Source organism: Paraburkholderia caledonica NBRC 102488 (assembly GCF_000685095.1).
Lineage (GTDB): Bacteria > Pseudomonadota > Gammaproteobacteria > Burkholderiales > Burkholderiaceae > Paraburkholderia > Paraburkholderia caledonica.
The window spans coordinates 228,498-285,538 of sequence record NZ_BAYE01000006.1; the positions used below are offsets into that span (position 1 = coordinate 228,498).

At 62.6% G+C, this 57,041-nt stretch carries 50 protein-coding genes (2 of these 50 cut by a window edge); 30 read left to right on the top strand and 20 right to left on the bottom strand.

Annotated features, from left to right (window positions below; genetic code table 11):
* On the top strand, positions 1-1,048 hold the 3' portion of the coding sequence (locus BCA01S_RS14895; RefSeq protein WP_027777585.1) for a purine-nucleoside phosphorylase. Its footprint begins 26 nt before the window's first position; the window shows 1,048 of its 1,074 coding nt (coding positions 27-1,074); its start codon lies off the left edge, out of view; its stop codon occupies positions 1,046-1,048.
* 269 nt (positions 1,049-1,317) lie between these two features.
* Here BCA01S_RS14895 and BCA01S_RS14900 read toward each other — a convergent pair whose 3' ends face one another.
* Together BCA01S_RS14900 and BCA01S_RS14905 are read right to left on the bottom strand one after the other, a co-directional pair.
* Complete coding sequence (locus tag BCA01S_RS14900) at positions 1,318-1,632, bottom strand: DUF4148 domain-containing protein (RefSeq protein ID WP_027777586.1); 315 nt, start codon at positions 1,630-1,632, stop codon at positions 1,318-1,320.
* Positions 1,633-1,855: 223 nt separating this feature from the next.
* Entirely contained in the window at positions 1,856-2,860 is a 1,005-nt protein-coding gene (locus tag BCA01S_RS14905) for a LysR family transcriptional regulator (protein WP_020068227.1), read from the bottom strand.
* Between the two features lie 172 nt (positions 2,861-3,032).
* On the opposite strand from BCA01S_RS14905, the gene BCA01S_RS14910 reads away from it, so the two are divergent.
* The 10 genes from BCA01S_RS14910 (at position 3,033) to BCA01S_RS14955 (ending at position 17,133) form a co-directional block, all read left to right on the top strand.
* A complete protein-coding gene (locus tag BCA01S_RS14910; protein WP_027777587.1) occupies positions 3,033-3,887 on the top strand; it encodes an alpha/beta hydrolase in 855 nt (284 codons plus the stop codon).
* A 45-nt stretch (positions 3,888-3,932) separates the two neighbouring features.
* Positions 3,933-5,141, top strand: a complete 1,209-nt coding sequence (locus BCA01S_RS14915; protein WP_027777588.1) for an efflux RND transporter periplasmic adaptor subunit — start codon at positions 3,933-3,935, stop codon at positions 5,139-5,141.
* A 70-nt stretch (positions 5,142-5,211) separates the two neighbouring features.
* Complete coding sequence (locus BCA01S_RS14920; protein ID WP_027777589.1) at positions 5,212-8,397, top strand: efflux RND transporter permease subunit; 3,186 nt, start codon at positions 5,212-5,214, stop codon at positions 8,395-8,397.
* Positions 8,398-8,410: 13 nt separating this feature from the next.
* Complete coding sequence (locus BCA01S_RS14925; RefSeq protein ID WP_027777590.1) at positions 8,411-10,006, top strand: efflux transporter outer membrane subunit; 1,596 nt, start codon at positions 8,411-8,413, stop codon at positions 10,004-10,006.
* Between the two features lie 223 nt (positions 10,007-10,229).
* Positions 10,230-11,069 carry a MetQ/NlpA family ABC transporter substrate-binding protein gene (locus BCA01S_RS14930; RefSeq protein WP_027777591.1) on the top strand — a complete coding sequence of 280 codons (840 nt, stop codon included), beginning with the start codon at positions 10,230-10,232 and terminating at the stop codon, positions 11,067-11,069.
* Positions 11,070-11,111: 42 nt separating this feature from the next.
* Positions 11,112-12,515, top strand: a complete 1,404-nt coding sequence (locus tag BCA01S_RS14935; protein ID WP_027777592.1) for an LLM class flavin-dependent oxidoreductase — start codon at positions 11,112-11,114, stop codon at positions 12,513-12,515.
* Between the two features lie 13 nt (positions 12,516-12,528).
* The gene (locus BCA01S_RS14940) at positions 12,529-13,689 is read left to right on the top strand and encodes a methionine ABC transporter ATP-binding protein (RefSeq protein WP_027777593.1); all 1,161 of its coding nucleotides are present in this window, start codon (positions 12,529-12,531) and stop codon (positions 13,687-13,689) included.
* Positions 13,682-14,338, top strand: a complete 657-nt coding sequence (locus BCA01S_RS14945) for a methionine ABC transporter permease (protein ID WP_020068235.1) — start codon at positions 13,682-13,684, stop codon at positions 14,336-14,338. Before BCA01S_RS14940 ends, BCA01S_RS14945 begins: the two co-directional genes overlap by 8 nt.
* Before the next feature lie 199 nt (positions 14,339-14,537).
* Complete coding sequence (locus BCA01S_RS14950; protein ID WP_027777594.1) at positions 14,538-15,740, top strand: acyl-CoA dehydrogenase family protein; 1,203 nt, start codon at positions 14,538-14,540, stop codon at positions 15,738-15,740.
* A gap of 61 nt (positions 15,741-15,801) precedes the next feature.
* On the top strand, positions 15,802-17,133 hold the full coding sequence (locus BCA01S_RS14955; protein WP_027777595.1) for an Nramp family divalent metal transporter: 1,332 nt from the start codon (positions 15,802-15,804) through the stop codon (positions 17,131-17,133).
* A 170-nt stretch (positions 17,134-17,303) separates the two neighbouring features.
* Here BCA01S_RS14955 and flhC read toward each other — a convergent pair whose 3' ends face one another.
* The 4 genes from flhC to BCA01S_RS14975 all read right to left on the bottom strand — a co-directional run bounded on the left by flhC (position 17,304) and on the right by BCA01S_RS14975 (position 21,038).
* Positions 17,304-17,873, bottom strand: coding sequence for a flagellar transcriptional regulator FlhC (flhC, locus tag BCA01S_RS14960; protein WP_020068238.1), 570 nt, complete (start codon positions 17,871-17,873; stop codon positions 17,304-17,306).
* A 13-nt stretch (positions 17,874-17,886) separates the two neighbouring features.
* Positions 17,887-18,207: a flagellar transcriptional regulator FlhD gene (gene flhD / locus BCA01S_RS14965; protein ID WP_020068239.1), complete on the bottom strand. Its 321-nt coding sequence runs from the start codon at positions 18,205-18,207 to the stop codon at positions 17,887-17,889.
* A gap of 528 nt (positions 18,208-18,735) precedes the next feature.
* Positions 18,736-19,959, bottom strand: coding sequence for a YeeE/YedE family protein (locus BCA01S_RS14970; protein ID WP_027777596.1), 1,224 nt, complete (start codon positions 19,957-19,959; stop codon positions 18,736-18,738).
* A gap of 200 nt (positions 19,960-20,159) precedes the next feature.
* Positions 20,160-21,038 carry a helix-turn-helix domain-containing protein gene (locus BCA01S_RS14975; protein WP_244145991.1) on the bottom strand — a complete coding sequence of 293 codons (879 nt, stop codon included), beginning with the start codon at positions 21,036-21,038 and terminating at the stop codon, positions 20,160-20,162.
* Between the two features lie 217 nt (positions 21,039-21,255).
* On the opposite strand from BCA01S_RS14975, the gene BCA01S_RS14980 reads away from it, so the two are divergent.
* The 5 genes from BCA01S_RS14980 to BCA01S_RS15000 all read left to right on the top strand — a co-directional run bounded on the left by BCA01S_RS14980 (position 21,256) and on the right by BCA01S_RS15000 (position 23,390).
* Positions 21,256-21,624: a nuclear transport factor 2 family protein gene (locus BCA01S_RS14980; RefSeq protein ID WP_027777598.1), complete on the top strand. Its 369-nt coding sequence runs from the start codon at positions 21,256-21,258 to the stop codon at positions 21,622-21,624.
* A gap of 49 nt (positions 21,625-21,673) precedes the next feature.
* The gene (locus BCA01S_RS14985) at positions 21,674-21,982 is read left to right on the top strand and encodes a hypothetical protein (protein WP_027777599.1); all 309 of its coding nucleotides are present in this window, start codon (positions 21,674-21,676) and stop codon (positions 21,980-21,982) included.
* A gap of 26 nt (positions 21,983-22,008) precedes the next feature.
* Entirely contained in the window at positions 22,009-22,473 is a 465-nt protein-coding gene (locus BCA01S_RS14990; protein ID WP_027777600.1) for an RbsD/FucU family protein, read from the top strand.
* 139 nt (positions 22,474-22,612) lie between these two features.
* A complete protein-coding gene (locus tag BCA01S_RS14995; RefSeq protein ID WP_006052736.1) occupies positions 22,613-23,044 on the top strand; it encodes a DoxX family protein in 432 nt (143 codons plus the stop codon).
* A 73-nt stretch (positions 23,045-23,117) separates the two neighbouring features.
* Positions 23,118-23,390 (top strand): hypothetical protein, encoded by a 273-nt coding sequence (locus tag BCA01S_RS15000; RefSeq protein WP_020068246.1) that lies wholly within the window; start codon positions 23,118-23,120, stop codon positions 23,388-23,390.
* A gap of 131 nt (positions 23,391-23,521) precedes the next feature.
* Here the strand turns inward: BCA01S_RS15000 and BCA01S_RS15005 are convergent, their stop codons facing one another.
* Together BCA01S_RS15005 and BCA01S_RS15010 are read right to left on the bottom strand one after the other, a co-directional pair.
* Positions 23,522-25,003, bottom strand: coding sequence for an MFS transporter (locus BCA01S_RS15005; protein ID WP_027777601.1), 1,482 nt, complete (start codon positions 25,001-25,003; stop codon positions 23,522-23,524).
* A 203-nt stretch (positions 25,004-25,206) separates the two neighbouring features.
* The gene (locus tag BCA01S_RS15010) at positions 25,207-26,508 is read right to left on the bottom strand and encodes an MFS transporter (protein ID WP_027777602.1); all 1,302 of its coding nucleotides are present in this window, start codon (positions 26,506-26,508) and stop codon (positions 25,207-25,209) included.
* A 394-nt stretch (positions 26,509-26,902) separates the two neighbouring features.
* Here BCA01S_RS15010 and BCA01S_RS15020 point away from each other — a divergent pair, with 394 nt between their 5' ends.
* Entirely contained in the window at positions 26,903-27,625 is a 723-nt protein-coding gene (locus tag BCA01S_RS15020; protein ID WP_027777603.1) for a response regulator transcription factor, read from the top strand.
* A gap of 14 nt (positions 27,626-27,639) precedes the next feature.
* On the opposite strand, the gene BCA01S_RS15025 is transcribed toward BCA01S_RS15020, so the two are convergent.
* Complete coding sequence (locus tag BCA01S_RS15025) at positions 27,640-28,545, bottom strand: dihydrodipicolinate synthase family protein (RefSeq protein ID WP_027777604.1); 906 nt, start codon at positions 28,543-28,545, stop codon at positions 27,640-27,642.
* Positions 28,546-28,904: 359 nt separating this feature from the next.
* Between BCA01S_RS15025 and BCA01S_RS15030 the strand changes: the two genes are divergently transcribed.
* From BCA01S_RS15030 to BCA01S_RS15060, 6 genes are all read left to right on the top strand, one after another.
* Positions 28,905-29,939: a proline racemase family protein gene (locus BCA01S_RS15030; protein ID WP_027777605.1), complete on the top strand. Its 1,035-nt coding sequence runs from the start codon at positions 28,905-28,907 to the stop codon at positions 29,937-29,939.
* A complete protein-coding gene (locus BCA01S_RS15035) occupies positions 29,936-31,069 on the top strand; it encodes an NAD(P)/FAD-dependent oxidoreductase (RefSeq protein WP_027777606.1) in 1,134 nt (377 codons plus the stop codon). The genes BCA01S_RS15030 and BCA01S_RS15035 overlap by 4 nt, the downstream gene beginning before the upstream one ends.
* Positions 31,062-31,334 (top strand): 2Fe-2S iron-sulfur cluster-binding protein, encoded by a 273-nt coding sequence (locus BCA01S_RS15040; RefSeq protein ID WP_027777607.1) that lies wholly within the window; start codon positions 31,062-31,064, stop codon positions 31,332-31,334. The genes BCA01S_RS15035 and BCA01S_RS15040 overlap by 8 nt, the downstream gene beginning before the upstream one ends.
* Positions 31,335-31,581: 247 nt before the next feature.
* Positions 31,582-32,862, top strand: a complete 1,281-nt coding sequence (locus tag BCA01S_RS15050; protein WP_027777609.1) for an FAD-dependent oxidoreductase — start codon at positions 31,582-31,584, stop codon at positions 32,860-32,862.
* 122 nt (positions 32,863-32,984) lie between these two features.
* The gene (locus BCA01S_RS15055) at positions 32,985-33,752 is read left to right on the top strand and encodes an AraC family transcriptional regulator (RefSeq protein ID WP_027777610.1); all 768 of its coding nucleotides are present in this window, start codon (positions 32,985-32,987) and stop codon (positions 33,750-33,752) included.
* Between the two features lie 10 nt (positions 33,753-33,762).
* Complete coding sequence (locus BCA01S_RS15060) at positions 33,763-34,092, top strand: hypothetical protein (RefSeq protein ID WP_027777611.1); 330 nt, start codon at positions 33,763-33,765, stop codon at positions 34,090-34,092.
* An 8-nt stretch (positions 34,093-34,100) separates the two neighbouring features.
* On the opposite strand, the gene BCA01S_RS15065 is transcribed toward BCA01S_RS15060, so the two are convergent.
* The 3 genes from BCA01S_RS15065 to BCA01S_RS15075 all read right to left on the bottom strand — a co-directional run bounded on the left by BCA01S_RS15065 (position 34,101) and on the right by BCA01S_RS15075 (position 37,057).
* On the bottom strand, positions 34,101-34,361 hold the full coding sequence (locus BCA01S_RS15065) for a hypothetical protein (RefSeq protein WP_027777612.1): 261 nt from the start codon (positions 34,359-34,361) through the stop codon (positions 34,101-34,103).
* Between the two features lie 164 nt (positions 34,362-34,525).
* A complete protein-coding gene (locus BCA01S_RS15070) occupies positions 34,526-34,858 on the bottom strand; it encodes a hypothetical protein (protein ID WP_027777613.1) in 333 nt (110 codons plus the stop codon).
* A 315-nt stretch (positions 34,859-35,173) separates the two neighbouring features.
* Positions 35,174-37,057: a bifunctional sugar phosphate isomerase/epimerase/4-hydroxyphenylpyruvate dioxygenase family protein gene (locus BCA01S_RS15075; protein ID WP_027777614.1), complete on the bottom strand. Its 1,884-nt coding sequence runs from the start codon at positions 37,055-37,057 to the stop codon at positions 35,174-35,176.
* Positions 37,058-37,434: 377 nt separating this feature from the next.
* On the opposite strand from BCA01S_RS15075, the gene aroQ reads away from it, so the two are divergent.
* The 3 genes from aroQ to BCA01S_RS15090 are packed head-to-tail and all read left to right on the top strand — an operon-like array spanning position 37,435 to position 40,216.
* Positions 37,435-37,890 (top strand): type II 3-dehydroquinate dehydratase, encoded by a 456-nt coding sequence (gene aroQ, locus BCA01S_RS15080; RefSeq protein WP_020068256.1) that lies wholly within the window; start codon positions 37,435-37,437, stop codon positions 37,888-37,890.
* A gap of 8 nt (positions 37,891-37,898) precedes the next feature.
* Positions 37,899-38,789, top strand: coding sequence for a shikimate dehydrogenase (locus BCA01S_RS15085; RefSeq protein ID WP_244145992.1), 891 nt, complete (start codon positions 37,899-37,901; stop codon positions 38,787-38,789).
* A gap of 59 nt (positions 38,790-38,848) precedes the next feature.
* On the top strand, positions 38,849-40,216 hold the full coding sequence (locus tag BCA01S_RS15090) for an MFS transporter (RefSeq protein WP_027777616.1): 1,368 nt from the start codon (positions 38,849-38,851) through the stop codon (positions 40,214-40,216).
* A gap of 87 nt (positions 40,217-40,303) precedes the next feature.
* Here the strand turns inward: BCA01S_RS15090 and BCA01S_RS15095 are convergent, their stop codons facing one another.
* From BCA01S_RS15095 to BCA01S_RS15105, 3 genes are all read right to left on the bottom strand, one after another.
* Positions 40,304-41,014, bottom strand: coding sequence for a TetR/AcrR family transcriptional regulator (locus BCA01S_RS15095; protein WP_027777617.1), 711 nt, complete (start codon positions 41,012-41,014; stop codon positions 40,304-40,306).
* Between the two features lie 223 nt (positions 41,015-41,237).
* The gene (locus BCA01S_RS15100) at positions 41,238-42,527 is read right to left on the bottom strand and encodes an NAD(P)/FAD-dependent oxidoreductase (protein WP_027777618.1); all 1,290 of its coding nucleotides are present in this window, start codon (positions 42,525-42,527) and stop codon (positions 41,238-41,240) included.
* 77 nt (positions 42,528-42,604) lie between these two features.
* Positions 42,605-43,537, bottom strand: coding sequence for a dihydrodipicolinate synthase family protein (locus BCA01S_RS15105; protein ID WP_027777619.1), 933 nt, complete (start codon positions 43,535-43,537; stop codon positions 42,605-42,607).
* Positions 43,538-43,764: 227 nt separating this feature from the next.
* On the opposite strand from BCA01S_RS15105, the gene BCA01S_RS34885 reads away from it, so the two are divergent.
* On the top strand, positions 43,765-44,820 hold the full coding sequence (locus BCA01S_RS34885; RefSeq protein ID WP_042318673.1) for a LysR family transcriptional regulator: 1,056 nt from the start codon (positions 43,765-43,767) through the stop codon (positions 44,818-44,820).
* A 192-nt stretch (positions 44,821-45,012) separates the two neighbouring features.
* Positions 45,013-48,099: a transglycosylase domain-containing protein gene (locus BCA01S_RS15115; RefSeq protein ID WP_027777620.1), complete on the top strand. Its 3,087-nt coding sequence runs from the start codon at positions 45,013-45,015 to the stop codon at positions 48,097-48,099.
* A gap of 21 nt (positions 48,100-48,120) precedes the next feature.
* On the opposite strand, the gene BCA01S_RS15120 is transcribed toward BCA01S_RS15115, so the two are convergent.
* From BCA01S_RS15120 to BCA01S_RS15140, 5 genes are all read right to left on the bottom strand, one after another.
* A complete protein-coding gene (locus tag BCA01S_RS15120) occupies positions 48,121-49,347 on the bottom strand; it encodes an ROK family transcriptional regulator (protein ID WP_027777621.1) in 1,227 nt (408 codons plus the stop codon).
* Between the two features lie 30 nt (positions 49,348-49,377).
* Positions 49,378-50,175 carry an ATP-binding cassette domain-containing protein gene (locus BCA01S_RS15125; RefSeq protein ID WP_027777622.1) on the bottom strand — a complete coding sequence of 266 codons (798 nt, stop codon included), beginning with the start codon at positions 50,173-50,175 and terminating at the stop codon, positions 49,378-49,380.
* 73 nt (positions 50,176-50,248) lie between these two features.
* The gene (locus tag BCA01S_RS15130; RefSeq protein ID WP_020068266.1) at positions 50,249-51,235 is read right to left on the bottom strand and encodes an ABC transporter permease; all 987 of its coding nucleotides are present in this window, start codon (positions 51,233-51,235) and stop codon (positions 50,249-50,251) included.
* An 87-nt stretch (positions 51,236-51,322) separates the two neighbouring features.
* Positions 51,323-52,327, bottom strand: coding sequence for a sugar ABC transporter substrate-binding protein (locus BCA01S_RS15135; protein WP_020068267.1), 1,005 nt, complete (start codon positions 52,325-52,327; stop codon positions 51,323-51,325).
* A gap of 415 nt (positions 52,328-52,742) precedes the next feature.
* Positions 52,743-53,774, bottom strand: a complete 1,032-nt coding sequence (locus BCA01S_RS15140) for a LacI family DNA-binding transcriptional regulator (RefSeq protein WP_027777623.1) — start codon at positions 53,772-53,774, stop codon at positions 52,743-52,745.
* Between the two features lie 191 nt (positions 53,775-53,965).
* On the opposite strand from BCA01S_RS15140, the gene BCA01S_RS15145 reads away from it, so the two are divergent.
* A complete protein-coding gene (locus tag BCA01S_RS15145; protein WP_027777624.1) occupies positions 53,966-55,117 on the top strand; it encodes an ABC transporter ATP-binding protein in 1,152 nt (383 codons plus the stop codon).
* Positions 55,118-55,128: 11 nt separating this feature from the next.
* Positions 55,129-57,041 carry the 5' portion of a beta-galactosidase gene (locus tag BCA01S_RS15150; RefSeq protein WP_027777625.1) on the top strand. It continues 73 nt past the right edge of the window, so the window shows 1,913 of its 1,986 coding nt (coding positions 1-1,913); it begins with the start codon at positions 55,129-55,131; the stop codon falls past the right edge of the window.

Genomic DNA, 57,041 nt, shown 5'->3' on the forward strand with positions numbered 1-57,041 from the left:
CTCCGTCATTGCACTCGCGGCATGCACAGCCTTTACCTCCGGGCCGGCAAGCGCGGACGACAACGACGCTTTCTCACATGACGGCGGCGGCTCGCGCGGGCGGCCAGTCAAGGTGATGATCATTTCGATGTTCGGTCCGGAGGGCCAGGTGTGGCTCGATAAGCTCGGGCCATGGCGCGATATTCCGGTAGACGGCCTGTCGCCCGATTACCCGGCAGTACATTGCAACCGCCAGGACGTATGCGTAATGACGACCGGCATGGGTCACACGAACGCCGCCGCGTCGATCATGGCATTGACGTTCTCACCGCGATTCGATTTGCGGCATACGTATTTCATGGTGGCGGGTATTGCCGGCATCGATCCTCAACAGGGCACGGTGGGCTCCGCTGCGTGGGCCAAATATCTCGTCGACTTCGGCATTCAATGGGAGATCGACGGGCGCGAGATTCCGGCCGGCTGGAACACCGGCTATCTTGGCATCAACACGAAGAGCCCTTCAGAAAAGCCGCCGCTCGATTACCGGACCGAAGTGTTCCAACTTAATACGCAACTCGCCGATACCGCATTCGCCTTGTCGCGCAATGTGGTGCTTTCCGACAACGCGCAGGCGCAGGCCGCGCGTGCGAAATATTCGTACGCGCCGGCTAATCGCCCGCCGACCGTCATTCAATGCGATACGCTCGCCGGCGATACGTGGTGGTCGGGCACGCTGCTCGGGCAACGGGCTCGCGACTGGACCAAGATCCTGACGGATGGAAAGGGCGTGTATTGCACCACCCAGCAGGAAGACAATGCCACGTACGAAGCGCTGAAACGCGCGGCTTCAGTGCACAAGGTCGATTTGAACCGCGTCGCCGTGGTGCGTGCGGGCTCTGATTTCGACCGTCCCTACGACGGGCAGACCAGCGCCGACAACCTGCTGAACTACTCCGCGCAAGGCGGCTTTACGATTGCTCTCGAAAATCTGTACCGCTCAGGTAATCCGCTCGTGCAGGACATTGTCACGCACTGGAGCGAATGGCGCGAAGGCGTGCCCAAACGCTAACCAGCTAGTTGCATGCGGGCCGCTTCATGCGGCCCGCACTGCAATGGCGCGCGACACTCAACGTTGTGGTGCGCGATACGGTGTCCAGACGGCGGCGTCCGTATCCCAATGATCGAGTTCCGATGGTGTCATGATCTGCTCCTTTATGAAGACTGGAAAGCTATCGTGGCGATTGGCATTTATTCCGGAAAACTAACGATTCTGGTGTTTGCTTCTCTATGTGCTCAATGCCCCGCTTGTTGCTCCGCTAGTGCTTTGCTTATTGCTCGTTACTGGCCATTAGCCACACGCGTGACGTCGCCGTTCGCGCCTTCCTGCAACGCGATGCGCGCGGCCTGCGTCTGGCCGATCAGACCTTTGTTCGGGTAGCTCGTGCGATTGAGCGCGGGCAGCGAACCGTCACGATATGCGGCGACCAGCTCGGCCTGCACTTCAGCGCGCGTTTTTCCGCTCGTCGTCGAAGTCGGTTGAGTCTGGTAAGAACCGGCGTGGCCAATGCCGTTGCCGCCGCCGTTGCTTTGTGCAAATACCGGCGCGCTGGCGAGCAGCGAGAGAGCAAGACCTGCGAGAAGATTGCGTTTCATGATTCACTCCTGTCGATTCGTTTGCAGCACGAGGGGCGCTGCGACAGGGTGAAATGTAGACTTCGAGCCGGCCTCGATAAATCGCGCTTTCGCGAAATGAATTGTCGCGATTTCGGAACAATCGCGCGACGACCCCTATAAACACGGGCTCGAACAACAACCGCGGCATTAGCGCCGCGGTTGGAATTCACTGTTCCAGATTTTGTACTTCAATCTAATTGAATTACGCGACCCATTCGGAAATAATCGGCGTGTCGAGTGCGGGAGCCGATTCGCGTTCTTCCAGTGTGCGTTGCGAGCATGTTGCATCGAGCGCACCGCGGCCGCTCAGCAATGGGCAGCGATCGAATACTTCGGCGATCCAGTCTACGAAAACACGGACTTTAGGCGACAGATGCCGACTGTGCGGATAGACTGCGGAAATCGGCATCGGCAAAGGCTTGAGTTCTGGCAGTACTTCAACCAGTTGGCCTGAACGCAGATGCGGCAGCACCATGAAACGAGCCGGCTGAATCAGGCCAAAACCTTCCAGCCCGCAGGTCACGTAGGCATCGGCGTCGTTGACCGACACAATGCCCTTCATTTTTACTTCAACCTCTTTGCCATCAACCATAAACGCCCAGTCGAGCGTGCGTCCCGTACGGCTGGAGAAGTAATTGACTGCTTTGTGATTTTCCAGGTCGTCGAGCGAAGTCGGCATGCCGGCCCGTTCAATGTATTCCGGGGCCGCGCACGTCACGCCCTCGAATAGGCCAATACGCCGCGCCACCAGCGAAGAATCCTGGAGTGCGCCGACGCGCACCACGCAATCCACGCCTTCCTGCAAAAGGTCGACCTGTCTGTCCGACAAGCCGAGTTGCAAGTCGATGTCCGGGTAGCGCGTGTGGAATTCACATAGTTGAGGAATCACCAGCAAGCGGCCGATCGAGCCCGGCATGTCGATGCGCAGCTTGCCGTGCGGTTTTTTATTGCCGCTCTGAAAACTGGCCTCGGTCTCTTCGACGTCCGCGAGAATGCGCACGCAGCGCTCGTAATAAGCGGCGCCGTCCGGCGTGAGCGACAGGCGCCGCGTAGTGCGGTGCATGAGCCGCGTGCCGAGGAACGCTTCGAGGTTCTGAATGATCGTGGTAACCGATGCGCGGGGCAGGTCGAGCGTTTCCGCCGCACGGGTAAAGCTGTTGGTGTCGACAACGCGTGTGAACACTTGCATGGCCTGAAGCCGGTCCATTGCAAACCTCCAGAAGGGGCAGGCGTACTGATCAGGATTCGAATCCGCGGAGCAATCGGATGGATTGTTCAGGGGCGCCGAATTGTGTTGCCGGATTATAGGCATTTATTTACGAGTCTGCCGAACCCACAATTCGCACCATTGAAGTTCTTTGCGCATTGCGCGGCTCGACATGCAAGCATTTAAACCGCCGTACTCCTTTGAGCCCACCGGCAGTGCACCGGTAGAGGCCGACAGCACGGCACTCGAAGTCACTGACGTGCAGATAGAAGGGCACGCTCAGGACATCACATTGCGTTTGTACCGGCAGGGAAAGAAAACCGCACTGCCAGTACTGCTTTATTTTCACGGCGGCGGCTTTACGAAGGGATCTATCGATCAAGCCGACTTTGCCTCGCGTTATTTCGCAGAGCATTTACCGGCATTGGTGGTGTCGGTCGGCTATTCGCTGGCGCCGGCGTTTCCGTTTCCCGCCGCGCCTGAAGACGCGCATCGCGCGGCATTGTGGGTACAGACGCGGGCGCGCGCTTTTGGCGGCAATAGCAGAAAGGTTGGCGTGGCGGGCCATGACGCCGGCGGGCAATTGGCCAATTGCCTTGCGTTCATCGCGCGTGATCGCGGCGACGTGCAGATCGCCGCGCAGGCTTTGTTTGGGCCGATGCTGGACCCGAGTCTCACCCGCCTTGGCGACGAGAAGCGCCTCGGCTCGGACATCACGGCGAGAGAGTGCGCGGCTTGTTACCGCGCGTACTTGCCGCAAGCGTCGCAACGCATGCATCCGTATGCGGCGCCGCTGGAATCGTCGCGACTCGCGGGCTTGCCGGCCACGCTGATCGCGACCGCGCAAAACGACGTGCTGCACGTCGAGGCGGAGAAATACGCAAGCAGCCTGATCGATGCAGGGGTGCTGACCCAGGTGGTCCGCTATCCGGCCGTCTCGCATGCGGCGTTGGCCGATCATCCGCCCGCCTTGCAGGAAGCGGTGCGATTTTTTCAGTGGCGCTTCGATGCGCGCGCCCATCGATGAAACACAAATAAGCAGAACTTCAATCAACGATACCGGGAGCTTCAAATGACCATTCTTTCTCTTTCCCGTCGCCGTGTGGCGATAGCCGCGCTAGCCGTGATCGTCGTAGCCGGACTGGGCACGTTCGGCGCAATTCGTGTCGACGCCAGTTCGCCTGCCGCGCCGACCATCGTGCCGGAAGTCGATGTCGCCACGGTGGTGCAAAAAACGATTACCGACTGGCAGAGCTATTCGGGCCGTCTTGAAGCGGTCGAAAAAGTGGACGTCCGTTCACAGGTGCCTGGAACGATCGTGTCGGTCAATTTCAAGGACGGCGCGCTCGTGAAGAAAGGTGACACGCTGTTCGTGATCGACCCGCGCCCGTATGCGGCGGAAGTTGCCCGAGCAGAAGCGCAGCTCGCGGCCGCGCAGGCGCGCACCGGCTACACGCAAAGCGACTGGGAGCGCGCGCAGCGCCTGATCACCGACAACGCAATCGCGAAGCGTGATTACGACGAGAAGCAGAATGCCGCGCGCGAAGCGAGCGCGAACCTGAAGGCCGCGCAAGCCGCGCTCGAAACCGCGCGCATCAATCTCGGCTACACGAAGATTGTTGCGCCAGTTTCAGGCCGTGTGTCGCGTGCGGAAATCACGGTGGGCAACGTGGTGTCGGCGGGCGCGAACTCGACGCCGCTCACCACGCTCGTGTCGGTTTCGCCGATCTACGCATCGTTCGACGCCGACGAACAAACGTATCTGCAATACCTGCGTCGTGCAAAAGACGGCGGCAAGGTGCCGGTCGAACTCGGTCTTGCGGACGAAAGCGGCTACTCCCGCAACGGCGTTATCGAGTCGGTGGACAACCGGCTCGATACGTCGTCGGGCACGATTCGCGTTCGCGCGCGTTTCGATAACCAGGACGGCACATTGATTCCGGGCCTCTACGCACGCGTGAAAGTGGGCGGCAGCGAGCCGCACCCCGCGCTGCTGATCGACGACGCCGCCGTGGGCACCGACCAGGACAAGAAGTTCGTGCTGGTGGTCGATCAAAACAATCACGTTGCGTACCGCGAGATTTCCGTCGGCGATATGCAGGGCAACCTGCGCGTCGTGAAGGGCGGACTGAAGGCGGGAGACCGGATCGTCGTCAACGGCATTCAGCGTGTGCGTCCGGGCGATGCAGTGCGCGCGCACATGGTGCCCATGACGACCGACCAGGACCCGAACAGCGCGCCGCTTGCACAGACGCGCGCCAAAGCGGACAAGAATTCGTGAGCGTCGCCGCCGCGGCATCGAACGCGCGGCGCCTTGCTCCAACCGCTTGCTCCAACATCAAGAGCTTCCAATGAACATATCCAAATTCTTCATCGATCGGCCGATCTTTGCGGGCGTGCTATCGGTATTGGTTCTGCTGGCGGGCGTCATTTCGCTCTTCAAGCTGCCGATCTCCGAATACCCCGAAGTGGTCCCGCCGTCGGTCGTGGTGCACGCGCAGTATCCTGGCGCAAATCCGAAAGTGATCGCGGAAGCCGTCGCTTCGCCGCTTGAAGAGCAGATCAACGGCGTCGAGAACATGCTGTATATGCAGTCGCAAGCAAATAGCGACGGCAATCTCACGCTGACGGTCACGTTCAAGCTCGGCACGAACCCGGACCTCGCGACGCAACTGGTGCAGAACCGCGTGAACCAGGCACTGCCGCGTTTGCCGGAAGACGTCCAACGGCTCGGCGTGACGACGATCAAGAGCTCGCCTACGCTGACAATGGTGGTCCACCTGATCTCGCCGAATAACCGCTACGACATGACGTATCTGCGCAACTACGCGGTGCTGAACGTCAAGGACCGGCTCGCGCGCATTCAGGGTGTCGGCGAGGTGCAATTGTGGGGCTCCGGCGACTACGCAATGCGTGTGTGGCTCTATCCGCAGAAGGTGGCGCAACGCGGTTTGACGGCGACCGAAGTGGTCAACGCGATTCGCGAGCAGAACATTCAGGTGGCGGCCGGCGTGATCGGCGCATCGCCTTCGGTGCCCGGCACGCAATTGCAGTTGTCGGTCAATGCGCGCGGCCGTCTGAAGACCGAGGGCGAATTCGGCGACATCATCGTGAAGACCGCGCCCGATGGCGGCGTGACTTATCTGCGTGACATCGCTCGTGTCGAACTGGCCGCGTCGGAATACGGTCTGCGTTCGTTGCTCGACAACAAGCCGGCGGTTGCGCTCGCGATCAACCAGGCGCCAGGCGCGAACTCGCTCGCGATTTCCGACGAAGTTCGCTCCGCGATGAAGGACCTCGCGCAAGACATGCCCGCGGGCGTCGAATACAAGATCGTCTACGACCCGACGCAGTTCGTGCGCTCGAGTATCGAGGCGGTCGTGCATACGCTGCTCGAAGCAATCGCGCTGGTGGTGATCGTCGTGATCGTGTTCCTGCAAACGTGGCGCGCATCGATCATTCCATTGATCGCCGTGCCGGTGTCCATTGTCGGCACGTTCTCGCTGTTGCTTGCGTTCGGCTTCTCGATCAATGCGTTGTCGTTGTTCGGCATGGTGCTCGCGATCGGGATCGTGGTGGACGATGCGATCGTGGTGGTGGAGAACGTCGAACGGAATATCGAAAGCGGGCTCAGTGCGCGCGACGCTACCTATAAGGCAATGCAGGAAGTGAGCGGGCCGATTATCGCCATCGCGCTCACGCTCGTCGCCGTGTTCGTGCCGCTCGCGTTCATGACGGGCCTCACGGGTCAGTTCTACAAGCAGTTCGCGATGACCATCGCGATCTCCACGGTGATCTCGGCGTTCAACTCGTTGACGCTGTCGCCGGCGTTGTCCGCCATGCTGCTGCGCGGCCACGGCGCGAAGGAAGACTTGCTGACGCGTGTGATGAACCGCTTGCTGGGCCGCTTTTTCAAGGGCTTCAACAAGGTGTTTCATCGCGGCTCGACGGCATACGGCCGCGGCGTGACCGGCGTGCTGCGCCGCAAGGGTGCGATGCTCGCGGTGTACGCGATTCTGCTCGGTGCAACGGTGCTGATCTCGCGTGTCGTGCCGGGCGGCTTCGTGCCCGCGCAGGACAAGGAGTACCTGATTGCGTTCGCGCAGTTGCCGAATGGCGCATCGCTGGATCGTACGGAAAAAGTGATCCGCGACATGAGCGCGATTGCGCTCAAGCAGAAGGGCGTGGAAAGCGCAGTGGCGTTCCCGGGTTTGTCGGTGAACGGCTTCACGAACAGTTCTAGCGCGGGCATTGTGTTCGTCACGCTCAAGCCGTTCAAGGAGCGCGGCGACAAGAAGCTCTCGGCGGGTGCGATTGCCGGCGCGTTGAACCAGCAATATGGTGCGATCAAGGACTCGTTCGTCGCGGTGTTTCCGCCGCCACCCGTGCTCGGTCTCGGCACGCTCGGCGGTTTCAAGATGCAACTGGAGGATCACGGTGCGCTCGGTTACGCGGAATTGAACAAGGCAGCAGAGGCCTTCGTGAAGAAGGCCGCGCAAACGCCTGAACTCGGCCCAACCTTCTCCAGCTATCAGATCAACGTTCCGCAATTGAACGTGGACCTCGACCGCGTGAAGGCGAAGCAACTCGGCGTGCCGGTCACTGACGTGTTCAACACGATGCAGATCTATCTGGGCTCGCTGTATGTGAACGACTTCAACCGCTTTGGCCGCGTATATCAGGTGCGAGTGCAGGCAGACGCGCCGTTCCGTCAACGCGCCGACGACATCCTGCAACTGAAGACGCGCAATGCCGCGGGCGACATGGTGCCGTTGTCGTCGCTCGTGTCGGTCACGCCGACGTTCGGTCCGGAAATGGTGGTGCGTTACAACGGCTATACCGCAGCGGACATCAACGGTGGACCGGCGCCGGGATTCTCGTCCGGTCAGGCGCAAGCCGCGGCTGAGCGCGTAGCGGCCGAGGTTCTGCCGCGCGGTGTCAAGCTCGAATGGACCGACCTCACGTACCAGCAGATTCTCGCCGGTAATGCGGGCCTGTGGGTGTTCCCGATCAGCGTGTTGCTCGTGTTCCTCGTGCTTGCCGCACTGTATGAAAGCCTGACGCTGCCGCTCGCCGTGATCCTGATCGTGCCGATGAGCGTGCTGTCTGCGCTGACCGGCGTGTGGCTCACCGGCGGCGACAACAACATCTTCACGCAGATCGGCTTGATGGTGCTGGTGGGCTTGTCGGCGAAGAACGCGATTCTGATCGTGGAGTTCGCCCGAGAACTCGAACACGATGGACATACGCCATTGTCGGCGGCGATTGAGGCGAGCCGGCTGCGTCTGCGACCGATTCTGATGACGTCGATCGCGTTCATCATGGGTGTGGTGCCGCTCGTGTTGTCGACCGGAGCCGGTTCGGAAATGCGTCACGCAATGGGTGTCGCGGTGTTCTTTGGCATGCTCGGTGTCACGCTGTTCGGGCTGATGCTCACGCCGGTGTTCTATGTGGTGCTGCGTACGTTGGCCGGCGGGACGATTCATGTCGCGCAGAAGGATTCGCCGCGCATTGGCGCACCGGTCACGGACGCCTGAGGAGAAAACAACAATGAAACGCTTTGAAAGTTTGAGTGGATGGGGCCGGGCAGCAGCCAGCGGTTTGCTGCTCGCGCTGCTCGCCGCCTGCTCGGTGGAGCCCACCTATAAGCGGCCGGAAGTGGATACGCCCACCGCGTTCAAGGAAGCGCCGGTAGCGGCTTCAGGGGCCTCGGCAGCTTCGGCGCCCTCCGCTGCATCGGCACCGGACGCCGGCACGTGGAAGACGGCGCAACCTGCCGACGACGCGCATCGCGGCGAATGGTGGAAGATTTTCGGCGACGCGCAACTCGACGCACTCGAAGAGCAGGCGGCCGCCGCGAATCAGGACCTGAAGGCGGCAGCAGCGCGCGTGCAACAGGCCCGTGCGGTGACGCGTGCAGCGAAATCGGACTGGTTCCCGAAGATCGATGCGGGCTTCGGCCCGACCCGCGAACGTGCGTCGGCAGCGTCGCAGTTCCTGCCGGATAGCGCCGGTGGAACGACCGGCACGATCTGGCGCGCGCAGGTCGGCGCGTCGTATGAAGCGGATCTGTTCGGGCGTGTCGGCTCTAACGTCAATGCGTCGCGTGCTGACGAGCAGCAAAGCGAAGCGCTGTTCCGTTCGGTGCAATTGTCGTTGCAGGCCGACGTCGCGCAAAACTATTTCCAGTTGCGCGAACTCGATACCGATCAGGATCTGTATCGCCGCACAGTGGCATTGCGTGAAGATACGTTGAAGCTCGTCGAGCGTCGTTTCAAGGAAGGCGACATCAGCGAGCTCGATGTTTCTCGCGCCCGCAACGAACTTGCGAGCGCGCGCGCGGATGCCGTGGGCGTCGCACGTCAGCGCGCGGCGTCGGAGCATAGTCTCGCGATTCTGCTCGGCAAGCCGCCGGCAGACTTCTCGTTCGCAGAAGCGCCGCTGGTGCCGGTAGCTGCGCGTGTGCCGCCAGGCTTGCCTTCGGCACTGCTCGAACGGCGGCCGGACGTGTCGGCGGCCGAACGCGCTATGGCCGCAGCAAACGCGCGGGTCGGTCTCGCGAAGTCGGCGTTTTTCCCGAAGCTCGATATCACTGGGGCATTTGGCTATGAGTCGGCAACCTTGGGCAATCTTTTCATGTGGTCGAGCCGCGCGTTCATTCTCGGGCCGTTTGCCGGCACTGCATTGACGTTGCCTCTGTTCGACGGCGGCCGGCGCAAGGCGAATCTCGCGCAGGCTCGTGCGAAATACGACGAGGACGTCGCGCAGTATCGTCAGCAGGTTCTGGTGGCGTTCCGCGAAGTCGAGGACAACCTCGCCGACCTGCGCCTGCTCGACGACCAGATGCGTGAGCAGAACAATGCCGTGCAGGCCTCGCAGCGAGCGGCGCGTCTGTCGCGCACGCAGTACACCGAAGGCGCGGTCAGCTATCTGGACGTGATCGACGGCGAGCGGCAGGTGTTGAATACCCAACTGCAGGCGAGCCACTTGCAGGGCACGCAGGCTGTCGCGACGGTCAACCTGATTCGTGCCCTCGGCGGCGGCTGGGGCGATATGGCTGCGTCCGACACCGCAGTGGGTTCCGCTGCACCGGCTGCAACGCCGGCTTCGTCAGCGGCGCCTGCCGATCAGGTGGCCAGGCGCTAGACGTCTTACTGCTGAGGCTGGACCCGAGTGCTGCAAAAAAGCCGGATCGCGCGATGAGCGCGGTCCGGCTTTTTTCTGCGCAAATCTTTTTTAGCACTTTCCTTTCGAAAATCCGTTCGTAGACCCGTAGGTATCGTGGACTCTATGATGATTCGCACCATGACGCGGGCCGTCGAACAGGCTCGCCGCGAACCTCATCACGTCTCAACTACAAGAGTCCACCATGCGCAATTTCGCTTCAAACGTGCGGCATTTTTTTCGCGCGCCGACGCTCGCGCTTGTCAGCGCCTTCGGCTTCGCACTGGCACTGCCCGCAGCGCCCGCATTCGCAGCGGACGCGCCGACACTGAAAATCGGCACGGCCACGAGTCCGCAAATCGAGGCACTCAAAGTAGCCGTGCGTGAGGCGAAAGAGCAGGGACTCGACGTGAAGGTGATCGAGTTCACCGACTGGAATACGCCGAACGCCGCACTCGCGAATAAGGATATCGACGTCAATTACTTCCAGCACATTCCGTTTCTCGAGAACGCGAAGAAGCAGGGCGGCTATAACTTTGTCGCAATTGCCCCTGGCACGATCATGAAGATCGGTCTGTACTCTAAGAAGATCAAACGCTTCGACGAGTTGAAAGACGGCGCGACCGTGGCGATCGCCAACGATCCTGTCAATGGCGGGCGCGGCTTGTTGCTGCTGCAACGCGCGGGGCTTATCAAGCTGACGCCCGGAATCGACTATCGCGCAACTACGCTCGACATTATCGACAACCCCCGGCATCTGAAGATCGTTCAACTCGAAGCATCCCAACTGGCGCGTTCGCTCGACGATGTCGATCTTGCACAAGGCTATCCGAGCTTCATCAAGCTCGCGGGGACGACGGACCCGAATAGCGCGCTGCTATTCGACGGTCTGGAGAACAAGAACTACGCAATTCAGTGGGTCGTGCGTCCGGAGAGCGTGAACGATCCGCGCATTCGCAAGTTCATTTCCATCTATCAGCATTCGCCGGCTGTGCGCGCCGCGCTCGACAAAGCATTCGGCACTTTGTATGCAGTCGCCTGGTAAGCGGCGCATTCCGCGCTGATCAGAAACAACAGGAGTGCCGCGATGCCGAAGAAGATTCTGTTGAACGCATTCAACATGAATGCGGTGGGCCACATCAATCACGGCTTGTGGACGCATCCGCGAGATCGTTCGGCGCATTACACCGATCTCGACTACTGGACGAGTCTTGCGCAAACGCTCGAACGCGGCAAGTTTGACGGGATCTTTCTCGCGGATATTGTCGGCGTGTACGACGTGTATCAGGGCGGTCCCGAAACGCCGTTACGCGAAGCCGTGCAGATTCCGATCAACGATCCCTCGCTGATCGTGCCCGCGATGGCGCATGTTACGCGTCATATCGGCTTTGGCGTGACGTCGAATCTGACGTATGAGCCGCCGTATCTGTTCGCGCGGCGCATGTCGACGCTCGACCATCTGACCAAAGGGCGGGTCGGCTGGAATATCGTCACCGGCTATCTGGATAGCGCCGCTCGCGGCATGGGTCTCGCGCAGCAGATCAGCCATGACGACCGCTATGACCGTGCCGACGACTATATGGATGTGGTCTACAAGCTCTGGGAACAAAGCTGGGAAGACGACGCGGTGGTGCGCGACCGCGCTTCACGCATCTTCTCGCAACCGGGCAAGGTGCATCGCGTGAAACACGACGGTCCTTTCTATTCGATCGACGCGATTCACTTGAGCGAGCCATCGCCGCAACGCACACCCGTGTTGTATCAGGCCGGCTCGTCGAGCCGCGGCGTGGACTTCGCGGCGCGTCATGCGGAGTGCGTATTTGTCGGCGGACAGAACAAGCAGTTGACGCGTTCGATCGTCGACGACATTCGCGCACGAGCCGTGAGCTTTGGGCGCTCGCCTGACGACATCAAGATATTCGCGGGCATCACCGTGGTGGTCGGCGAAACCGAACGAGCCGCACAGGAAAAGTTCGAAGAGTACCGGCGCTATGCAAGCGCTGAAGGCGGCATCGCGCATTTCTCCAGTTCGACAGGTATCGACTTTTCGCAATACGAGCTGGATGAGCCGATCTCGTATGTGAAGACGCAATCCATGCAATCGGCGGTCGAGGCCATTTCGAAGAAGAGCGTGAGCGGCGTCTGGACCAAGCGCAAAGTTCTCGAACAGATGACGCTCGGCGGTCGCGCAAAACCGGTGGTGGGTTCGCCCCAGCAGATCGCGGACGAACTGGTGTCATGGATGGACGAAGCGGGCGTAGACGGTTTCAATCTGACGCGCACGGTGATGCCTGAATCGTTTGAGGACTTCGTGGACCTCGTCGTGCCGGAGTTGCAGAACCGCGGCGTCTACAAGGAAGACTACGATCCCGCGCCTACGCTGCGAGAGAAGCTGTTCGGCGGCGGCCGCGCGCGTTTACCGGACGTGCATGTCGGCGCGCAGCATCGGCGAGCGCCACAAAGCGGCATCAAACAAACCGTGGAAGCCTGAGAGGAGCGAAGCGATGGCTAATCTTTTCGACGTGCCGCAGTTCATCGAAGAAGCACCGTCTGCCGCGGTCGATCATCGTGCGAGCGCGGCGCCGGCGCAAGCGGCCGTTGTATTCGACCGCGTCGGCAAAGTATTCGCGGGGTCCAACGGTGCCCCGACCGCGGCGCTCGCAGACGTGACGTTGAACGTTGCGCGTGGCGAGGTGTTCGGCATTATCGGTCGCAGCGGCGCAGGAAAATCCACGTTACTGCGGCTCGTGAACGGACTCGAAAAGCCGAGTTCGGGCGCAGTGCGCGTGAATGGAGTAAATGTCGGCGAACTCGACGAACGCGGACTCGTGACGCTACGCCGTCGCATCGGCATGGTGTTTCAGCACTTCAATCTGCTCTCCGCGAAGACGGTGCGTGAGAACATTGCGTTGCCGCTGAAGATCGCCGGCGTACCGAAAGCCGCGATCGACAGGAAGGTCGATGCGTTGCTCGAACTCGTCGGCCTCGCGGCGAAGCGCGACGCTTATCCAGCGAGCTTGTCCGGCGGACAGAAGCAGCGTGTCGGCATTGCGCGCGCACTCGTCACGGACCCCGACATTCTGCTGTGCGACGAAGCGACGTCCGCACTCGATCCCGAAACGACGCAAGCGATTCTCGCGCTGCTGCGCGACATCAACCGTCGGTTGAGCCTGACCGTTGTCCTGATCACGCATGAAATGCAGGTCATTCGTGAGGTGTGCGATACGGTCGCCGTGATCGAGCGCGGCCGCGTAGTCGAAACGGGCCCGGTGTGGCGAGTGTTCGGCGAGCCGCAGCACGATGCAACGCGGGCGCTGCTACGCACGCTGGTTCATGACTTGCCTGCGGACCTTGCCGACCGGGTGAAGCCGCTTGCCGGGATCGCGCAAGCCGACGCGCGCGTTCTGCTCGACGTGCGCTTTACTGGCGGCAATTCACGTGACCCCGACCTCGCCGGTCTGACTTCCGCGCTGAGCATCGACGGAGGCGGCGTGAGCTTCGTGCATGGCGGGATCGACCGCATTCAAGGCCATGCGCAAGGGCGCCTCATCGTATCCGCGCAGGTGCGCGCGAAAAAAGGCGCCACGGTGCATGCGCAGGTCGCCGCGCTGGTCGAACGCGCGCGCGGCCACGCTAACCACGTCGAGGTATTGGGTTATGTCTGATCTCTGGCTGTCGGAACTCGTCGGTGCGATACGCGATACGGTTGTAATGGTCGGCGTGTCCGCGGTAATCGCAGCACTGGTCGGCATTCCGTTGGCGCTGGTGCTGGTCACGACCACGCGTGGCGGCATCTTCGAAAAGCGCGCGGTGAACAGCACGCTCGGCGCGCTCGTCAATGCGTTTCGCTCGACACCGTTCATCATTCTGCTGGTCGCGCTGCTGCCCCTCACGCGCTTGCTGATCGGTACGACCATCGGCGTATGGGCGGCAATCGTGCCGCTCAGCATTGCCGCGATTCCGTTCCTCGCCCGCGTAGCCGAAGTGAGCCTGCGCGAAGTGGACCGCGGCCTGATAGAAGCAGCGCAGGCAATGGGCGCGCAACGCAGGCATATCATCTGGCATGTGCTGTTGCCCGAAGCTCTGCCAGGCATCGTGGGTGGCTTCACGATCACCGTAGTCGCGATGATCGGATCTTCGGCGATGGCCGGTGCGGTCGGCGCAGGCGGCCTCGGCGATCTTGCGATCCGCTATGGCTATCAGCGCTTCGATACGACGGTGATGGTGACGGTGATCGTGTTGCTGATTGCGATCGTGACCACGGTACAGCTGGTGGGCGATCGCTTCGTGCGGCGACTCGCGCAGCGCGCGTGAGGGGCGAGTTCAAATACTGATTGCCGTGTTCGCGTCGGCCTGCTGACGTAGCGCATTCGCATGACGAATGACGCGCGCCCTATCGGTCGCCGATCTCACCGCCTATCATGAAAGCTGCCGGATGCGCCGCAAGCCTCTCGCGAGCCCATTCCACCTGCACTGCAGGTCCGCCTCGAAAACATCATCACGTGGAAATAGCATGAACGATTTTCGCCAGACCGCGGCGCTGCAGACGCGCGAGGCGTCCGCTGCACCAGCCGTGCGCGATCTCGCCGGCCTGCTCGCGGCACTGCATGCGAGCGCCGCGGAGCGCGACCTTGCGGGCGGCCACGCCGCGCAGGAGAAACAGTGGATCGCCGACGCGGGCCTGCTCACGCTTGCCGTGCCGCGCGAATTCGGCGGCGAAGGCGCTTCCTGGCCGGAAATCTACGACACCATTCGCAAGATCGCGCAGGTGGACAGCGCGCTCGCGCATCTGCTCGGGTTCACGTTCTTGCAAGAGGTCAGTGTCTATGTGTGGGGTAATGCGGAACAGCGTGCACGCTACCTGAGCGGTACGGTAAAAGAGCGCTGGTGGTGGGGCAACGCGGTGAATCCGCTCGACACCCGGCTCGTTGCCAACGCAACCGGCGACGGCGGCTATCTCCTGAATGGCGAGAAAGGCTTTTGCTCGGGCACGCGCGGCTCGCAGATGATGACGGTTTCCGGGCACGACCCGCAGACCGGCAGCACGATGTTCGCAGTCGTGCCGACCACGCGCGAGGGCATCACGGTCAACGAAGACTGGAATCCGATCGGGCAGCGGCAGACCGACAGCGGCAGCGTGTCGTTTGTTCAGGTCCGGGTCGAGCCGGAAGAAGTCCTGCAACGCGCCGACACGCCATACGCGAGTTTGCGCACGCTCGTATCGCAGCAGGTCATGACCAATCTGTTCGTGGGCATCGCACAAGGCGCGCTCGATGAAGCGCGTGCGTACGTCACGCAATACGGCAAGCCGTGGATGACTTCGGGCGTGACGAAAGCCACCGACGATCCGTACTTGATCCAGCGTTTTGGCGAAATGCGTATTCAGGCGGTGAGCGCCGAAGCGCTGGCCGTGCGCGCCGCGCAAGCGCTCGATGCCGCGTGGCGCGAGGGCTCGTCGCTTTCCGCCGAAGCGCGCGCGCACGTTGCGCTCGCTACTTCAGAGGCGAAAATCGTCGCGCATCGTGCGGCGCTCGACGTCAGCGAAAAACTATTCGACGCCTGCGGCGCGCGCGCCACGCATGCGCCGCTCGCGCTCGATCGTTTCTGGCGCAACGCTCGCGTGCACACGCTGCACGATCCGCTCGACTATCGCGTGCGCGACGTCGGCCGTTATGCACTCAGCGGGACATTGCCGGAGGTTTCTTTGTACACTTGAGGCGGTCCGCGATGCAGCCAGTCTGCGCCGCGGTTTTATTCCTTCTCAAGAGATCTCCGGATTGCAGTTCAAATTACCGACTACGGCAACAGCGCCGTTTTGCCCGTCTGAAGTGCAAGGCTCGGTCGCCGTCTCGCAAGGCGCGCCTTTCTGGAAAAAGATCCTGCAGTTCGCCGGCCCTGGCCTGCTGGTTTCCATCGGCTATATGGACCCGGGCAACTGGGCGACCGACATTGAAGCCGGCTCGCGTTACGGCTACAGCCTGCTGTTCGTCGTCATGCTGTCGAGTCTCGCGGCGATGGCGTTGCAATGTCTGAGCATGCGTCTGGGTATCGTCACGGGACGCGATCTGGCCGAATTGTCGAGGGCGCGTTATTCGCCCGCGGTCGCGCGAGGGCAATGGTTTCTTGCCGAGCTTTCGATCGTCGCGTGCGATCTCGCGGAAGTGCTTGGCGGCGCGCTCGCTTTTCATCTGCTCTTCAAATGTTCGCTTACCACGGGCGTGCTGCTGACCGCGTTCGACACGTTGATCGTGCTCGGCCTGAAGGGCAAGAACTTCCGCGATCTGGAAGCGATCATGCTTGGACTGATCGCGACGATCGGCGTCGGGTATATCGTCGAACTCGCACTCGTCAAGCCGCATTGGCCGTCGGTCGCGCAAGGACTAATTCCGTCGTGGCAGGCTTTGAACTCGCGCGAGCCGGTGTATCTCGCAATCGGCATTCTCGGCGCGACGGTTATGCCGCATAACCTGTATCTGCATTCGTCGATCGTGCAAACGCGAGCGGTGAAGCGCGATCCGGCGAGCATCGGCTCCGCGATCGGCATGTCGCGCATCGACACCATCGTGTCGTTGCTGCTGGCGCTGATGATCAACATGGCGATCCTGATTCTCGCGGCCGCCGCGTTCCATGCGACCGGCCACAATCAGGTCACCGAAATCGAAGACGCCTACAAGCTGCTCGCGCCGATTGTCGGCACCGGCTTCGCGGCGGTGTTGTTCGCAATCACGCTGCTCGCGTCGGGACAAAGTTCGACCTTCACCGGCACGGTTGCGGGGCAGGTCATCATGGAAGGCTTCCTGAAGCTGAAGATTCCGTGCTGGCAGCGGCGCTTCATCACGCGCGCGCTTGCGTTGATTCCCGCACTGATCGGCGTGCAGATGATGGGCAACGGCGCGGTGGGCAAGCTGCTCGTCGCGAGTCAGGTCGTGCTCAGCCTGCAATTGCCGTTCGCGCTTTATCCGCTGATCCGCATGACCGGCGACCGCTCGCTGATGGGCGAGTTCGCGAATACGCTGCTCACGCGGATCGTCGCGTGGACGCTGTTCGCGGTGATTACCGCGGCGAACCTGTGGCTCGTCGTGCAGACGGTGGGACTCGTTGGGGAATGAAGGGGCGAAAGGGCTGTGCGGCCTGGTGCATCGCTGCGTTGCCGCGCGAATAGCGTGAACGTTGAACAAAAAAAGGTCCGCGCAAATTGGCGGACCTTTTATTTTGAGGCTTCGGATTCGAATCGGGCGGACCAGCCGTCATCGAAGATCAATCTGGCAAGTCGCGTGACTCAGGCGGCCTGGGCGACCTGCGCGGCTTCGAGTGCTTCCTGGCGAGCGGCTGCGGCTTTCTTCGTCTTGCCGGCACGCGACGGCGGCTGGCATGCGCCGCACACGACGTTGTGCTGCAGGTCGTGCTTGTGTGCGACGAACTTGCCGGTGCAACGGCAGCACTTCGTCAACTGCAGGATGTCGGCGTCGAAGAAACGCACCAGCGTCCAGGCGCGCGTCAGGTCGAGCACCGGTTCGGTTTCACTGTGCTTGCAGTGTTCGAGATAGAGCCGATACCCTTTGGTCAGCGCATCGAGATGCGAGCAACGCGCTTCGTTCTTCAGGAACAGGTACGTGTTGTAGAACAGCGACGCGTGAATGTTCGCAAGCCACGTCATGTACCAGTCCGCCGAGAACGGCAGCATGCCCTTGGGCGGCGATACGCCCTTCACCTCGCGGTACAGGCGGATCATGCGGTCACGCGAGAGCGTCAACTCGCTCTCGAGCACCTGCATGCGTGCGCCGAGTTCGATCAACGCGATCGCACGAAACACTTCTTGTGCATCTTCCGTCAGGCTACGCTTGAGCATCGCAGTCAACCTATTAGGCAAATTGCTCAGCGGGCTGGCCTGCAAGCAGGATCGCCGCGTGAGTCGGTGCAACTGCGGTGTGCTTCGTCGTTTGCGTCAACGCCGACAGCATCGAGTGGTCGTTGAAGCGGAAGAAACACAAAAGCTGATCGGAAGAGGCCAGCTTGACGATCTGTGCGAGCGACAGCCCGGCAAGCAGATCAGCCAGTTCCGACGACAAACCCAGACGGAACATTCCGATCGGTTTGTCCTCACGCAACATACGTTGCGCAAGCATGATGTACGACAGGTTAATCTCGCGGATTGAGTCCAGCGTCTCGCTGCTACGGTCCATTTTCTCTGTTTCCGAAGCCCCGAATTACTATGTCGGCTTTTTGCCGTTATGTCTTTTATGCCTCGCCGAAAACGTTGTCCTTCGGCTACAAGTCGTCCCGGATACACATGGCGACCTTTTGATACATCGCGTTACATTTCGTAACAGCTTGGGACGAATTGTATGAAGGGTAAAACCAGAAATCAATCCCTTCTCAAAAAAATATCTCGAAAAAGCGCATCAAATTTCGGTAAGAATTTCATGGGCTTGTAATGCGCCGCGCTGGACACCTTTTCCGTCCTGGCGAGCTTGCGTCAGATCCATGAAAACCCTTGTACGGCGGGGATTAGACCGTGTCGTCCGCGCAACACCGAGGGTGGATCCAAGAGAACCGGTAATTAAGACTGAATGGAAAGCGAGCGAAAAACCGGCGCCAAGTCGTGTAAATACTACCTAGCGATTTTCTGTTTCGGGGACGGACCGATTTTGTAACGAAAAGATGGCGCCCCGGTTACAAACCCGGCGAGTTTGTAACCGGATCGGTAAGAATTAGCAGCCCGTTGGGCGAACCCGCTCGACTTCGAGCCCGAACGCGGGCCGCAGGCGCGTGCCGAGCACGTTTCCGATGAAGGCGGCGACGAGCCACAACCAGCCGTGGAGGCTGCCTGAAACGATGCCGCTGAAGTAGGCGCCGATGTTACAACCATAGGCAAGGCGGGCGCCGTAGCCGAGCAGGAGGCCACCTACGACAGCCGCGATCAGCGAGCGCGCCGGCACTTTCCAGACCGGTGCGTAGCGGCCGGCGAGTGCGGCAGCGGCCATGGCGCCGAGAATGATGCCAACGTCCATCACCGTGGTGACGTCGTGTGTAACAGGCGCTGCCAGCGCGCCCGCGTTCGCGCGGGTCGCCCAGTACGGCCAGCTCGCCACGTCCACGCCCAGCGCGGCAAAGAGCTTCGCGCCCCATAACGCGAACGCCGAGGTCACGCCCCACGGACGGCCCGACAGCGCGAGCGTCGCGAAGTTGAGCAGCACAAGCGCGAGTGCGCCGACAAAGAGCGGCCACGGCCCTTGCAGCCAAGGGGATGCGCGCGGCGCGCGCGCCGGCTCGTTGACGAGGCGCCCGTGCCGGCGCCGTTCGACGATGACGGTCAGCGCCGCGATCGCCGCAAAAATGACGAGGTTCAGCGCGATCGCGGCGCCGGCGCCGAGCGTGTTGACCATCGACAACGGCTTCAAGGCGGGCAGCGCGGTCCAGAACGGCATGTGCGCGGTCGCCACCACCGAGCCTGTTACAAATGCCGCGAGCGTGACGATCATCCGCGTGCTGCCGCCGCCGACTGTGTACAGCGTGCCGGACGCGCAGCCGCCGCCCAACTGCATCCCGATGCCGAACATGAAAGCCCCGACGAGCACGGACGTGCCGGCGGGCGCGACGAGCCCCACCACCGGATGGCCGAACAAGGTTCCTGACGCGAGCACCGGGAAGAAGAGCACGACGCCCACGGCGAGCATCAGCATTTGCGCGCGAAGCCCGGCGCCGCGGCCGTCGGCGATAAATACGCGCCACGCCGACGTGAAACCGAACGCCGCGTGATAGAGCGACATGCCGAGCAGGGCTCCGACTATATATAGCGCGGCCTGACGGCCACTGACGGTCTGAGCCAGATATACGGCACCGAGCGCGATGAGAAGGAGAGCCGCGGCAAGCGGTTTCGGGTTGAGGTCGAAACGACGTGGCGCGGGAGAAAGAGTAGAAGAAAGTTCGGACATGATGAGATTGACCGACAACGCACGCGCGCCGGCGGCCCGGCGGGCGGCTGGCGCGCGTTGTTGGCAGACGAGCGAAAGCGCAATCAGGATCGAAAAAGATAGCACGTAGCGCATATCCTCGCAGGCGCGGGGCGCGCCGCTGTTTGTCGCTGTTTGCCGCTGCCGCGCCCGATGGCGCCGCCGCCGCCGCCCGCATCCCGTCACGTGCCGGCGGTCGCCCCGTGCACGCCGTCTGAGCGCCGGTTGCCGGCGAAGTCGTGCAATGCGGCTGCGGTCTGCGGATCGGCCGGAAAGAACGCTTCAATCGCCAGTTCCGACAAGGTCACGTCCACCGGCGTACCGAACACCGTCGTCGTGCTGAAAAACGACAGCACGCCAAGCGGCGTGCGCAGACGCAGCGGCACCGCAATCTGATTGAGCGGGCTCTCGCCGGGCTCGGGCGGCTGCGCGCCCGGCGGCGTTGGATAAGCCGCCAGTTCGTCGCGCAACGCGCTGAGTGTTTCGTCGGCGCTTACGTCGATCTGCCGTTGCAGTCGCGCGAGCACGTGTTCCCGCCACGCGTGCCAGTTGACGATGGACGAAGCGATGCCATCCGGATGCAGGCTCAGGCGCAACGCATTCACGGGCGGCTTCAGCAGATCGGGACTCGCGCCCGAAAGGAGCGGCCCGAGCGCGTTATTCGTGGCGACGATGTTCCAGTGCCGGTCGACGGCGAGCGCCGGATAGGGTTCATGGCCCTTCAGCACCAGTTCGACGGCTTCGCGCGCGGCGCTCAGTTGCGGGTCCGATAGCGGCCGCTCGCGAAACAGCGGCGCGTAACCGGCCGCGACGAGCAATGCATTACGTGCGCGCAGCGGCACATCGAGGCGCTCGGCAAGATGCATGACCATCTCGCGGCTCGGCATTGCGCGGCCGGACTCGACGAAGCTCAGATGCCGCGTCGAGATGTCGGCTTCGGCGGCGAGCAGCAACTGACTCATCCGTCGCCGCTGCCGCCATTCACGCAGCAGATCGCCGACGGTGCGGCTGGTCGCGGGCCGTGTCGGCGGGGCGCTTTGCGCAGAAGAAAGTGTGTTCATGCCAACGATGATAGCTAAAGCGCCGCGCCGATCCATTACCTGGGAGGTAATGCGCTCGACGCATTGCCGCGCACGAACGCCGGGACGCGCCGCACAACGATTACCTGCGACGTAATCGACGCGCGGCCCGCTAACCGCGAATCTTCACTCCGAGCCCGCCGCATGCGACGTGTATGCCGAGCGTAGCGCTCAGTCATTGCCAATCAAGGAGTTGCAGATGAACGCGCATACCGATCTGATCGACCGTTATTTCGACGCATGGAACGAGACCGATGGCGAGCGCCGTCGCAAGCTGATCGCCGCGACATGGGCGACGGACGCCGACTATCGCGACCCGCTGATGGCCGGCTCCGGCCACGACGGAATCGACGCGATGATCCGCGCGGTGCAGGGGCGCTTTGCGCATCACACGTTTCGCCGCTCGACCGACGTGGACGGTTTCGGCAACCGCCTGCGCTTTTCGTGGGCACTCGTCACGCCCGACGGCGAGGCGATCGTCAAGGGCTCCGACTTCGGCGTGGTCGACGCGCACGGCCGTCTGCAGGCAGTGACCGGCTTCCTCGATCAGGTGCCCACGGGCGCCTGATCGCACAGCGCCGCAGCTTCGCTACCGTCATCTTTGCGTGGAGACGATCATGCACGAGCCCGTCATCAAGTTTGCGCGATTCGCACATGCCATCGACGCGCTGTGCGGCGCGATTGCCGGCTTCGCGCTGCTCGCCGGCCCCCGCGCATTCATGTTCGCCGCGCTACTCGGCTGGCGCGAACCGGTGGCGGGCGGCGCGGGTCTGATGCTGCTCGCGGTCGTCGGATGGTTGCGGTGGCGTTGCGGCGGCGCGCCGCCGCAAGTGAGCGGCACGTCTTGCACTCTTCACTGGAATCTCCCCGAAACGCGCAACGTTGCTTGCTACAATCGATTGCCGCAATGCGAGCCATTCGAATAACCGCAAGCAACTTGCATGGAGACACAGTGCTTAAGAATCTCGATCCTCTGCTCAACGCCGACATACTGCATGCCCTGCGCTCAATGGGACACGGCGACGAGCTCGTTATTTGCGACGCCAACTTTCCGGCCAGCTCCGTCGCGCGTTCCTCGGTGCTCGGCAAGCTGCTTCGTCTCGACGGCGTGAGCTCGCCGCGTGCGATTCGCGCCGTGCTCTCGGTGATGCCGCTCGATACGTTCATCGACCAGCCCGCGTCGCGCATGGAAGTGGTCGGCGAGCCGCATACCATTCCCGCCGTGCAGCGCGAGGCGCAGGCCGAGGTCAATGCGGCCGAAGGGCGCGACGTGCCGTTTGCGTCCATCGAACGGTTCGCGTTTTATGAGCGCGCGCGCAAGGCGTATTGCGTGATCGCCACCGGCGAGGAGCGCGGCTATGGCTGCTTCGTCTTCACAAAAGGCGTTCTGCTCGCGCCGGACGCCCCTCGCTCCTAGTCGCCAGCCTGCCGCTTTGCGTCGTTCAAACGCTTGCCCGTCTTGGAAAGCGCGGGCAATGCACATATGCTCAGAGGCAAAGTAGGGAACTGCGGCCTTCTAGTCGGGTCTGCTGCTTATTCATCTATAGGAGTCCCCCATGACGCGTCCCGTCGATTCCGGCGTTATTCTCATCGCACGCATTGCTCTCGCTGTTCTGTTTCTATGGGGCGGTGTGATGAAACTGCTGGGCTATGCGGGCTTTGTCGGCTACCTGCACTCCAAGGGCGTGCCCTTCGTGCAGATCGCCGCGCCGATCGCCACCGCGGTCGAGGCATTGGGCGGGCTCCTGCTGATAGTCGGCTTCAAGGTGCGCCCGCTCGCGCTCATCATGGCGGTTTATACGGTGGCCACGGCGGTCCTGGGCCACGACTTCTGGAACGTGACGGACGCCGCCTTGCAGCGCGACATGGTGATCCATTTCTGGAAAAACATTGGTATCGCCGGCGGATTTCTGCTGCTGTTCGTGACCGGCGCGGGGCGTATCAGTATCGACGGTGCGCGCGCGCCGCGCAGCGGGTTGGGTCTTTGAGCGCACCACGCTCAGCGATTCCCCGCTGGTTTTGCCTGACTGACGTATTCCGGCTGCAAACAAGGGAGTAAATATGATTCAAAGTTTCGAGCAATCCATTGGCGGCAAAGTGTTGCAGTTGTGCGCGAGTCTTGGAGAAGGGCCCACGCCGCATCGCGTGATCATCAGCCTCGCCGAGTCCGCGAAAACACTTGTGGTGCTGGATGCGTCCGGCTTTCTGAGCGCAATCAAGGCCGAGATCGAAGAGCCCGAAAAACTGATTGCCGACGCAATCAGCAAGGCGCAAAGCGAAGGGCTGATCGAAGCCGCGATCAATACGGGAACGATTCAGGAGGCGTCGCTGTAGCGCGCCTGGAGCTTTACGCACACGGGCTTATTCACCGCTGACAATTCTGTTGACGACCCCCGGGGCGCGCGAGCCGCGGGGGTCGTTTTTCATGTGTCGTCCGCGAAGTCCGTCCGGCCAGACGCGCAAGCTCAGCGCGAATTGCCGACCGACGCGGAATCCGCCTCACGCCTCGCCTGCGACGACGAATGCGGCTGCGGATGCACGAGGCAGCTGATCACGCCAGCGAACGCGAGCAGGTCGACCGAGATCGCGGTCGCCGCTTGCATGCCCGAGACGATTTGCGTGGCCGCCGCCCCGCTGGCGAGCGCGCCGAATGCGGCCACGCCCACCGCGCCCCCCGCCTGCCGGGCCGTGTTCAATACCGCCGACGCCGTGCCCGCCCGCGACGCTTGCGCCGACGCCAGCACGGCGGTCGTCATCGCGGGGACGGCTAGTCCCATGCCTGACGGAATCAGCAGGAACGGCAGCAGCAGGCCGATCAGCGGCGTGCTCGCGTCGACCAGATGCAGCAGGCCGTAGCCAAGCCCGGCGGTGACCGCGCCGGCGATCATCGGCACACGCACGCCGAAGCGGCCCACCACCCAGCCGCTTGCGACATTCGAGATCAGGAAGCCGCCCGTCAACGGCAAAAATGCAAGACCGGCCTGCAGCGCCGTATAGCCGCGCACCCGCTGCAGGTAGAGGCTCAGCACGAACACCATCCCGTAATAGGTCATGTTCACGCAGATGCCGAACAGCACGGCCGCGCTAAAGCTGCGCCCGGCGAAGAGCGAAAGCGGCAGCATCGGCGCACTCGCGCGCGCTTCGACCGCGACAAACGCGCTCCCGGCGAGCGCCGCAAGGACGAAACCGCCTGCGACGAGCGGATGGCTCAAGCCGAGCGGCCGCCATTCGATCACCGCGGCGACGAACGCGGTCAACGCGACAATGGCGAGCGTCTGGCCGCTCAGATCGATGCCGCGCGGCGTCGGCGGGGCGGTTTCAGGACCAGCGGTTTCAGCACGAGCGGTTTCCGGGAGAGCGGCTTCGGGGCGTGGCACCCACAGCAGGGTCGCCAGAAAACCGGCAGCGCAGATCGGCAGATTGACAAGAAAAATGCTGCGCCAGCCGAAGGCGGCGATCAGCAGGCCGCCTGCTACCGGGCCGGCCGCGATGGAGATCGCGCCCGCCGCCGTCCACAGCCCGACGGCGCGAGCCCGCAGTTTCGGGTCGTGTCCGTACGACTGATTCAGCAAGGCAAGCGAGTTCGGCAGCATCGCGGCGGCGCCGATGCCTTGCAACGCTCGCGCGGCGACCAGCATCGGCGCGCCGGACGCGACGCCGCAAGCAAGCGACGCGAGCGCGAACAGCACGATACCCGCCGCGTACAGCCGACGCGCGCCAAAGCGGTCGCCGAGCGCACCGGCCGACAGCATCAGCACCGCGAAGGCGAGCGTGTAGGCGTCGACGACCCATTGAAGGCCCGCGACATTGGCGTGCAGATTCGCGCCGATTTCAGGTAGCGCAATATTGACGATGGTCACGTCGAGTTGCGTGACGACGAAGCCCACGCTGACAGTCGCGAGCACGCGACCGAGGGCGGGGGAAACGGTATGTTTTGTGGAGGTCATGCGCTATATCGTAGGCGCGATGTGGCGCACCACGTTTCGGGGCGGCGTGAAGTGTCGATGTCGGCGGAAAACTGCGGCCGTCGTGGTCTCCGGAATGGGGTGACGAACTGGACGCTGTCTACAAGCGAACAGGAAAACGCCGCCGCAAATAAAAACGGCGCACCCGAAGGCGCGCCGTTCTCTTCACCGCCGCGTGCGCTGGATCAGCGCTTCTGCGGCGCATCCTTGATGAACAGCGTGCTCAGTGCACCGACCACGCAGATCGCGCCGACATACAGCGGCGCGGCCATCGGGTTGGACTTCATCATCAGCGAAACGGCGATCGGCGTGAGGCCGCCGAAGATCGCATACGCGACGTTGTACGAAAACGAGATGCCCGAAAAGCGCACGACCGGCGGGAAGGCTTTCACCATCACGAACGGAATCGCGCCGATCACGCCGACGAGCAGCCCGGTCACGCCATACAGCGGCACGAGCGCCGAGGCATCGACCGAGAGTTGCTGGAACATCACGTAGTACGTCACGGCCAGCGCAAGGCCGCCGATGAAGATCGTGCGTCCCGCGCCGATGCGCCCGGCAATCGAGCCCGCCATCACACAGCCGATGGTCAGGCACAGCGTCGCCACGCAGTTGGCCAGCAAAGCGGTGGCCGGCGCAATGTGAAACTGCTTTTGCAGCAGCGTCGGCGTCATCAGAATCACGACGACGATGGCGGCGGACAGCATCCACGTGAGCAGCATCGAGACGATTACCGCGCGGCCGTGGTCGCGCAGCACGGCCTTGAGCGGCACTTCGGCGGCAATCGCCTTGCGCTGCTTCAGTTCGGCGAAGACCGGCGTCTCGTGCAGCCAGCGGCGCAGGTAGACGGAGAACATGCCGAACACGCCGCCGATTAGAAACGGAATGCGCCACGCGTAATCCGCGATTTCGACGGGCGCGAAGTTGCGATTGACCGCCGACGCGATCAGCGAACCGAGCAGGATGCCGGCCGTGAGGCCCGCCGTCAGCGTGCCGCACGCATAGCCGATGTGCCGTTTCGGCACGTGCTCGGAGACGAACACCCACGCGCCCGGCACTTCGCCGCCGACCGCCGCACCTTGCATCACGCGAAACAGCAGCAGCAGGACCGGCGCCATGACGCCGATGCTCGCGTAGGTGGGCAACAGGCCCATCATCAGCGTCGGCACGGACATGAGCAGCACGCTCAGTGTGAACATGCGCTTGCGGCCGAACAGATCGCCGAAGTGCGCCATGATGATGCCGCCGAGCGGCCGCGCGAGATAGCCCGCGGCGAAGATGCCGAAGGTTTGCACCTGCCGCAGCCAGTCCGGCATCGCGGCCGGGAAGAACAGCTGGCCGATTGCCGGTGCGAAGAACACGAAAATGATGAAGTCGTAGAACTCGAGCGCGCCGCCGAGAGCGGCGAGGCCGAGTGTCTTGTAGTCGCTGCGCCCAAGAGGGCGTGGGGTGACAGCCTGCGCTCCACCCAGATTTGTCGCTTGCATTGCTTTGTCGTTGTCTTGAATTGGAAACCACGTGTCGCGTGGAAAAACGGCGGTCGTCGGGCGAGAAGTGTGGCGGCGGCTGGGTAGAGCGCGGGACACCGGCGCACCGGCCCGGGTAGGGCGGCGCGATGACGAAACAAGCCAGCGCGGGATTTTACAGGATGAAAGCGATTCGCTTCGGGAAGTGCTTAATTAGATTGGGAAAAGTTCCGCCTATTCCGCAATTTTCCGGATCTTGCGACGAACCGCGCGTGTCATGCGAAGGCGGTTGTAGTCCGTCGGCCACTCGTCGATGCGATTCGTCAGAGCGCGCGTTAAATTCGGATTGATCCTATGGGATAGGGGCCAGGCGCCTTTGAGAATCGCGTCCACGCCACCTGTTAAGAGTCATCCCATGCGCATTGCCATTCTTCAACGTGATCCCGTCATGCGTCAGTCGATTGAAAAAATCCTGACGAGTGCCGGCCATACCTGCGCGGGCTACGACGACGGCCTCACCATGTCGAAAACGCTGGCCCGGTCCACCGTGGATCTGCTCGTGCTGGACTGGCACGGCACCCGTCTGTCGGGCACCGAGGTGTTGAGGACGGCGCGTGCGGTCGGCGGCGACCGCGTGCCGGTGATCTTCGTGTCGAGAGACACGTCGGAAGAAAGTATGGTGCGCGCTTTCGTCAACGGGGCCGACGACTACACCGCGCTGCCGGTTCGGCCCGCGGAATTTCGCGAGCGCGTCGCGGCGTTGCTGCGGCGCGCCTATCCGGACCGCTTCAGCACCTCGAGCTTCGACGTGGGCCCGTACCGCTTCGACACGCATCGCCAGATCGTCATGCTGCGCGGGCAGCCGGTCTCGTTATCCGGCACGCAATACCGGCTGGCTTCGCTGTTCTTTTCGAACATTGGCCGTGTCATGTCGCGCGATCACATCTTCGCGATGGTATGGGGCCGTGAATTCCGCGAGTTCACGCGCACGATCGACAGCCATGTGTCGCGGCTGCGCCTGTTGCTCGAAATCGAGCCGCAAAACGAGTTCCGCTTGCAGCCGGTTTATAAAAGCGGCTACAGGCTGCTGCATCTGCGTCAGGAAGAGGCGATACATGAGCAGCAGCAGGCCGCCTGAACTTCGCGGTTGGCTCAAAGGCGCGGCAGTTCCGGGCGCGTTTCCAGAGCCTTGCGAATCAGCGCTTCCACCGCGACGCGCTCGTCGCCGGCAAGAGGCAGGCGCGGCGGGCGCACGGGTTCCGTGCCGAGGCCAACCATCGTTTCGGCGAGCTTGATGTTCTGAACGAGCTTGTGCGAGACGTCGAGTGCGAGCAGCGGCGCGAACCAACGGTAGATCGTCCGTGCTTCTTCAAACCGTCCTGCTTTCAGCAGCTTGTAAATCGCCACCGTCTCATGCGGAAACGCGCACACGAGACCGGCCACCCAGCCATGCGCGCCCATCAGGATAGCTTCCATCGCCAGGTTGTCGACGCCGCACAGAATGGCGAAGCGGTCGCCGACCGCGTTGATCAGATCGGTCACGCGCCGCACGTCGCCGCATGATTCCTTGATGGCGACGATTTTCTTTTCGTCGGCGATTTCCGCGAACATGTCGGGCGTCATGTCGACGCCGTACGCGAGCGGATTGTTATAGATCATCAGCGGGAGTGCGCTTGCATCGGCGACGCTGCGGAAATGGTGCAGCGTCTCGCGCCGGTCCGACAGATAGCGCAGTCCCGGCAGCACCATGAAACCATTGGCGCCACGGCGGCTGCCGGCCTCGGCCTGGCGGCAGGCGTCGAGCGTGCTATTTTCCGCGATGGTCAGCAGCACCGGCACGCGGCCGCGAGAGGCTTCCACGGCGATGTCGAGCACCTCGAGCTTTTCGTCGAGCGAGAGCGTCGAGGCTTCGCCGAGCGATCCGCACACGATGATGCCGTCCACACCCGCGTCGATCTGCGCTTCGATATTCTTGCCGGTCCACGCACGGTCTATGCTGAAATCCGCGTTGAACTTGGTGGTGACTGCGGGCAATACGCCTTCCCAGATATGCGCCACGACTGCTCTCCTGAGTGTGATGAGTTCAAGCGCAGTGTAAGCAGCGAAAACGCTGGCGTCTTGCGTCAATGGCGCGTCGCGAATGACGATTTCGGCACAGTGATGGTGTGGCTCCGTATGCACGGTGGCTCATCAGCGGCGCGTTTTACGGAGATTCGCCAGCCTGTCCGTTGGTGCAATGAGGTGTACGACAAGCGAGCCGCGCTCCTGATCGTGGCTCCGCGGGATGCGCCGCGCTCACCCTTCAAAAGTGGCCGCGGTTTCGCGCACATGCGATGCTGCGATCCAACGGCGCTGTGCCGAAATCGTCACAATCCACGCGCAAGCTCACCAAGACTGCTGCCTTCGCCGTTCCTACCATGTGCGTCATGAAAACGCTCAATATCATCGACTCGCACACCGGCGGTGAACCGACCCGCCTCGTGGTGTCGGGCGGCCCGGACCTCGGCGGCGGAACGCTGGCGCAACGGCTCGACGTATTTCGCACTCGTTTCGACGACTGGCGCGCGGGCGTCGTCACCGAACCTCGTGGCTCGGACGTCGTGGTCGGCGCGTTGCTGTGCGAACCCGACGACCCGTCATGCGCGGCCGGCGTGATCTTCTTCAACAACGTCGGCTATCTCGGCATGTGCGGTCACGGCACGATCGGCCTCGTCGTTTCGCTCGCGCATATGGGGCGAATCGGACCGGGGCGGCATCGGATCCAGACGCCGGTCGGCGTCGTCGAAGCGACGCTGAATGACGATGGCAGCGTCGCCGTGCGCAACGTGCCTGCCTATCGTTATCGCAAGGCGGTTCAGGTCGATGTGCCGGGACATGGCGTGCTGACGGGCGACATCGGCTGGGGCGGCAACTGGTTCTTTCTCGTCGCGGAGCATGGCCATTCGCTGGAGGCTGCACGCATTCCCGAGTTGACCGCTTTCAGCGCGGCGATTCGGGATGCCCTGATCGCGCAGCGCATCACCGGCGCGGACGGCGCGCTGATCGACCATATCGAACTCTTCGGGCCCGGCTCGCGCGGCGGCATCGACAGCCGCAGTTTCGTACTGTGCCCCGGCAATGCGTACGACCGCTCGCCGTGCGGCACGGGCACGAGCGCAAAGGTCGCGTGTCTCGCGGCGGAAGGCAAACTCGCCGAAGGGGCAGTGTGGCGCCAGGAGAGCATTATCGGCAGCGTGTTCGAGGCGAGTTATCGCCATGCCGGCGATGGCGCATCCGCAATTCCTGGCGGCGACGGCATGTCAGTTGTTTCACCCCGCGACGGCGCCCCAGCAGTTCCAGCCGACGCAGCACCGGTAATCCCTACGATCACCGGCCACGCCTATATCACAGCGGAAGGGCGGCTTTGCTTCGACGAGCGCGATCCGTTCGCGTGGGGCATCCGCACGGTATGACGGCGGACGCGTTGATTGTCGGCGCGGGCATTGTGGGTGCGGCATGCGCGGCCGAACTCGCCGCGCTCGGCATGCGAGTCGAGGTGCTCGACGCTCAAGGCATCGGCGGTGGCGCGACGGCTGCGGGCATGGGTCATATCGTCGTAATGAACGACTCGCCCGCGGAATTCGCGCTGTCACGCTACTCGCGCGAACTCTGGCTGGACCTTGCGCCGCAGCTTCGTGCGCGAGATGCGTTCGCGCGCTGCGGCACGCTCTGGCTCGCCGCCGACGAAGAAGAGTTCCAGGCCGCCCGGGCAATGCACGCCGCCTACGAAGCGCAAGGCGTTTCGGCGGAACTGCTCGACGCGCGCGCATTGCGGGCGTGTGAACCGGCGGTTGTTTCTTCGCTAGTCGGGGGCTTGCGCATCGAGCACGACAGCATCGTCTACGCGCCGACGGCGGCGCAGTGGCTGCTGACGCGATCGTCGGCGTCAGCGAATATTCGCATGCGGCTCGACGCGCGGGTTATCTCGGTCGATGCTGCCGGCGCGATGCTTGCGAACGGCGAGCGGCGCAGCGCGGCGCACGTGATCGTCGCGAACGGGCTCGGCGCTCAGGAGTTGATACCGGCGCTGCCGCTGCAACCGAAGAAAGGCCACCTGTTGATCACGGACCGTTATCCCGAACTGATCCATCATCAGTTGCTGGAGCTCGGGTATATCAAGAGCGCGCATCATGCGACCGGCACGTCCGTCGCGTTCAATGCGCAACCGCGGCCTACGGGGCAGGTACTGATCGGCTCGTCGCGTCAGTTCGACACGACCGACCCGGCGGTCGAGATGCCGGTGCTTGCTCAAATGCTGCAACGCGCCGCTCACTATCTGCCGATGCTCCCGCAACTGAACGGCATACGCGCATGGACCGGGTTTCGCGCGGCATCGCCGGATGGGCTGCCGCTAATCGGCCCCGCCGGCGAGCACGCGCCCGGCGTGTGGCTCGCCGTCGGTCACGAAGGTCTGGGCGTGACGACTTCGCTGGCGACTGCGACGTTGCTCGGGGCGCAAATCGTCGGAAACGCGCCGGCCATTCCGGTCGAGCCGTATCTGCCGAGCCGTTTCGTTCCCGTGCATGAGGTGGCGCATGACTGACAGCGGCGCACGCATTCGGCTGAACATCGACGGTGTCGCCCTCAAGGTGGAAGCGGGCACGACGGTGGCTGCGGCGCTCGTTCTCGCCGGTGCGAAAAGCGGAACGCGGGTGTCCGTAGGCGGCGAGCCGCGCGCCGCGTTCTGCGGCATGGGCGTCTGCCAGGAATGCCGCGTGACGATAGACGGCCGCGCGCATGCGCTCGCGTGTCAGACGCTTTGCCGCGACGGCCAGACTGTACGCACGCAGCACGAGGGCGCTCGATGACCCGGCACTTCCAGGTGGCCTCTGCCTGCATTCCGCCGCACGGCCGGCCCGGCCAAGTGCGAAAGGCGGTCATCAAGCTGACGGAGCACGTCGGCGTCGGCGTCGACTCGGCGACGAATTCGCCGCACAGATTAGTCCGGCCGCGCGCAAGAGTCGCCCGCACGGTGACGCAACGCTCGCAGCATGGCATCCCGCCAGACCTGTACTGCAACGGCGATAACGCGCAGAACGTAGAGGTTGACGCATCGTGAGCCAGCACTTCGACGTCGTTGTGATCGGCGCCGGTCCGGCGGGTTTGCACTCGGCGCTTGCTTCGGCGCGCGAAGGCGCGAGCGTCGCGTTGCTCGACGACAACCCGCGCGCCGGCGGACAGATCTGGCGTCAAGGTCCGGGCCATTCGCAACATGCGCCGCTGCAAAAGCTGCTCGCCGATCTCAGTCGCCGCAGCAACGTCACGAATTTCCCATCGACGCGGGTTGTCGCGCCGCTCCCGCCGCGCGGACTGCTGGTCGAATCGGCGGAACGAGGCGGTATGTGTCTGACATACGAACACCTGATCCTCGCGACCGGCGCGCGCGAGCGCTTGCTGCCATTCGAGGGCTGGACTTTGCCCGGCGTGACTGGGGCGGGCGCGCTGCAAGCGCTGATCAAAGGCGGCATGCCGGTGCGCGGCGAGCGCGTCGTGATCGCCGGCAGCGGGCCGCTGCTGATCGCGGCGTTAGCCACGGCGCGCGCGGCGGGCGCACGGGTGCTCGCGGTTGTCGAACAGGCATCGAGCGTCGATGTTCTGCGCTTTGGCGCGTCGCTGATACGCGAACCCGCGAAGCTGCGGCAGGCCTTGAGTATGTCGCGCGGCTTTGCCGGCGTGCATTACTGGACCGGCAGCATGGTAGAGGCGGCGCACGGGGAGGGCCGCGTCCAGCGGGTCACGGTCCGGCGCGGGCAGACCAGCGTCACGCTTGACTGCGATCGCATCGCGTGCGGCTTTGGACTCGCGCCGAATGTCACGCTTGCCCAGGCGCTCGGTTGTGCAATCGATGAAGCGGGCGGCATCGTCGTCGATGCCACGCAGCGCACATCGGTCGACGGCGTGCTGGCGGCCGGCGAATGCACCGGCGTTGGCGGCGCGGAACTCGCGGCAGTCGAAGGCGAGCTTGCGGGCCTGACCGCGAGCGGCGCAACGCCGGATCGCAGCGCACTGCACGCGCAACGCGAGCGATGGCGTCGCTTTGCAGTGCGCATCGAGACCGCCTTCGCGTTGCAGACGCCCGCGCGCACGCCGCCCGCCGACGACACGCTGCTGTGCCGCTGTGAGGACGTGAGCGTCGGAGAAGTGCGTGTCTTCCGCAACTGGCGGGACGCAAAGCTGCATACCCGTTGCGGGATGGGCGCGTGCCAGGGAAGGGTATGTGGGCTCGCCGCGAGTGTCTACTTCGACTGGCCGTCGGCGACGCCGCGGCCGCCCTTCAGTCCCGCGCAAATCGGCACGCTGATCGCGGCAAGCACACAGCCGCCGCAGGTGGACTGACTCGCACCGCGCGCCGCCGGCGAGCGGATATTGTCGGCTAACCTGCCGCTTTATAATCGAGCGCGCATGCAGCGCTTACTCCTGCGCTCTTATAAACGGCTCGGACCCACGGGACCTGCACGATGAACACGCTGGCTCATCAGTTTTCACCTGACGAAGCAACGTTGTCCGGCATGCTGTCGCACTTCAGGCAGTTGGAGCCCGTGTTCGACGCGCTGCCCGACGTCGTTTTCTTTGTGAAAGACGCGGACGCGCGCTATGCGCTGGTCAACCGCACGCTGGCTTCGCGTTGCGGCTTCAAGGAAAAGACGGCGCTGTTGGGCAAAACCGCCGAAGATGTATTCCCACGCCGCTTCGGCCGCATCTATACGGCGCAGGACGAAGGGGTGATCCATGTCGGCAACCAGATGATCGATCAGCTGGAATTGCACCTTTATCCTGGTCGCCAACCGGGCTGGTGTCTCACCACCAAGCAGCCGTTGCGCGATGCCGCGGGCGTGATCGTCGGGCTTGCGGGCATTTCACGCGATCTCAGAGCGGACGAAAGCAGCCATCCGGCTTATAGCCGGCTCGCCGCGGTCGTGCAGTTCATCCAGGAAAACTATGTGCAGCCGCTGAATCTCAAGCAGTTGGCGGTGATGGCGGACATGTCCGTCGCGCAACTGGAGCGGTATTTTCACAAGGTGTTTCATCTGACTCCGCGCCAGGTTCTGCTGAAGACACGCCTCGACGCCGCCACGGCGCTGCTGGTCTCGCACGACAAGGTCACCGATGTCGCCGCACTGTGCGGCTACACGGACCACAGCGCCTTCACGCGTCAGTTCAAGGCGACCGTCGGCGTTACGCCGACCGAATACCGGATGCTGCTGCACGGCACTTCGCGGAGTTGAGCGTCGGCATATGGTTCGCCGTAAGCATCATTACTATGTGTACGTCGTCGCACTCGACGACAAGGTCTGGAACGAGGCGCGCTTTCGCCGCGCGAATCCGGATTACCGGTTCGACAAGCCGTGCGTGTATGTGGGGATGACCGGGCTCGATCCCGATCTGCGCTTCGACCGGCATAAAGCCGGCATTCAGGCAAATCGCTATGTGCGCGATTATGGCCTGCGCCTTGTACCCGAGCTATATGAAGTGTTCAATCCCATGCCGTATCGCGGCGCACAGGAAATGGAAGTGGAACTGGCGATTGGACTACGCGAAGCAGGGTACGGCGTATGGCAGGCGTAAAGCGTGCGTTACTTGACGCCCAGCCCGCGCAGCACGGCATTGCCTTCGGGCGTGAGGCGAATGCGCGAGCCACCTGCTTCGTTCGAGATCGTTTCGATCAGGCCGGCTTCGTGCAGTTGCGGAATCTCGGGTTTGGCGGACGCGTCGATAGGCGCGTGCAGCAAAAGCAGCAACGTCGCCAGTTCGTGATGGCTCAGGAGACGCCGCAGGATGGTCGGACGCCTTGTCGGCGCGGGCGTGTCGTTGGTATTCGGTTCGGGTTGGTTCATGGTGCGCACCTCGTGCGGGGTCGTGTCCGAGGCATCATGCGGACGAAGTCTTAAACGATTCTTAAGACCCATTGTCCTGTAACACCGTGACACGAAGATGGCACCGGCGCACCTTACCAACGCTTAACGGCGCCGCTTTTTTGGCCCGCTCGGGCAACCCCGGCTTACGGCGCGCAGGTTTTCCCCGCTGTTTCGATCCACAGATTGTTCACGTGGCGCTTGCCCGCATAGAAACGGTAAGTGGTCGCTCCGTTGTCGCTGCGCACCTTGATGATGTTCGAATCGCCAAAGTCCAGCATCTGGCCTTGCGGGATCGACGTGGATTTGAACGCGGCATTATGGTTCGACGCCAATTGCGTCAGGCAGGCGACGACATCGTTGACTGAGCGCTGCGTATTGGTGTCGGTGACCGGCTCGCCGGCATCCGGGTTCTTCTGAAAGTAAGCGCAAGCGCTGAGAAGCAGGGGAACTGACAGGACTACGGCAAACTTCTTCATATCTCTCCTGGCGTTTCATTCGGCCGGCGGTGGGCGCGGGTTCGAGCTAAAGGCGTGACGAGCGCGCTGCTCTGGCGTAGCCGCCGCCCTAGCCGACCTGCTTGAACCGCCCGACCCGAGTACCGACGCGGCCGCGCGGCGCGGACCGCGACTTAAGGCGCCATTATATCGGGCGAAGGGCATACTCCCGCGGATGCCGCACGACGCGTGCCCGCGCCGTCACGATTCGCGATGCAGTCAAGCGGCGCGACTTGCCGTGAATCTGCAATTGGCGATTGGCGTTCCCGGTCCGCGCGCCCCGCCGGCGAGCGCCGCCTACTTGCGCCGCTGGGCTTGCGCTGCGAGCCGCACCGCCGCGTTGCCCGCACCGTAGCCGTCGTAACCGCCGCGCCGCTCGACGATCTCCATGAAGAAGCGCTGATCGAGCTGTTCCGTGTAAGCGTGGAAAAACTCGCCGCCGCGTTCATCGCGGTCATAGAGGATATTGTGCTCGCGCAGCGCTTCCAGCATGTCGTCGGGCAGCGCGTAGCGGGCGGCGAGATCCTCGTAGTAATTACGCGGGATGCGCAGCACCGGCAAGCCGTCGGCGACGAATTCCGGAATTGCGCTGAAGATGTCGCTCGTGCTGAATGCAACGTGATTCAAACCGGACCCGTGATAGGTATGCAGCGCCTCGGCCACCGCCGTGTGGTGATCGACTGAAGCGTTCAGCACCACTCGGACCGAGCCGTCGCGGCTGCGCAGCGCGCGGCTGCGAACAAGGCCGTAAGGATCGGGCACGAGCACGCCCGGCTCCGCCTGAAAGCCGAACGCGGTGCGCAGAAACAGCACCCACGTATCGAGGGAATTCGCCGGCACGGCGAGGCACACGTGGTCGATGCGGGTCAACGGCCCGACTTCGAACGGGCCGTTGACGTCCGTGAGAACGAAGTCGGCTTCGAACAACGTGGGCTGATCGGGCGTTTCGTCGACGAAATAATTCAGGCTGCCGTCTGGCGCCTGCACGGCCGGAAGCACGCGTTCGTTAGGGCCGATCTGACCGGAGAACGGCGCGTAGCCGAAGCCGGCGGCGCGCTCGAAAGCCTGATTCGCGTCATTCACCCGAAACGCCGATGCGCACAGCGACAAGCCGTGCTGCTGGAAGAACGCATTGGCGAACGAATCCGGTTCCGCGTTCAGCACGATCGAAGCGGCACCGTGCTGATACAGCGTCACATCTTTCGAACGATGCTGGCCTGCCTGGCGAAAGCGCAGCTTGCCGAGCCAGTCGGCGAGATGCGCGCGTGTGGTGTCGTCAACGGCGAACTCCAGAAACTGATAGCCGACGTGCGCGGGAGCCGCGGGCGATTCGTACAACTCGCCGACCGGCTGCCGCGCGGCTTGCAGCAACGCACGCGTCTGTTCCTCCAGGAACAGGAGCGAGCGATGTCCGTCCGCAGCCGTGATGTTGGTGGGCGCGGCGCGAAAGCCGTCGTTGAAAATCTCCAGCGAAAGCGGGCCCTTGTAGCCCGTCTTGACGACTTGCGCGGTGAAGCTGGCCACGTCGAAATCGCCCTGGCCCGGAAAGCAGCGGTAATGGCGGCTCCATTCCAGCACGTCCATGGCGAGCTTGGGTGCGTCCGCGATCTGCACGAACGCAATGCGCTCGCCTGGAATGTCGGCGATCGCGTCCACCGTATCGTTGAGCGACAACGTGTGAAAGCTGTCGAGCACGAGTCCGAGATTGCAGTGATTTACCGCGTTCACGAGTTTCCACGCATGCCGGTACGTCTTGACGTGCCGACCCCACGCGAGCGCTTCATAACCGGCGACAACGCCCGCTGCCTCTGCAGCTTCCGCGAGCGCGCCGAGCTGGTCGGTCATTAGCGCATCGTCGCAGATGGTGTCCGGCGACACGTTGCTGCATACCAGAATGCGGTCCGTGCCCAGTTCATGCATCACGTCGAATTTACGTTTCGCGCGGTCCAGGTTGCGCGCGAGACGCTCGGCACTTACGCCGTCGAAATCGCGGAACGGCTGAAACAGCATGATTTTCAGCCCGAGATCTTCGGCGATACGCCGCACGTCGGCGGGCGAACCATCGAAATAGAGCAGGTCGTTTTCGAAGATCTCGACGCCCTCGAAGCCGGCCGCCTGGATTGCGGTGAGCTTCTCTACGAGGGTGCCGCTGATCGAGACGGTGGCAATCGAACGTTGCATGAACAGCTCCTGCAAAAACAGTCGGACGGAGATTGCGAGCGCGCGCCGTTGGAGCCAACGCGCCGGGCCACTGCCATGTTGCGGCGCGCAAAATGGGCTAGTTCGTGACTCGTGAAGCAAGCGCCAGGCCGCAACTGTCCATAGTAAGCGCAATTTTCGATAGTCTATACAAACTAACTAGATGGTACAAATTCGTATAAACCCCGAATGACGGAGAGGGCTCATGCGAGCACACTTCGCTTTACGTTGAGGAGCGTTTTGCGCTTGTCGCGATGCGCTTCATTGTTCGAGTTTGTTGCAACTGCGTTGGATGGGGCGGGAGTAAGCGCTAAAGCGCTAACTCTTGCCGACAGCTCTGCCGACAGGAGATCGATGTCATGAGTTTTGCTTCCGTACTGGTCCTCAATGGACCCAACCTCAACCTGCTCGGTACACGCGAGCCAGCCATCTATGGCGCCGAAACGCTCGACGATGTCGCGAAACTCTGCCGCGATGCCGGTGAGCGCCTTGATCTCTCAATCGACTTCTGCCAGTCGAACGCCGAACATCAACTGATCGACTGGCTCCACGCAGCGCGCACCAAGGTCGATGGCATCGTCATCAATCCCGCTGCGTACACGCACACGTCGGTGGCCATCGCCGACGCGCTCAGCGCAATCGAAAAGCCCGTCATCGAAGTGCATATTTCAAACGTGCATCGACGGGAACCCTTCCGTCATCACTCGTATGTGTCGGCGGTGGCCGATGCGATCATCGTCGGGTGCGGCACCCAAGGCTACGTGCTCGCGCTGGAGCGGATGGCCACCATCCTCAAGAATAGGGCGGCGAAATGAACGTGCCAATGAATGAACAAGCGAATGCAAAAACGAGCGCACAGGCCACTGCAAGTTCTTATCTTGTCGGTCTGATCGGATCGGGCATCGGCGGCTCGCTGAGTCCCGCGATGCACGAGGAAGAGGGCAGCAAGCTCGGCTTGCATTACGTGTATCGCCGCATCGATCTGGAAGCGTTGAAGCTCGATGTAGCAGCGCTGCCCGATCTGCTGGTTGCGGCCGAACGCATGGGCTATAACGGTTTGAACATAACGTATCCGTGCAAGCAGGCCGTCATTCCGCTGCTCGACGAATTGTCCGACGACGCCCGTGCGCTGGGCGCGGTCAACACCGTGCTTTTCAAGGGCGGCAAACGGATCGGGCACAACACGGACTGGTCCGGTTTTGCCCGCGCGTTCCGCCGCGGTTTGCCGGACGTATCGCTTGACCGGGTGGTGCAACTGGGCGCGGGCGGCGCGGGCGCTGCGGTTGCTCACGCAGCCCTCGCAATGGGCACACAAACGCTCACGCTGTTCGACGTCGACGCCGCTCGTGCCGCGTCGCTCGCAGCCGAGTTACAGAAGCGCTTTGCGGATCGGACGGTCACTGCTGGCACGTCGCTCGGAGAGACGCTCGCGGCCGCCAACGGGCTGATTCACGCAACGCCGACCGGCATGGCCAAATTGCCGGGACTGCCTTTGCCCGCCGAATTGCTGCATAGCGGTCTGTGGGTGGCCGACATCGTCTATTTCCCGATTCGCACCGCGCTGTTGCAGGCAGCCGAAGCGCTCGGCTGCCGCACGCTGAGCGGCGGCGGCATGGCGGTGTACCAGGCCGTCGACGCAATGCGCATCTTCACCGGGCTCGAACCGGACGCCGAGCGCGTCTACACGCATTTCCAGTCGTTGCTGGAACGCTAACCGGTAGCGCACACCGGCAAACGACGACCAGATGATCAATGAGAGGAGACTACAACCCCATGCCGCAATCGACTCAAACCAGACCGGCCGACGGGACGCGTCAGGCCGGCGCAAGCGCGACTGCCAGCACCGCGCGCCGCTCCAACGCCCGTTACCAGATACTGGGGTTGCTGGCCGTCGGCACGATGATCAACTATCTCGACCGCACGGTACTCGGCATTGCCGCGCCGCAGCTGACCAAAGAACTCGGCATCAACGCTGCAATGATGGGGCTGCTGTTCTCGGTGTTCTCGTGGAGCTACGTTGCTTCTCAGATTCCTGGCGGCCTCTTCCTGGACCGTTTTGGCAGCAAGCTCACTTACTTTCTCTCGATGACCTTCTGGTCCCTGTGCACGCTCGCGCAAGGGCTCGTGCACGGCATTGCCGGACTGTTCGTGTTTCGCCTCGGCCTAGGCGTGTCGGAAGCGCCATGTTTTCCGACCAATAGCCGGGTGGTTGCGACATGGTTCCCGCAGAGCGAACGCGCGATGGCAACCGGCACCTACACCGTCGGCGAATATATCGGCCTCGCGTTTTTCAGCCCGTTCCTGTTCATGCTGATGGGCGCATTCGGCTGGCGTTCGCTGTTTTATGTGGTGGGCGGCGTGGGTATCGTGTTTGGCGTGATCTGGTGGCTCATGTATCGCGAGCCTCGAGATCATCCGTCGGCGAATCAGGCGGAGCTCGACTATATCGAGGCGGGTGGCGGTCTCACCCAACGTCACAAGGATAGCGGCGCTGCTGCGGCGCCCGCGAAAAGCGGCTTTGAATGGCGCACCATTGGCCGCCTGCTCAAGCACCGTCAATTGACGGGCATCTGTCTTGGTCAGTTCGCCGGCAACTCGACGCTCGTGTTCTTTCTCACGTGGTTCCCGACTTACCTCGCCACCGAACGTCATATGGGCTGGCTGAAGATCGGCTTTTTCGCGATCATGCCGTTCATCGCGGCGTCGATCGGCGTGATGTTCGGCGGGCTCTTTTCCGACTGGCTGCTGCGCCGCGGCAAGTCCGCCAACGTGGCGCGCAAGCTGCCGATCATCGCCGGCCTGTTGCTGGCCTCGACGATCATTCTGGCCAATTACGTCGAGAGCAACGTCGCGGTGATCGCAATCCTGTCAGTCGCATTCTTCGCGCAAGGCATGGCTGCGCTCGGCTGGACGCTGGTGTCCGATATCGCGCCCGAAGGGCTGCTCGGCGTGACCGGCGGCATCTTCAACTTCGCCGCGAATCTGGCCGGCATCGTGACGCCGCTCGTGGTCGGCTTTATCGTCGCGGCGACAGGGTCGTTTGTCGGCGCGCTCGTGTTCATCGGCGTGATTGCGTTGATTGGCGCGCTGTCGTACATCTTTATCGTCGGCGATATCAAGCGGATCGTGCTGGTGGATTGAGCACTCGTTCCACTGCGAAAAAAAGGGACGTGGCGCAGGCCAGGTCCCTTTTTCATTCGTCCGTGAAAGTGGACTATAAGAGGCTCGTCAATTTTCCTTGCGAACGAAGCGCAGCACCGCATCGACGATCATTGCCCGATGACGCGCGCGCAATCTGGGATGTGACGGATCGCGCCCAAATGCCGTGCCGAACGTATGACGATTGCCGACGCGATGAAAGCACAGTGAGCTGATCAACAGATGCAGGTCGATCGCGTCGACGTCGCTGCGAAACTTGCCCGCCGCGATACCGCGTGCAAGCAGGTCTTCGATTGTATGAATGACGGTGACGTTGCGGCCTTTAAAGCTCTTGACCTGCTCGACATACTTCGCGCCGTTGATGTTCTCGATCGTGACGAGGCGCACGAAGTCCCGCTGGCGGTCGTGATAGTCGAACGTGAATTCGACCAGCGCGCGCATGCCTTCGACCGGGTCGAGTTCGCTGACGTGCAGATCCTGTTCGAGCGCGCGAATGTCGCCGTACACCTTCTCCAGCACCGCCTGGTACAACCCTTCCTTGCTGCCGAAGTAGTAGTACAGCATGCGCTTGGTGGTGTTGGTGCGCTCCGCGATGGCATCGACGCGCGCGCCCGTCAGCCCCATCGCGGAGAACTCCTGGGTCGCGACGTCGAGGATATTACGCTTCGTCTGCTCGGGATCGTACTTGCGGCGGGCGTCGCTACGTCGGGCGTCTTTGCGCGGCGCGTCGGACGGGATGCCGTTGGTATCGGGCTCGGCGGCCTTGCTTCCCTTTTTCATTGTGTATTCGAGCGGCAGTGACCGCGCATTCTAGCATGGCGAAAATGGCCTCTGGCGCGGGGTTTTTACGCGAAACAGGCGGCATATCGCAGCGGTCTGGCGGCGTTTCGGGCACCTACGCGCAAGCCGGCCGCATCGACGCGGCGCTGCCTCGGCACACCGCACCGGCAACGCTTAAGCTGTGCAGACATAGCCGCGCGTTCGCGGCCCACACGATGCGTTTTCAGACGGAGCCGCGGGCCCGCCTGCGGCGCGCGGCGAATACGTCGCGCGTTTGCATCGCGGTGTACGTGAGTTGAGCGGCGGCGAGACCGAGTGCGCCATAAGCGGGCGTGAGGCCAAACGCGGCGAACGCCTCCGGAACCGCACGCTCGCCCGCAATGGCCGCGGCCAGCAGTTCGCCGGACACGGTGGTCGGTGCCATGCCATGTCCGCCGAAGCCCACCGCATGCCAGACGCCGTCCGCGGTGCGACCGATCTGCGGCATCTTGTGACGCGCGTAGCTCATGAGGCCACCCCACGCGTAGTCCACGCGCACGTCGTGCAATTGCGGATAGACCTTCAGCAGATCGCGCCGCAGTAGGCCGGCGATGACTTCCGGCGCGCGGTCGCGCACCGAGATGCGTCCGCCCCAGAGAATCCGCGTGTCGGGCAGCGGCCGGTAGTAGTCGAACGCGAAACGCGTGTCGTAGACGGCCGCGCGCGTGTCGATCGCATCGTGCAGCCGCGCGCCGAGGGGCTCGGTCGCCATCACATACGTGGCGATGGGCAGCACCGCGCGCTCCACCTTCGTGTAGACGTTGCGCGCGTATCCGCCGCCCGCCATCACGACGTGCCGCGCGTCGACGACGCCTTGCGGCGTGCGCAGGACGAAGCCGGCACCTTCGCGCTGCAAATGCACTATGGGAGACTGCTCGTGAATCCGCACGCCGGCGCTGGCCGCTGCATCGGCCACGCCGAGCACGTATTTCAGCGGATGAAAGTGAAACGCGTTGCGCTCGAACAGGCCGCCGTGATAACGGCGCGTTTTCAACTGGAGCGCCAGATGTTCGGCTGCCACCGGTTCCCAGTCGACGCCGAATGATTCGAGCATCAGACGACGCTGCGCTTCTAGCCGCGCGGGATCGTCGAACCAGTTCGCGAGAATGACGCCGGCGTCGGTGACATCGCAATCTATGCGATAACGCGCGATGCGGGCCCGCATCAGATCGACGGCGTCGGTGGTAAGCGCGTATAGCTCGCGCGCGCGAGCCGCGCCTAGCGTTTTCAGCAGATCGGCACAATCGAGGCTGTAGCCACCGAACACAAAGCCGCCGTTGCGTCCCGATGCGCCGTAACCGACCTGCCGCGCCTCGAGCACCGCGACGTTCTTCACGCCTCGCTCAACGAGACCTAGCGCCGTCGACAGCCCCGCAAGTCCGCCGCCGACAATGCAAACGTCCGCGCTATGTTGGCCGACGAGCGGCGCATAGGCGGACGGGCGTGTAACAGTGGCTTCGTAGAAACTTTCCATGGCCGCTAGCGTAGCGGCAATTGCATGTCCGCGTCCAGCCGCGCGCCGCTTCTTCTTCTATGGCGCCGCTACCGCTTCTAGCGAGCCCAGCGCAGCACCAGCGGATCGAGCCGTCGCGCGACTTTGAGCAGTCCCTCACGCGTGGCCGGGTGCATTGCCGGCAATGGATGACGTACCGCGTCGGAGCGAATCACGCCGCCTTCCTTCATCAACGCCTTGCACGAAGCGAGGCCGCCCTGGCGGTTCTCATAGTTGATCAGCGGCAGCCACTGCTGATAGTGAGCGGCGGCAGCTTCGGTGTCGCCTGCAGCATAGGCGTCGACGATCAGCCGGATACCGTCGGCATAGCCGCCGCCCGTCATCGAACCGGTTGCGCCTGCATCGAGATCGGCCATCAGCGTAATTGCTTCCTCGCCGTCCCACGGTCCCACGATCGCGTCGCCGCCCAACTGAATGAGTTCGCGCAGCTTGTTCGCCGCTTGCGGCACTTCGATCTTGAAATACGACACGTGTTCGATCTCATTGGCCATGCGGGCGAGAAACGGCGCGGACAACGGCGTACCGCTGACCGGCGCGTCCTGAATCATGATTGGAATATTGATCGCGTCGGACACCGTGCGGTAAAACTCTTCAATGCCGCGCTCGCCGATGCGGATCGTTGCGCCGTGATAGGGCGGCATGATCATGACCATTGCGGCGCCTGCTGCTTGCGCGCGGCGGCTGCGTTCCGCGCATTGATGCGAACTGAAATGCGTGGTCGTGACGATAACGGGTACGCGGCCCGCTACGTGTTCGAGCACGACGTGCATCAGCGTCTCGCGCTCTTCGTCGGAAAGGGCGAACTGTTCCGAGAAGTTCGCGAGAATGCACAAACCGTTCGAGCCCGCATCGATCATGAAGTCGATGCAGCGCTTCTGGCCTTCCAGGTCGAGCTGGCCGGCGTCGTCGAAAATGGTGGGCGCAACAGGGAACACGCCGCGCATTGCCGCGGTATTAACGGGTCGAGTCATGATATGGGCGCTCTGGAATGTGATGAGGCGGTGGAAGTGTCTCTGTCGGTCGCGATTCGCGCTTCAAGCGCTTCAAGCGCTTCAAGTGCTTCAAGCGCGTTAATCGCGTTAATCGCGTTAAGCGGTCTCATGCTGCTTATTGCCGCCGACTATACGACTGCGCGGCACGCAGGTATATTGAATTGTTTCCATCTCGTGATCGCTTTTACGACTCACCCGCCGTCTTCATGAAAAATACGTTGAATGTTCTGCTGGGAAAACTGCGCATGAAGCAGCTCCAGTTGCTGATCGCGCTCGACGACCAGAAGTCGTTGCATAAAGCGGCAGGCATGATGTCCATGACACAATCGGCCGCAAGCAAAGCGTTGCAGGAACTCGAATCAATGTTCGAAGCGCCGCTTTTCGAGCGCACGAAAAGCGGCATGATCCCGAACCAGCTCGGGCATTGCGTGATCCGCTACGCGCGCCTCGTGGCGACGGATCTCGCCGCGCTATGTCAGGACGTTGCCGAAATTCGCTCGGGGCACGGCGGGCGCCTCGCAATCGGCGCGATCATGGGCGCGATTCCCGAATGCGTGATCCCGGCCATCAACCAGCTGCACGCGCGGCAGCCGAATCTTTCTATCGAAGTGGTGGAAAACACGAGTGCGCGCATGCTCGCCCAACTCGACGACGGCCGCCTCGATCTCGTGATCGGCCGAGCTGCCGTGGCTGCGGATCCGTCGAAATACCAGTATCGTCCGCTCGCCGACGAGCCGTTGTCCGTCGTGGTCGGGTACGGTCATCCAGCGCTGCCGCGAAAGGATGTGCAGCTGAGCGACCTGGCGGATCACCGTTGGGTGGTGTATCCGTCGCATATGCCGCTGCACGCCCTGCTCGAACGGGAGATGGATCTTGCGGGGCTGGCCATGCCGGATAACCCGATCTCCACTGCATCCACTTTTGTGACTGTCGCGCTGCTGCAGAGCAGTGCGGATCTGGTGTCGTTGTTGCCGACCGCCATTGCTGACATGTTTATTCGGCAAAAAATGCTGCGTCGCGTGCCGGTTGCGCTCAAGTCGCCTTCGCAAACGTTCGGAGTCGTGACACGTAAGGGTGGCGTGCTGTCGCCGCCTGCGGAGCGCTTCGTGGAATTGCTGCGGCAGCAGACCCGAGTAGAGGAGAACTTGCCGGAAAAAACCCGTCAGTCAAAACGCGCGCCCATATCGACGTCTACCCGGACGCCGAAACCAACGCCGCGGCGCAAGGCCGCCCATGCAGCTGCAAAGCGAAAACTTGCCTGAGTCGGCGTTTTTTCAGAGCACGACAAGACGTCGAATATCGCACGGCATTTCGCGATTTGCTATCTTCTTGCGATGGGTGTTGTAGCGGCGACACTGGGGGTAAATCCGAACCAATTGCGCGTGCGCCCCCGCGCTACACTGCTTCGAGGGCGTCGGAGTGAAAAGGCTGGCGCCCATTCGGGGAGAGCAGTCATGAATCGGCCATCGGTTCGATTTCCGCTTCGCGCCACCGGCTCCGCTTCGGTCCGCAAGTGGTTCAAATGGGCGCTGGCGGCGGCGTTGTTGTTGGGGTTAGCGTGGGTCGTGCGCCTGTGCGAACTCGAAATAGAAACTTCCCGGCTGCAGGCCCATTACCTCTCCGAGCTCACGCGCGACATCGGCTTCGCTGTAGACGATGGTCCGAGCCATTCCATCCGTTTTCCCGAGGCGGACAAAGGTCCGTACGACACCCGCCTCGGCTACGCATTGCTGCCGTCAATCCAGCAGCGCTTGCTGGAGCGCGGCTTCGAAGTCACCGCACAGGCGCGCGATTCGGAGCGCATGCTTTCGCTAGCAGATAGAAGCCTTTTCTTGCCGTACGCCGAGAAGGACCAGGCCGGGTTGCAACTGTTCGACGGCACCGGCGCACCTCTTTTTAGCGCGAGTTTTCCTGGGCGGGTGTACGACAGCTTCGAGGCAATTCCGCCTGTCATCGTCAACTCGCTTCTGTTTATTGAAGACCGCTATCTGCTCGATCCGGATCAACCTAACCGCAACCCGGCCATCGACTGGGGGCGCTTTAGCCGCGCGCTGGCCGATCAGGGCGCACGCGTATTCAACCACCACCAGGCGGCGCCCGGCGGCAGCACGCTCGCCACGCAGATCGAGAAATTCCGCCACTCGGCGGGCGGCCGCACCGCAACGCCGCCGGAGAAGCTGAGGCAGATTGCGTCCGCTTCGGTGCGTGCCTATCTGAACGGTCCGCAGACCATGCCCGCGCGTCGGCAGATCGTCACGCACTATCTGAATTCGGTGCCGCTTGCGGCGCAACCCGGAGTCGGTGAAATCAGCGGCATGGGCGACGGCCTTGCCGCGTGGTACGGCCGCGATTTCGCGGATGTGAACCGCATACTGAACGCGCCTGCAACCACAGAGAACCTGCCGCAGCAAGGCGAGGCATTTCGCCAGGTGCTTTCTCTGATGATCGCCCAGCGCGCGCCGTCCTATTTCCTGCATCGCGGTTATCCCGAGCTCGAACGATTGACCGACAGTTATTTGCGGCTGCTCGCGAATGGCGGCGTGATTTCCGCCGCTTTGCGCGATGCGGCGCTTTCTGCCACGGTCGATTTGCACCGCGCGGGCAAACCCGCTCAAAACGCCGGCTCGTTCGTGTCGCGCAAAGCCGTCACGTCGATGCGCTCGAACCTGCTCGCAGCGCTCGGCATTCCGAGCTTTTACGAACTCGACCGGCTTGATCTGCAAGCCACCGGCACGCTCAACAACGCGGTGCAGCAGACCGTGAGCGAACGGCTTGCCGCTGCCGCAACGCGCGACGGCGCGAAGGCCGCAGGCCTTGTCGGCTTCGAAATGCTGCGCGCATCGGACGATCCGTCGAAAATCGCCTACAGCTTCACGCTATTCGAGCGGCGCGACGGAGCGAATCTCGTGCGTGTGCAAACGGACAGCGTGAACCAGCCGTTCGACATTAATTCAGGCGCACGTTTGAATCTCGGGTCCACTGCAAAACTGCGTACCATGGTGACGTATTTGCAGATCGTGTCCCAGTTGCATGCGCGTTACGCTGCTCGCAGCGCGGCCGAGCTCAAAACCATCAAGCCCGATCCGAGCGATCAATTGACACGCTGGGCGCTGGACTATCTCTCGCACACCAAGGATCGCTCGCTTCAATCCATGCTCGACGCAGCCGTGGAGCGCAAGTACTCCGCGAGTCCCGGCGAAACCTTCTACACGGGCGGCGGCGCGCAAACCTTCAACAACTTCGAATCCGACGACAACGGTCGCATTCTGACTATCCGTCGTGCGTTCCAGCATTCGGTGAATCTGGTTTTCGTGCGGCTGATGCGCGATATCGTCCACTATGAGATGGTGCAAACCACGGGACCGTCGTCGCAATGGCTCGGCGATCCGGCGATCCGCAAAATGTACTTGACGCGTTTCGCCGATCAGGAAAGCCGTGTGTACATGAATCGTTTCTACACAAAGTATCACGGCAAAACGCGAGAGCAGGCATTGGCGCTGTTGCTGCTCGGCGTGCGCAAATCGCCGCCTAAGGTCGCCACGGTATTGCGTAGCGTTGCGCCCGACGAGTCCAACGCATGGTTCAACGAGAAGATGCGCGCCGCGCTGAAAAATACGCCGGCCGCTTCGGTACTCGACGACGAAGACCTCGCGAACCTTTACGCGAAGTACGCAATCGACCGCTTCAATCTGAACGATCGGGGCTATATCGCGAGTGTGCATCCGCTCGAACTATGGACGCTCAACTATCTGCGCGAACATCCGAACGCCACGCTCAACGACATTCAGAACGCAAGCAGCGATGTGCGTCTCTCGACGTATTCATGGCTCTTCAAGACGCGCTATCACGCAACGCAGGATCGCCGCATCAAACGCATGGTCGAACTGCGCGCGTACGACACAATCGGCAAGTCGTGGCAGGCGCTCGGCTATCCTTTTGCAACGCTTACCCCTTCGTATGCGGCTGCGATCGGTGCATCCGGTGACAGACCCGCAGCGCTTGCACAACTGATCGGCCTGATCGCAAACGACGGCAACAAGGTTCCGACGGAGAACCTCACGCAACTGGACTTCGCGAAAGACACGCCGTACGAAACGCATTTCCGTCGTGCATCCGTCGCTCCGCAACAGCAGCTTTCGCATGAAATTGCGGGGATCGTGAAGGGCATGTTGCGCGATGTCGTGACGGGCGGCACGGCGCGTCGTCTCGCGCAGGGCATGACATTCCCGGACGGCCGGACCATGGAGGTGTACGGCAAGACAGGTACCGGCGATCAGCGCTTTAACGTATTCGCCAAGGGCGCGCGCCTCATTGAATCGCGCAAGGTGAACCGCAGTGCGACGTTTGTATTCGCCATTGGCGACCGCTTTTACGGCACGCTGACCGCGTGGGTGCACGAACCTTACGCGGCGCACTATGAATTCACGAGTGCGCTTTCGGTGCAGTTGCTGAAGTCGATGGCGCCCGCGTTGCAGCCCTTGCTCGAATCTGCGCCTGCAAAAACCGCTTCTATCGCTGTCGCGAAGGTCGTCGCGCAGTGAAGCGGCCGCGGCACATCCACATCAATATGCGGCTTCTGTTGCAGGTTTGAGAAACAGTTCGTGCACCGGCGCGAAGTGCGCGTAGAGCGGCAGGATTGCGCCGCCCATTGCACGCGCGTCGGCACCAATTGCGCCTTCCAATAGTTGCGGACGCACCATGCCTTCCCATTCGAATCGGTCCAGCACGCGCTCCGTGCGGCGAATGATTTCGCGCACCATTTGCCGGTCCAGTTCGCCGTCGATCACGACCGCTTCGAGGTCCAGCAACGCGGCGGCGCTGGTGAGCGCGTTGGCGATTGCGGGGCACGCGGTATCGAGCCATTCCTCCGTATGCCGCCACATCTCCGGCGACAGCGCGCGATGATCGTGCGCGGCGGCTGCCGGTTTCCCCGCGTCGCTCAACAGGCGTTCCAGTACGAAACCGGAGGCCGCGTGCAGCAGTTGCCGCGCGGGTTTGCGCGCGCCGCCGTCGCGCAGCGGAATAGAGCCGACCGCGCCGGCGTTGTCGTGCGGCCCGCCATGCAGGCGGCCGTCAATAACAAGGCCGCCGCCAATGAACGTGCCGACGAACAGGTACAGAAAATTGTGGATGCCGCGTCCCTGGCCCATCACAAGTTCCGCGGCGCACGCGGCTGTGGTGTCCTTCGCGAATTCGACCGGCAGCCCCGTCATGGTCGCGATACGCGAGCGCAAGTCGATCTCGTGCCATGCGTCTAACGCGTCGGGCGGCGCGCCGAGAAAGTCGCGCCAGCCGCCGAGCCACAATGGCGCAGCCACGCCTACGCCGACCACTTTGCTGGCGTTCGCGCCGAGCGCCTGATTCACGCGCGCGAGTTTGCTTTCGAGTGCGGGAAACAGCGTGCGCGGATCAGGATACGGGTACTCGAACACGTCGCGACACACCACGCGGCCGGCGAAATCCATCGCTAGTACGTCGAGACTGCGGCGCCCTACCTTGATGCCGATCGTATATGCGCCGTCCGCACGCAACGCAATGGGCACCGACGGCTGGCCGATCCTGCCGCGCACTCGAGCCTGCTTTTCCAGCAGGCCATCGTCGATCAGACGATCGACGATCATCGACACGGTCTGCATCGAAAGACGCGTGAGACGACCCACGTCTGCCTTCGGCAACGGTCCATGCAGACGGATTGTCTGCAGCACGATGCGCTCGTTGAATTGCCGCATGCCGACCTGATTCGAGCCGACCGTGCGTTTGAGGGGCGGGCGCACGCCTGTGGTATCCATGCTCATGAGCCCCTCAGCGATGTGATTGCATCATGCAATCGCCTTGACGTCGGCCTCTTTTGCGCCAGTCATGATCGCAACGGCCTCCGACATATGCACGTCTTTCGTATTGACGAGCGCGGCGCGCCGGCCGAGTCGCTGAATATGGATGCGGTCCGCCACTTCGAATACGTGCGGCATGTTATGGCTGATGAGAATCACCGGCAGCCCGCGGTCGCGCACGCGGCGAATCAGTTCGAGCACCATGTTGCCTTCCTTGACGCCGAGCGCTGCGGTGGGCTCGTCGAGAATCACCACATGCCGCGCGAATGCCGCGCTGCGCGCGACGGCAACCCCTTGACGCTGACCGCCGGAGAGCGTTTCGACCGCCTGACGCATCGAGCGAATGCCGATTTGCAGGTCCTTCATATGGGCGGTCGCTTCTTCAAGCATGCGGCGTTTGTCGATCATCTTGAAGATCGAACCGCGCCAGCCTGGTTTGACCAACTCGCGCGCGAGAAACAGATTTTCGGCGATGCTCATAGCCGGCGCGACCGCCAGTTCCTGATAGACGGTCTCAATGCCTTGCGCGCGTGCATCCAGCGGACTGCGAAATTTGACGGGCTTGCCGTCGAGCAGAATTTCGCCTTCGTCCGGCACCGTCGCGCCGGAAAGTGCCTTGATCAACGACGATTTCCCAGCGCCGTTGTCGCCGATCACTGCGAGAATCTCGCCGGGCAGCACTTCGAAGTCGCAGCCGTCGAGCGCGGTCACATTGCCATAACGTTTGACGAGGCCACGCGCCTGCAGAACGGGCAACGCGGCGGAAGCGGAAGTAGGTGTCGACATGACGGGCTCCTGTCGGCCTGAGTTAGCCAATGCGCTGACTCAGGCTTCATGCAATAAGGTTGCGATTGAATGCTCAACCGCGGCGATGAGAGAGTTTGTCCGCGGCCACCGCGAGAATCACCAGCATGCCGGTGATCAATACCTGGTAGACCGAAGAAACGCCGATCAAGGTCAAGCCGTTGCGGAATACGCCGACAATCAGCGCACCGAGCAGCGTTCCGGAAATCGATCCGCGTCCGCCGAAGAGACTTGTGCCGCCGAGCACTACCGCCGTGATGCTATCGAGGTTCTCGGTTTGGCCTGCTTGCGGATCGCCCACGCCGGTGCGCGACACCGACAGCAACGCAGCAACGCCGTAAATGGCGCCGGCCAGTGTGTAGACGGTCAGCAGGATCTTCTGCGACGACAAACCCATCAGCCGCGCGGCCTCGGCGTTATTGCCGAGCGCATACAGATGGCGGCCGGGCACCGTGTCGCGCAACACGAACCACGTGGCCAGATACATCAGCAATGTGAGGACGGTGCCGTAGGTGACGTCGGCGGGTCCGAGCTTGAACGTGTTGCCGAAGAACATGATCGCGTCCGGCAGATTCGACACGCTTTCCGCATTCGAATAGATTTGCGTGAGCGCGAACGCAATGTTCAGCGTGCCGAGCGTGACGATGAACGCCGGCAATTTGATGCGCGTAATGAGTACACCGTTGAGCACGCCGAATAATGTGCTCGCGCCGATGCCGCACAGAATCGCGAGTGCAGGCGGCAGGCCCAACGTCACCGCAAACTTCGTCATGATGATGGAGCCAAACGCCATCACCATGCCGCAGGAGAGATCGATGCCGCCCGTCAGCACAATCAGCGTCTGGCCGATTGCGATCACTGCAACGACCATGGTCTGTTGAAGGATCAACGAGAGGTTCTGGAACGACAGGAAACGGCTGCTCTGCGAGATGAAGAAACCGCAAGCCAGCACGAGCGCAATGAGCGGCCCGACTTCGGCAAGCGACGGCAGACGGTCTGAGAAATGGCGCGGATGGCCCGCGGGAGCGGAAGGAGTCGACATGATGGATGTCCTCGAAACATGAGCGTGGCGTGCGCCGCGCGGCGAATCATCCGGCGGCCCGGCGAGCGGGCCGCCGTACAGTGCGTGTTACTTGTTGCCCCAACAGTTGTCGAGGCCGAAGGTCGTGTCCTTACTGTCGATGCCGGACATCGGCTTGTCCGTGATCAGCGTCACGCCCGTGTCCTGGTAGCCGGAAACCTTCTTGCCGGTCTTCGCATAATCGACGCCTGCCGTCACGCCGAGCGCGGCCATCTTCAGCGGATACTGCTGCGAGGTCGCGGCGATAGAACCGGCCTTGACGTTGCGCACACCCTCACAGCCGCCGTCGATCGAGACGATCATCACGCTCTTGTCCTTGCCCGCTGCCTTCAGCGCGCGATACGCGCCCGCGGCCGCCGGTTCGTTGATCGTGTAGACCACGTTGATATCCGGCGATTTCTGCAGGCAGTTTTCCATCGCCGTCTGGCCTTTCGCCTGATCGCCGCGGGTGTCCTGGCTGCATACGATCGAGGGGTCGCCTTGCTTTACGCCGAACCCTTCCAGAAAGCCGTTATGCCGCAGTACGCCCACCGAAACGCCGGGCGCGAGATCGAGTGTGGCGATTTTCGCGGGCTTGCCGTTCAACGCCGCCTTCGCGTATTTGCCGATCAACACGCCGGCTTTGAAGTTGTCGGTCGCGAAGAGGGCGTCGGTGGCGTCTTGCGGATCAGTCGGCGTGTCGAGCGCGACCACCATCACGCCGGCGGCGCGCGCTTTCTTGATGCTCGGCACGATCGCCTTCGTATCGCTGGGAGTGATCAGAATCGCTTTCGCGCCAGCCGTCATCATGTTTTCGATTGCCGTCACCTGGCTCGCGTTGTCGCCGTCGAATCTGCCGGCTGCGGTAATCAGCTTGGCGCCGTCTTTTGACGCTGCCGCCTCCGCGCCTTGCTTCATCTTCACGAAGAACGGATTGGTGTCGGTCTTGGTGATGAGACCGACGACCGGCTGGTCGGCTGCCTGACTTGCGCTCGCGCACCAGACCGCCGATGCCGCGACGCACATCGAGACGATCTTCCTGGCGACAGGAAGCCTGCGGGAATTCAGATTCATGGGACGCTCCTCCGGTTATTGGCAATGACGTTCTTGGAACTGCTGGCGGTTGCACACGCGAACGCTGCGCGGGCGCAACCTGGAATGCGGCACGTCCGAACGGTCGAAGTAGGATCGCGGACGCCGCCTAAATCACTTTAGTTGATTTAGTACAGCAGGCGGAGAGGGGCGCGTCAAGGAATCCCGTTGGACGGGGACTTAGCTCGATACACCTTGGGAAGACCAGCAAAGCCTTGCGTGGCGGGGATTTCACCGCGATGGTGCAGCGCAGCGTACGCACGGCCGGATTGGGGAAAGTCCTGGCTTCAGTGAAAGCCGGTAGAAAGGTGTCTCGTGCGTTTTGACTGCATCGAGGAGGGTATAAGGAACGCCTGAACGGCTCCCGATGACTACGTTTCTGGCTTCAATTGCGCGTTCAGGAGGAGCGCGGCGTGCCAGTCGACGCACGCACCACGAGCTTCGGCGGCGACGAAATTCGCATCGGCACATTGGCCTCGCCGGGGCCGGCCTGTCCATACGACGATTCGATGAGTTCGCGCAGCAACGAAACGGCAAGCCCGGCGACTTCCACGGTCGGCACGGCGACTGTGGTCAATGCAGGCCGCGACTCGCGCGCGAGCTGGATGTCGGTGATGCCCATTACGGAAAGATCAGTGGGGACGGCGAGGCCGAGGTCGGCTGCGGCATGCATCGCGCCGAGCGCCGGCAGGTCGTTGGTCGCGAAGATCGCAGTGAGTTGCGGATCGGCCTCGAGCAACTCGCGCGCCGCGCTGTAGCCACCCTGGATCGTATCCGCAGCGTGTTTGACGCGGTTTTTGCGCACCCCCGCCGCGCGCAGCGCGTTGACGAACCCTTCATAGCGGGCAGCGTGAATGCCAGAAGCCTTGCTGCCGACAATCGCCCCTATCCGCCGATGTCCCAATTCGAGCAGATGCTTTCCGGCAAGCTCGCCGGCCAGACGAAAATCCACCGCAACGCAGGGCAGGCCCGGTGGCTCGTTGGGTCGCTCCCACATGCACAAAACCACGGGAGTGCCGCGCGATTCCGTCACGTGAAGGTCCGTGAATTGCAGGTTCGCATTGGTCACGAGCACGCCCTCGGAAAGCGTGCCGGCTATCTGGTCGAGGTACGCGCGGCCCGTTAAGGGATCTTCGTTAGTATTGCAAATGATCACGAAATGTCCGCTGGTTCGCGCCGCGCGTTCGACGGCTAGTGCGAACTCGGGGTAGAACGGATTGGCGATGCTCGACACCATCAAGGCGAGCGTCGGGGCGCGCCCTTCGGCGAGCGCGCGGGCGGCGAGGTGCGGCCGGTAGCCGAGCGCGTCGACGGCTTCGAGAACGCGTTGACGTGTGCTCTCGCCGACGCGCCCGCGATTGCGCAGCACATTCGATACGGTGGCAGGCGTGACGCCGGCATGGCGCGCGACTTCGCTAAGTGTGGGCATGTCTCTTCATTATTTGGGATGGCTGCCCGACATTTGCATCGGCGGGCAAGGCGCGGCACCATCTGTCGCACAGACAAAACGATAGCGGAGACAGGCAAGGCCCGACGATCGCGTGCGATCGATTTTTTATGCCCTGCTGATTAAGCGCTTAATCTCCGCCGTCGAGCCGATTAAATCACGGAGTCGAGGCGATGGCGAGCATTTCGTTAAGAGGCGTGCAGAAAGCGTATGGCGACGGTGCGCCGGTGATTCGCGACGTCGATCTCGAGATCGGCGAGAACGAGTTCTGCGTTTTTCTCGGCCCTTCGGGCTGCGGCAAGTCTACGTTGCTGCGCATGATCGCAGGGCTCGAAGATCTCACCGACGGCGACCTGTTCATCGGCGGCGAGGTCATGAACGACGTGCCGGCGGCGCAGCGCGGCGTGGCAATGGTGTTTCAGAGCTACGCGCTCTTTCCGCACATGACCGTGTTCGAGAACATGGCATTCGGACTGAAGCTCGCCAAGACCCCAAAAGACGAGATCGACCGCAAGGTGCGGGAAGCCGCGCGCATTCTGCAACTGGAAGCGCTGCTCGAGCGCCGGCCGAAAGCACTGTCCGGCGGTCAACGTCAGCGCGTTGCGATCGGCCGCGCGATCGTGCGCCAGCCCGGAGTGTTTCTCTTCGACGAACCGCTCTCCAATCTCGACGCAACGCTGCGTGGCCAGACGCGCATCGAAATCGCGCGGCTGCACAAGCAGTTCGCGAAGGCGAGTGTGGTTTATGTGACGCACGATCAGATCGAGGCGATGACCCTCGCGGACAAGATCGTGTTGTTGCATGCCGGGAAAGACACCGAACGTTACGGCAGCATTGCGCAAATCGGTGCGCCGCTGGAGTTGTATCACCGTCCCAGGAGCCGCTTCGTCGCGGGGTTCATCGGTTCGCCGCGCATGAACTTTCTGCCGGGACGTATCGCTTCTGTCGATGCGCAAGGCGTTGTCGTGGCGCTCGACCACACGCACGAGAACGTCCACGTTCCTGTGGATGGTGCCGCGTTGCAAGTCTCGCAAGCGGTGACGCTCGGCGTGCGTCCTGAGCACCTTGAATTCGTCGATTCGTCTTCGTCTCACGACGACGCCATTCTTTCGCGCGCCGTCTCGCTCGTCGAACAGCTTGGCGAGCACAGCTATGTGCACCTCGATCAACCCGGCGGCGCCGCACTCATCGCGAAAGCGCCGGGCGATACGCGACTCGCACCAGGCGATCGCGCGAACCTGCGTGTACCGCGCCACGCCACTCATTTGTTCACCGAAGACGGCTTCGCCGCCCCTTCGCTTGAATCCGTCGAACATTACGCATAAAGGACATTCGGATGCGCCTTGGAGTCTGTTATTACCCGGAACACTGGCCCGAGTCGATGTGGGAAGACGACGCGCGCCGGATGAAAGCGCTCGGTATCGAGCAGGTGCGAATCGCCGAGTTTGCGTGGAGCCGCATCGAGCCGACGCCTGGCGAATACGATTGGGCGTGGCTGGATCGCGCAATCGAAGTACTCGGTGCCGCCGGCTTGCAAGTCGTGATGTGCACGCCCACCGCGACACCCCCAAAGTGGCTGATCGACCGTCATCCGGATATCTTGCCGATTGGCGCAGATGGCCGACCGCGCGCGTTCGGCTCGCGCCGTCACTATGACTTCTCGTCGCCATCGTATTTCGCGGCCTCGCAGAGAATTTGCACTGCAATTGCCGAGCGTTACGGCAAACATCCGGCCGTTGCGTACTGGCAGACCGATAACGAGTTCGGCTGTCATCACACGGTGGTGAGTTATTCGCCCGCAGCGGTGGCGCGTTTTCGCGAGTGGCTGAAAGCACGCTACAAAACGATCGACGAATTAAACCGCGCGTGGGGCACCGTGTTCTGGAGCATGGAGTACCGCAGCTTCGACGAGATCGACGCTCCGGTGGCGACTGTGACCGAGGCACATCCTTCGCATCGGCTCGATTACCGGCGCTTCGCGTCCGACGAAGTCGCGCGCTATAACCGCATGCAGGTCGAGATCATCCGTGCGCATTCGCCGGGGCGGCCGGTTGCGCACAACTTCATGCAGCTCTTTACCGAGTTCGATCACTACAAGGTCGCTGCCGATCTCGACGTTGCCACTTGGGACAGTTATCCGCTCGGCGCGCTGGAAGAACAATGGTTCGCGCCCGATGTGAAAGCGCGCTGGCTGCGCAGCGGTCATCCGGATTTCGCGTCGTTCAATCACGACGTGTATCGCGGCATGTCGAAGCTGCCGTTCTGGGTGATGGAGCAACAACCGGGTCCGGTGAATTGGGCGCAGTGGAATCCGTCGCCATTGCCGGGCATGGTGCGGCTGTGGAGCTGGGAAGCGTTCGCGCACGGCGCGGGCTGCGTATCGTATTTCCGCTGGCGTCAGGCTCCGTTCGCGCAGGAGCAGATGCACGCGGGCCTGAATACGCCGGATAACCGGCTCGATGTCGGCGGTAGCGAGGCCGCGCAAGTGGCTTCGGAAATTCGCACGGTGCTCGCGGCGAATGCGCATGCCGATGCCGCGGTCCGTTCGAAAGTAGCGCTCGTCTACGACTATGAAGCTAAGTGGCTGTTCGAGATCCATCCGCAGGGTGCGGACTTTCACTATCCGCGCTTCGCATTCGAGTACTACTCGGCATTACGTGCGTTAGGTCTCGATGTCGACGTCGTGCCGGTCGACGCGTCGCTCGACGGCTACAGCCTGATCGTCGTGCCGCCGTTGCCGGTCGTGCCGGCTGATCTGGCCGCGCGCCTTGCAAGCTCGGGGGCGCAGGTCGTGCTTGGGCCGCGCACCGGCTCGAAGACTCAGGACTTGCAGATTCCCGCGAATCTGCCGCCGGGTGCGCTCGCCGATGTATTGCCGCTGCGTGTCTGGCGCGTCGAATCGATGCGCCCTAACGTGACCGAGCCCGTGCGGCTTTCCGGCACGCAAGACGCGAGTGTTGAAGACGGCGCCGCGCGTCACTGGCGCGACTTCATCGAAAGCAATGAGACGAATTCTTTTGATGTACTGGCGCGTTTCGCCGACGGGCACCCGGCGTATGTGCGTAGCGGTGCGTTCCATTACTTCGCCAGCTTGTTCGACGACGCGCTGACGACCCGGCTCTTCGAGCAGATCGCACAACGCGCCGGCGTCGAAACGATGCAGCTCGGCGAAAGCGTCCGCATTAGCCGGCGCGGCGCGCTGACCTACGTGTTTAACTACGGCGACACCGCGCACACGATCACCGGTGC

What these genes read in the sequence shown, in the direction of transcription:
- BCA01S_RS14900 (WP_027777586.1), bottom strand. Translation starts at nt 1,632, where the DNA reads ATGAAACGCAATCTTCTCGCAGGTCTTGCTCTCTCGCTGCTCGCCAGC.
- BCA01S_RS14905 (WP_020068227.1), bottom strand. Translation starts at nt 2,860, where the DNA reads ATGGACCGGCTTCAGGCCATGCAAGTGTTCACACGCGTTGTCGACACC.
- BCA01S_RS14910 (WP_027777587.1), top strand. Translation starts at nt 3,033, where the DNA reads ATGCAAGCATTTAAACCGCCGTACTCCTTTGAGCCCACCGGCAGTGCA.
- BCA01S_RS14915 (WP_027777588.1), top strand. Translation starts at nt 3,933, where the DNA reads ATGACCATTCTTTCTCTTTCCCGTCGCCGTGTGGCGATAGCCGCGCTA.
- BCA01S_RS14920 (WP_027777589.1), top strand. Translation starts at nt 5,212, where the DNA reads ATGAACATATCCAAATTCTTCATCGATCGGCCGATCTTTGCGGGCGTG.
- BCA01S_RS14925 (WP_027777590.1), top strand. Translation starts at nt 8,411, where the DNA reads ATGAAACGCTTTGAAAGTTTGAGTGGATGGGGCCGGGCAGCAGCCAGC.
- BCA01S_RS14930 (WP_027777591.1), top strand. Translation starts at nt 10,230, where the DNA reads ATGCGCAATTTCGCTTCAAACGTGCGGCATTTTTTTCGCGCGCCGACG.
- BCA01S_RS14935 (WP_027777592.1), top strand. Translation starts at nt 11,112, where the DNA reads ATGCCGAAGAAGATTCTGTTGAACGCATTCAACATGAATGCGGTGGGC.
- BCA01S_RS14940 (WP_027777593.1), top strand. Translation starts at nt 12,529, where the DNA reads ATGGCTAATCTTTTCGACGTGCCGCAGTTCATCGAAGAAGCACCGTCT.
- BCA01S_RS14945 (WP_020068235.1), top strand. Translation starts at nt 13,682, where the DNA reads ATGTCTGATCTCTGGCTGTCGGAACTCGTCGGTGCGATACGCGATACG.
- BCA01S_RS14950 (WP_027777594.1), top strand. Translation starts at nt 14,538, where the DNA reads ATGAACGATTTTCGCCAGACCGCGGCGCTGCAGACGCGCGAGGCGTCC.
- flhC (WP_020068238.1), bottom strand. Translation starts at nt 17,873, where the DNA reads ATGCTCAAGCGTAGCCTGACGGAAGATGCACAAGAAGTGTTTCGTGCG.
- flhD (WP_020068239.1), bottom strand. Translation starts at nt 18,207, where the DNA reads ATGGACCGTAGCAGCGAGACGCTGGACTCAATCCGCGAGATTAACCTG.
- BCA01S_RS14970 (WP_027777596.1), bottom strand. Translation starts at nt 19,959, where the DNA reads ATGTCCGAACTTTCTTCTACTCTTTCTCCCGCGCCACGTCGTTTCGAC.
- BCA01S_RS14975 (WP_244145991.1), bottom strand. Translation starts at nt 21,038, where the DNA reads ATGAACACACTTTCTTCTGCGCAAAGCGCCCCGCCGACACGGCCCGCG.
- BCA01S_RS14980 (WP_027777598.1), top strand. Translation starts at nt 21,256, where the DNA reads ATGAACGCGCATACCGATCTGATCGACCGTTATTTCGACGCATGGAAC.
- BCA01S_RS14985 (WP_027777599.1), top strand. Translation starts at nt 21,674, where the DNA reads ATGCACGAGCCCGTCATCAAGTTTGCGCGATTCGCACATGCCATCGAC.
- BCA01S_RS14995 (WP_006052736.1), top strand. Translation starts at nt 22,613, where the DNA reads ATGACGCGTCCCGTCGATTCCGGCGTTATTCTCATCGCACGCATTGCT.
- BCA01S_RS15000 (WP_020068246.1), top strand. Translation starts at nt 23,118, where the DNA reads ATGATTCAAAGTTTCGAGCAATCCATTGGCGGCAAAGTGTTGCAGTTG.
- BCA01S_RS15005 (WP_027777601.1), bottom strand. Translation starts at nt 25,003, where the DNA reads ATGACCTCCACAAAACATACCGTTTCCCCCGCCCTCGGTCGCGTGCTC.
- BCA01S_RS15010 (WP_027777602.1), bottom strand. Translation starts at nt 26,508, where the DNA reads ATGCAAGCGACAAATCTGGGTGGAGCGCAGGCTGTCACCCCACGCCCT.
- BCA01S_RS15020 (WP_027777603.1), top strand. Translation starts at nt 26,903, where the DNA reads ATGCGCATTGCCATTCTTCAACGTGATCCCGTCATGCGTCAGTCGATT.
- BCA01S_RS15030 (WP_027777605.1), top strand. Translation starts at nt 28,905, where the DNA reads ATGTGCGTCATGAAAACGCTCAATATCATCGACTCGCACACCGGCGGT.
- BCA01S_RS15035 (WP_027777606.1), top strand. Translation starts at nt 29,936, where the DNA reads ATGACGGCGGACGCGTTGATTGTCGGCGCGGGCATTGTGGGTGCGGCA.
- BCA01S_RS15040 (WP_027777607.1), top strand. Translation starts at nt 31,062, where the DNA reads ATGACTGACAGCGGCGCACGCATTCGGCTGAACATCGACGGTGTCGCC.
- BCA01S_RS15055 (WP_027777610.1), top strand. Translation starts at nt 32,985, where the DNA reads ATGAACACGCTGGCTCATCAGTTTTCACCTGACGAAGCAACGTTGTCC.
- BCA01S_RS15060 (WP_027777611.1), top strand. Translation starts at nt 33,763, where the DNA reads ATGGTTCGCCGTAAGCATCATTACTATGTGTACGTCGTCGCACTCGAC.
- BCA01S_RS15065 (WP_027777612.1), bottom strand. Translation starts at nt 34,361, where the DNA reads ATGAACCAACCCGAACCGAATACCAACGACACGCCCGCGCCGACAAGG.
- BCA01S_RS15070 (WP_027777613.1), bottom strand. Translation starts at nt 34,858, where the DNA reads ATGAAGAAGTTTGCCGTAGTCCTGTCAGTTCCCCTGCTTCTCAGCGCT.
- BCA01S_RS15075 (WP_027777614.1), bottom strand. Translation starts at nt 37,057, where the DNA reads ATGCAACGTTCGATTGCCACCGTCTCGATCAGCGGCACCCTCGTAGAG.
- aroQ (WP_020068256.1), top strand. Translation starts at nt 37,435, where the DNA reads ATGAGTTTTGCTTCCGTACTGGTCCTCAATGGACCCAACCTCAACCTG.
- BCA01S_RS15085 (WP_244145992.1), top strand. Translation starts at nt 37,899, where the DNA reads ATGAATGAACAAGCGAATGCAAAAACGAGCGCACAGGCCACTGCAAGT.
- BCA01S_RS15090 (WP_027777616.1), top strand. Translation starts at nt 38,849, where the DNA reads ATGCCGCAATCGACTCAAACCAGACCGGCCGACGGGACGCGTCAGGCC.
- BCA01S_RS15095 (WP_027777617.1), bottom strand. Translation starts at nt 41,014, where the DNA reads ATGAAAAAGGGAAGCAAGGCCGCCGAGCCCGATACCAACGGCATCCCG.
- BCA01S_RS15100 (WP_027777618.1), bottom strand. Translation starts at nt 42,527, where the DNA reads ATGGAAAGTTTCTACGAAGCCACTGTTACACGCCCGTCCGCCTATGCG.
- BCA01S_RS15105 (WP_027777619.1), bottom strand. Translation starts at nt 43,537, where the DNA reads ATGACTCGACCCGTTAATACCGCGGCAATGCGCGGCGTGTTCCCTGTT.
- BCA01S_RS34885 (WP_042318673.1), top strand. Translation starts at nt 43,765, where the DNA reads ATGAAAAATACGTTGAATGTTCTGCTGGGAAAACTGCGCATGAAGCAG.
- BCA01S_RS15115 (WP_027777620.1), top strand. Translation starts at nt 45,013, where the DNA reads ATGAATCGGCCATCGGTTCGATTTCCGCTTCGCGCCACCGGCTCCGCT.
- BCA01S_RS15120 (WP_027777621.1), bottom strand. Translation starts at nt 49,347, where the DNA reads ATGGATACCACAGGCGTGCGCCCGCCCCTCAAACGCACGGTCGGCTCG.
- BCA01S_RS15125 (WP_027777622.1), bottom strand. Translation starts at nt 50,175, where the DNA reads ATGTCGACACCTACTTCCGCTTCCGCCGCGTTGCCCGTTCTGCAGGCG.
- BCA01S_RS15130 (WP_020068266.1), bottom strand. Translation starts at nt 51,235, where the DNA reads ATGTCGACTCCTTCCGCTCCCGCGGGCCATCCGCGCCATTTCTCAGAC.
- BCA01S_RS15135 (WP_020068267.1), bottom strand. Translation starts at nt 52,327, where the DNA reads ATGAATCTGAATTCCCGCAGGCTTCCTGTCGCCAGGAAGATCGTCTCG.
- BCA01S_RS15140 (WP_027777623.1), bottom strand. Translation starts at nt 53,774, where the DNA reads ATGCCCACACTTAGCGAAGTCGCGCGCCATGCCGGCGTCACGCCTGCC.
- BCA01S_RS15145 (WP_027777624.1), top strand. Translation starts at nt 53,966, where the DNA reads ATGGCGAGCATTTCGTTAAGAGGCGTGCAGAAAGCGTATGGCGACGGT.